Source organism: Enterobacter sp. ECC_219_Taxon_10 (genome assembly GCF_058354905.1).
Genome location: NZ_CM178005.1, coordinates 229653 through 287323, shown reverse-complemented (window position 1 = coordinate 287323; position 57671 = coordinate 229653). Strand labels below are relative to the sequence as shown.

General features: G+C 55.3%; 45 protein-coding genes, 5 tRNA genes, 3 rRNA genes and 1 riboswitch (2 of these 54 cut by a window edge). Of the genes, 19 read left to right on the top strand and 34 right to left on the bottom strand.

Translation table 11 applies throughout. The features are described 5' to 3' along the window. The 3 genes from AC4ICF_RS01240 to pgi form a co-directional block, all read right to left on the bottom strand. Positions 1–211 carry the start of a YjbF family lipoprotein gene (locus tag AC4ICF_RS01240; protein ID WP_316380634.1) on the bottom strand. 428 nt of this gene lie to the left of the window's left edge, so only the first 211 of its 639 coding nucleotides appear in the window; the start codon lies at positions 209–211; its stop codon lies off the left edge, out of view. Between the two features lie 63 nt (positions 212–274). Continuing rightward, on the bottom strand, positions 275–517 hold the full coding sequence (gene yjbE / locus AC4ICF_RS01235; protein ID WP_013095034.1) for an exopolysaccharide production protein YjbE: 243 nt from the start codon (positions 515–517) through the stop codon (positions 275–277). A gap of 366 nt (positions 518–883) precedes the next feature. Next, positions 884–2533 (bottom strand): glucose-6-phosphate isomerase, encoded by a 1650-nt coding sequence (pgi, locus tag AC4ICF_RS01230; protein WP_116343975.1) that lies wholly within the window; start codon positions 2531–2533, stop codon positions 884–886. Positions 2534–2907: 374 nt separating this feature from the next. On the opposite strand from pgi, the gene lysC reads away from it, so the two are divergent. The 3 genes from lysC (at position 2908) to AC4ICF_RS01215 (ending at position 5618) form a co-directional block, all read left to right on the top strand. Beyond that, positions 2908–4257 (top strand): lysine-sensitive aspartokinase 3, encoded by a 1350-nt coding sequence (gene lysC, locus AC4ICF_RS01225; protein ID WP_041911575.1) that lies wholly within the window; start codon positions 2908–2910, stop codon positions 4255–4257. Between the two features lie 93 nt (positions 4258–4350). Continuing rightward, a complete protein-coding gene (panS, locus tag AC4ICF_RS01220) occupies positions 4351–5295 on the top strand; it encodes a ketopantoate/pantoate/pantothenate transporter PanS (RefSeq protein ID WP_320720740.1) in 945 nt (314 codons plus the stop codon). A 50-nt stretch (positions 5296–5345) separates the two neighbouring features. Further along, positions 5346–5618: a YjbD family protein gene (locus tag AC4ICF_RS01215; protein WP_003860346.1), complete on the top strand. Its 273-nt coding sequence runs from the start codon at positions 5346–5348 to the stop codon at positions 5616–5618. Here the strand turns inward: AC4ICF_RS01215 and rluF are convergent, their stop codons facing one another. Continuing rightward, a complete protein-coding gene (gene rluF, locus AC4ICF_RS01210; RefSeq protein WP_316380636.1) occupies positions 5619–6491 on the bottom strand; it encodes a 23S rRNA pseudouridine(2604) synthase RluF in 873 nt (290 codons plus the stop codon). Between the two features lie 198 nt (positions 6492–6689). On the opposite strand from rluF, the gene AC4ICF_RS01205 reads away from it, so the two are divergent. Together AC4ICF_RS01205 and AC4ICF_RS01200 are read left to right on the top strand one after the other, a co-directional pair. Beyond that, positions 6690–6992 carry a type II toxin-antitoxin system RelE/ParE family toxin gene (locus AC4ICF_RS01205; RefSeq protein WP_316380637.1) on the top strand — a complete coding sequence of 101 codons (303 nt, stop codon included), beginning with the start codon at positions 6690–6692 and terminating at the stop codon, positions 6990–6992. A 6-nt stretch (positions 6993–6998) separates the two neighbouring features. Beyond that, positions 6999–7286: an addiction module antidote protein gene (locus tag AC4ICF_RS01200; RefSeq protein ID WP_163330884.1), complete on the top strand. Its 288-nt coding sequence runs from the start codon at positions 6999–7001 to the stop codon at positions 7284–7286. Here the strand turns inward: AC4ICF_RS01200 and AC4ICF_RS01195 are convergent. Both AC4ICF_RS01195 and metH read right to left on the bottom strand, forming a co-directional pair. Further along, entirely contained in the window at positions 7283–8914 is a 1632-nt protein-coding gene (locus AC4ICF_RS01195) for a Na/Pi cotransporter family protein (RefSeq protein ID WP_316380638.1), read from the bottom strand. The two genes, AC4ICF_RS01200 and AC4ICF_RS01195, sit on opposite strands and share 4 nt — an antisense overlap. A gap of 113 nt (positions 8915–9027) precedes the next feature. Then, positions 9028–12711, bottom strand: coding sequence for a methionine synthase (gene metH, locus AC4ICF_RS01190; protein WP_316380639.1), 3684 nt, complete (start codon positions 12709–12711; stop codon positions 9028–9030). Positions 12712–12904: 193 nt separating this feature from the next. Here metH and iclR point away from each other — a divergent pair, with 193 nt between their 5' ends. After that, positions 12905–13732 carry a glyoxylate bypass operon transcriptional repressor IclR gene (gene iclR, locus AC4ICF_RS01185; protein WP_125915538.1) on the top strand — a complete coding sequence of 276 codons (828 nt, stop codon included), beginning with the start codon at positions 12905–12907 and terminating at the stop codon, positions 13730–13732. Here the strand turns inward: iclR and aceK are convergent. From aceK to AC4ICF_RS01145, 8 genes are all read right to left on the bottom strand, one after another. Next, a complete protein-coding gene (gene aceK, locus AC4ICF_RS01180; protein ID WP_316380640.1) occupies positions 13686–15449 on the bottom strand; it encodes a bifunctional isocitrate dehydrogenase kinase/phosphatase in 1764 nt (587 codons plus the stop codon). The two genes, iclR and aceK, sit on opposite strands and share 47 nt — an antisense overlap. A 48-nt stretch (positions 15450–15497) precedes the next feature. Next, the gene (gene aceA / locus AC4ICF_RS01175) at positions 15498–16802 is read right to left on the bottom strand and encodes an isocitrate lyase (protein WP_192984274.1); all 1305 of its coding nucleotides are present in this window, start codon (positions 16800–16802) and stop codon (positions 15498–15500) included. 31 nt (positions 16803–16833) lie between these two features. Further along, positions 16834–18435, bottom strand: coding sequence for a malate synthase A (gene aceB, locus AC4ICF_RS01170; RefSeq protein WP_163330881.1), 1602 nt, complete (start codon positions 18433–18435; stop codon positions 16834–16836). A gap of 270 nt (positions 18436–18705) precedes the next feature. Beyond that, a complete protein-coding gene (gene metA / locus AC4ICF_RS01165; RefSeq protein ID WP_061099595.1) occupies positions 18706–19635 on the bottom strand; it encodes a homoserine O-acetyltransferase MetA in 930 nt (309 codons plus the stop codon). Positions 19636–19812: 177 nt separating this feature from the next. Further along, positions 19813–19928, bottom strand: a 5S ribosomal RNA gene (gene rrf / locus AC4ICF_RS01160). A gap of 73 nt (positions 19929–20001) precedes the next feature. Further along, a 23S ribosomal RNA gene (locus tag AC4ICF_RS01155) occupies positions 20002–22905 on the bottom strand. Between the two features lie 182 nt (positions 22906–23087). Continuing rightward, a tRNA-Glu gene (locus AC4ICF_RS01150) sits at positions 23088–23163 on the bottom strand. 85 nt (positions 23164–23248) lie between these two features. Next, a 16S ribosomal RNA gene (locus tag AC4ICF_RS01145) occupies positions 23249–24788 on the bottom strand. The 16S, 23S and 5S rRNA genes sit together here with 1 tRNA gene alongside, the layout of an rRNA operon. Positions 24789–25350: 562 nt before the next feature. Here AC4ICF_RS01145 and purH point away from each other — a divergent pair. Together purH and purD are read left to right on the top strand one after the other, a co-directional pair. Then, the gene (gene purH / locus AC4ICF_RS01140; protein WP_316380456.1) at positions 25351–26940 is read left to right on the top strand and encodes a bifunctional phosphoribosylaminoimidazolecarboxamide formyltransferase/IMP cyclohydrolase; all 1590 of its coding nucleotides are present in this window, start codon (positions 25351–25353) and stop codon (positions 26938–26940) included. A gap of 15 nt (positions 26941–26955) precedes the next feature. After that, positions 26956–28248 (top strand): phosphoribosylamine--glycine ligase, encoded by a 1293-nt coding sequence (gene purD / locus AC4ICF_RS01135; protein WP_316380455.1) that lies wholly within the window; start codon positions 26956–26958, stop codon positions 28246–28248. A gap of 67 nt (positions 28249–28315) precedes the next feature. Here the strand turns inward: purD and AC4ICF_RS01130 are convergent, their stop codons facing one another. The 6 genes from AC4ICF_RS01130 to nudC form a co-directional block, all read right to left on the bottom strand. Further along, entirely contained in the window at positions 28316–29008 is a 693-nt protein-coding gene (locus tag AC4ICF_RS01130) for a DUF1481 domain-containing protein (RefSeq protein ID WP_302221391.1), read from the bottom strand. A gap of 11 nt (positions 29009–29019) precedes the next feature. Further along, entirely contained in the window at positions 29020–29292 is a 273-nt protein-coding gene (gene hupA / locus AC4ICF_RS01125) for a nucleoid-associated protein HU-alpha (RefSeq protein ID WP_002445246.1), read from the bottom strand. A 186-nt stretch (positions 29293–29478) separates the two neighbouring features. Next, positions 29479–30069: a YjaG family protein gene (locus tag AC4ICF_RS01120; RefSeq protein ID WP_116344068.1), complete on the bottom strand. Its 591-nt coding sequence runs from the start codon at positions 30067–30069 to the stop codon at positions 29479–29481. 41 nt (positions 30070–30110) lie between these two features. Continuing rightward, the gene (gene nfi, locus AC4ICF_RS01115) at positions 30111–30782 is read right to left on the bottom strand and encodes a deoxyribonuclease V (RefSeq protein ID WP_023331768.1); all 672 of its coding nucleotides are present in this window, start codon (positions 30780–30782) and stop codon (positions 30111–30113) included. Between the two features lie 9 nt (positions 30783–30791). Continuing rightward, a complete protein-coding gene (gene hemE, locus AC4ICF_RS01110; protein WP_163331134.1) occupies positions 30792–31856 on the bottom strand; it encodes a uroporphyrinogen decarboxylase in 1065 nt (354 codons plus the stop codon). A gap of 38 nt (positions 31857–31894) precedes the next feature. Further along, positions 31895–32668 (bottom strand): NAD(+) diphosphatase, encoded by a 774-nt coding sequence (gene nudC, locus AC4ICF_RS01105; protein ID WP_163331135.1) that lies wholly within the window; start codon positions 32666–32668, stop codon positions 31895–31897. A 95-nt stretch (positions 32669–32763) separates the two neighbouring features. Here nudC and AC4ICF_RS01100 point away from each other — a divergent pair, with 95 nt between their 5' ends. The 10 genes from AC4ICF_RS01100 to AC4ICF_RS01055 all read left to right on the top strand — a co-directional run bounded on the left by AC4ICF_RS01100 (position 32764) and on the right by AC4ICF_RS01055 (position 41549). Beyond that, a complete protein-coding gene (locus AC4ICF_RS01100; RefSeq protein WP_061096558.1) occupies positions 32764–33261 on the top strand; it encodes an Rsd/AlgQ family anti-sigma factor in 498 nt (165 codons plus the stop codon). 54 nt (positions 33262–33315) lie between these two features. Further along, positions 33316–33427: riboswitch (TPP riboswitch) on the top strand. Positions 33428–33505: 78 nt separating this feature from the next. Continuing rightward, positions 33506–35401 carry a phosphomethylpyrimidine synthase ThiC gene (gene thiC, locus AC4ICF_RS01095; protein WP_316380454.1) on the top strand — a complete coding sequence of 632 codons (1896 nt, stop codon included), beginning with the start codon at positions 33506–33508 and terminating at the stop codon, positions 35399–35401. Continuing rightward, on the top strand, positions 35401–36036 hold the full coding sequence (thiE, locus tag AC4ICF_RS01090; protein ID WP_163331137.1) for a thiamine phosphate synthase: 636 nt from the start codon (positions 35401–35403) through the stop codon (positions 36034–36036). Before thiC ends, thiE begins: the two co-directional genes overlap by 1 nt. Further along, positions 36029–36784, top strand: coding sequence for a HesA/MoeB/ThiF family protein (locus tag AC4ICF_RS01085; protein ID WP_116344073.1), 756 nt, complete (start codon positions 36029–36031; stop codon positions 36782–36784). The genes thiE and AC4ICF_RS01085 overlap by 8 nt, the downstream gene beginning before the upstream one ends. Then, on the top strand, positions 36768–36968 hold the full coding sequence (gene thiS, locus AC4ICF_RS01080; RefSeq protein ID WP_163331138.1) for a sulfur carrier protein ThiS: 201 nt from the start codon (positions 36768–36770) through the stop codon (positions 36966–36968). The genes AC4ICF_RS01085 and thiS overlap by 17 nt, the downstream gene beginning before the upstream one ends. A 1-nt stretch (position 36969) precedes the next feature. Beyond that, on the top strand, positions 36970–37740 hold the full coding sequence (thiG, locus tag AC4ICF_RS01075) for a thiazole synthase (protein ID WP_316380453.1): 771 nt from the start codon (positions 36970–36972) through the stop codon (positions 37738–37740). Continuing rightward, positions 37737–38864, top strand: coding sequence for a 2-iminoacetate synthase ThiH (gene thiH / locus AC4ICF_RS01070; protein WP_316380452.1), 1128 nt, complete (start codon positions 37737–37739; stop codon positions 38862–38864). The genes thiG and thiH overlap by 4 nt, the downstream gene beginning before the upstream one ends. 337 nt (positions 38865–39201) lie before the next feature. Next, positions 39202–40743 carry a sensor domain-containing diguanylate cyclase gene (locus AC4ICF_RS01065; protein WP_163331139.1) on the top strand — a complete coding sequence of 514 codons (1542 nt, stop codon included), beginning with the start codon at positions 39202–39204 and terminating at the stop codon, positions 40741–40743. A gap of 180 nt (positions 40744–40923) precedes the next feature. Next, a complete protein-coding gene (locus tag AC4ICF_RS01060) occupies positions 40924–41232 on the top strand; it encodes a PTS sugar transporter subunit IIB (RefSeq protein WP_010425948.1) in 309 nt (102 codons plus the stop codon). Beyond that, positions 41232–41549 carry a PTS lactose/cellobiose transporter subunit IIA gene (locus tag AC4ICF_RS01055; RefSeq protein WP_316380450.1) on the top strand — a complete coding sequence of 106 codons (318 nt, stop codon included), beginning with the start codon at positions 41232–41234 and terminating at the stop codon, positions 41547–41549. Before AC4ICF_RS01060 ends, AC4ICF_RS01055 begins: the two co-directional genes overlap by 1 nt. A 59-nt stretch (positions 41550–41608) precedes the next feature. Here the strand turns inward: AC4ICF_RS01055 and rpoC are convergent, their stop codons facing one another. The 13 genes from rpoC to AC4ICF_RS00990 all read right to left on the bottom strand — a co-directional run bounded on the left by rpoC (position 41609) and on the right by AC4ICF_RS00990 (position 55674). Next, positions 41609–45832: a DNA-directed RNA polymerase subunit beta' gene (gene rpoC, locus AC4ICF_RS01050; RefSeq protein ID WP_116344079.1), complete on the bottom strand. Its 4224-nt coding sequence runs from the start codon at positions 45830–45832 to the stop codon at positions 41609–41611. A 76-nt stretch (positions 45833–45908) separates the two neighbouring features. Beyond that, complete coding sequence (gene rpoB, locus AC4ICF_RS01045; RefSeq protein ID WP_061096566.1) at positions 45909–49937, bottom strand: DNA-directed RNA polymerase subunit beta; 4029 nt, start codon at positions 49935–49937, stop codon at positions 45909–45911. 319 nt (positions 49938–50256) lie between these two features. Beyond that, complete coding sequence (gene rplL / locus AC4ICF_RS01040; protein ID WP_002445276.1) at positions 50257–50622, bottom strand: 50S ribosomal protein L7/L12; 366 nt, start codon at positions 50620–50622, stop codon at positions 50257–50259. Between the two features lie 66 nt (positions 50623–50688). After that, on the bottom strand, positions 50689–51186 hold the full coding sequence (gene rplJ, locus AC4ICF_RS01035; RefSeq protein ID WP_003862338.1) for a 50S ribosomal protein L10: 498 nt from the start codon (positions 51184–51186) through the stop codon (positions 50689–50691). A 289-nt stretch (positions 51187–51475) separates the two neighbouring features. Then, positions 51476–52180 carry a 50S ribosomal protein L1 gene (gene rplA / locus AC4ICF_RS01030; RefSeq protein ID WP_006810530.1) on the bottom strand — a complete coding sequence of 235 codons (705 nt, stop codon included), beginning with the start codon at positions 52178–52180 and terminating at the stop codon, positions 51476–51478. Positions 52181–52183: 3 nt separating this feature from the next. Further along, the gene (gene rplK / locus AC4ICF_RS01025; RefSeq protein ID WP_008503452.1) at positions 52184–52612 is read right to left on the bottom strand and encodes a 50S ribosomal protein L11; all 429 of its coding nucleotides are present in this window, start codon (positions 52610–52612) and stop codon (positions 52184–52186) included. A 156-nt stretch (positions 52613–52768) separates the two neighbouring features. Further along, positions 52769–53314, bottom strand: a complete 546-nt coding sequence (gene nusG / locus AC4ICF_RS01020) for a transcription termination/antitermination protein NusG (protein WP_003862341.1) — start codon at positions 53312–53314, stop codon at positions 52769–52771. A 1-nt stretch (position 53315) separates the two neighbouring features. After that, positions 53316–53699, bottom strand: coding sequence for a preprotein translocase subunit SecE (secE, locus tag AC4ICF_RS01015; RefSeq protein ID WP_013094999.1), 384 nt, complete (start codon positions 53697–53699; stop codon positions 53316–53318). 229 nt (positions 53700–53928) lie between these two features. Next, the gene (tuf, locus tag AC4ICF_RS01010) at positions 53929–55113 is read right to left on the bottom strand and encodes an elongation factor Tu (protein WP_023309456.1); all 1185 of its coding nucleotides are present in this window, start codon (positions 55111–55113) and stop codon (positions 53929–53931) included. 118 nt (positions 55114–55231) lie between these two features. Beyond that, a tRNA-Thr gene (locus AC4ICF_RS01005) sits at positions 55232–55307 on the bottom strand. Positions 55308–55313: 6 nt separating this feature from the next. Then, a tRNA-Gly gene (locus AC4ICF_RS01000) sits at positions 55314–55388 on the bottom strand. A 117-nt stretch (positions 55389–55505) separates the two neighbouring features. Continuing rightward, positions 55506–55590: transfer RNA gene (locus AC4ICF_RS00995), tRNA-Tyr, on the bottom strand. Positions 55591–55598: 8 nt separating this feature from the next. Continuing rightward, positions 55599–55674 (bottom strand) — tRNA-Thr (locus tag AC4ICF_RS00990). A gap of 317 nt (positions 55675–55991) precedes the next feature. Between AC4ICF_RS00990 and coaA the strand changes: the two genes are divergently transcribed. Then, positions 55992–56942: a type I pantothenate kinase gene (gene coaA, locus AC4ICF_RS00985; RefSeq protein WP_316380449.1), complete on the top strand. Its 951-nt coding sequence runs from the start codon at positions 55992–55994 to the stop codon at positions 56940–56942. A gap of 43 nt (positions 56943–56985) precedes the next feature. On the opposite strand, the gene dppF is transcribed toward coaA, so the two are convergent. Beyond that, positions 56986–57671, bottom strand: partial view of a dipeptide ABC transporter ATP-binding subunit DppF gene (gene dppF, locus AC4ICF_RS00980; protein WP_116343104.1) — the 3' portion only. 328 nt of this gene lie beyond the right edge of the window; the window shows 686 of its 1014 coding nt (coding positions 329–1014); the start codon falls outside the window, past its right edge; the stop codon is at positions 56986–56988.

The following is a 57671-nucleotide window of genomic DNA, read 5'->3' as shown; positions in this document are numbered from 1 at the left end:
TTTCATCGAAAGCGAGCACCACAAACAGTTGCGGGCCATCATTAAGCTGCATGTACTGGCTGGCGTACGGCATGTTCTGAAGTTCGTCATCGGTCAGATGCACGCCCGGTGTGCCGAACAGGCTGTCCCACAGTGAATGCCCCAGCCCTTTGGTGGTGGCTGAGCACGCCTGCAACAGCAGGCAAATCAGAATGATTGCAGGTCGCTTCACGACTCTTCTCCGAAGGGGCGAAATAACCACACCGAAGTGTGGTTATGATTAAAACACCCGGTATTACTGGGTGCTGGTTGTCGTAGTGGTCGTGGTTCCGGTATTGGAGCCATCACCGCCACCGGTTGCCGCCAGCGCGACACCCACGGCTGAACTTACGGTGCTGGTGCTGGCTGCGGTAGAACTTCCCGCAGACGCAGACGTCGCTGCCGACCCTGCTGCTTCCCCGACCTGGACCGGAGCTGCATAGACAGAGGTCGCCGCAAGTGCAGATATGGCAAAAATGCCATACAGTACTTTCTTCATAACAATTTCCCTTCAATGAATGAATGGAGATTTGCCCGAAAAGAAATTCAGGCGGAATCGAGTATACACAACTACAGCAGTGGGTTTACCGTGGGGGGAAATAGGGGAGTGGTTTTCGGACTAATGGATAAAACAGAAAAGAAAAACAAAATATTAAAATAAATTAACAATTAAAATCAATAAGTTATAATATAATTTTATTATCTTACTTCTGCGTATTTTCTTAAAATAAACCGCAGCAATTAGCAGGTTAAGCGCCTTTTTCAGATTAAACTCAGAGTCAGAATTTGAGTTAACTAACAGACATCAGGAATTATCCGATAAAAAAATGCCGGCATATCGCCGGCATTTTTCATGACATATTAATTACGCACGCCATGCTTTATAACGGTTAATCAAACCATTGGTGGAGCTGTCGTGGCTGTCGATCACTTTATCGTCACCCAGCTCTGGCAGAATACGGTTTGCCAGCTGTTTGCCCAGCTCAACGCCCCACTGGTCAAAGGTGAAGATGTTCAGAATAGCGCCCTGAGTGAAGATCTTGTGCTCGTACAGCGCAATCAGCGCGCCCAGGCTGAATGGCGTGATTTCACGCAGCAGGATGGAGTTGGTTGGACGGTTGCCTTCGAACACTTTGAACGGCACAACGTGCTCCAGCGTGGCCGGATCTTTACCCTGGTCACGGTATTCCTGCTCTACCACCTCGCGGGATTTACCGAACGCCAACGCTTCTGTCTGTGCGAAGAAGTTAGACAGCAGCTTTGGATGGTGGTCGGACAGCGGGTTGTGTGTAATCGCCGGCGCGATGAAATCGCACGGTACCATTTTGGTGCCCTGGTGAATCAGCTGGTAGAACGCGTGCTGACCGTTGGTACCCGGCTCGCCCCAGATGATTGGTCCAGTCTGGTAATCCACCGCGTTGCCGTTACGGTCAACGTACTTACCGTTGGATTCCATGTTCCCCTGCTGGAAGTAGGCCGCAAAGCGGTGCATGTACTGGTCGTACGGCAGAATTGCTTCGGTTTCAGCGCCGAAGAAGTTGTTGTACCAGATCCCAATCAGCGCCAGCAGCACCGGCAGGTTTTTCTCAGGTGCAGTGGTGGAGAAGTGTTTGTCCATTGCGTGCGCGCCAGAGAGCAGCTCAACGAAGTTGTCGAAGCCCACGGACAGGATGATGGACAGGCCGATTGCAGACCACAGAGAGTAGCGGCCACCAACCCAGTCCCAGAACTCGAACATATTCGCGGTGTCGATACCGAACTCGCTGACGGCTTTACCGTTGGTGGACAGCGCCGCGAAGTGTTTCGCCACGTGCTTGTTGTCGCCCGCGGTTTTCAGGAACCAATCGCGCGCGCTGTGGGCGTTGGTCATGGTTTCCTGAGTAGTGAAGGTTTTGGACGCCACCAGGAACAGGGTGGTTTCCGGATTTACGTTCTTCAGCACTTCGGCGATGTGGGTACCATCGACGTTAGAGACAAAGTGCATGTTGAGGTGGTTTTTGTACGGACGCAGCGCTTCGGTCACCATGAACGGACCGAGGTCAGAGCCGCCGATACCGATGTTAACAACATCCGTAATTGCTTTGCCGGTGTAACCTTTCCACTGACCTGAGATGATCGCTTCGGAGAAGGTTTTCATCTTTTCCAGCACCGCGTTTACTTCCGGCATCACATCTTTGCCGTCAACGATGATTGGCGTATTGCTACGGTTACGCAGGGCCACGTGCAGCACGGCACGGTCTTCGGTGCGGTTGATCTTTTCGCCGGAGAACATGGATTTGATGGCGTCGGCAAGCTCAGTCTCTTTTGCCAGATCCTGCAGTTTTGCCAGCGTCTCTTCGGTAATGCGGTTCTTGGAGAAATCCACCAGCATCAGGTCATCGAAGGTCGCGGAGAACTTAGTGAAACGATCGGCATCTTTCGCGAACAGATCCGCGATGGTGACGTCCTTCATTTCATCAAAATGTTTCTGTAGTGCCTGCCAGGCAGCGGTCTGCGTTGGGTTGATGTTTTTCATTAGCAATACTCTTCTGATTTGAGAATTGTGACTGCGGTCGATTGTAGCGCCTGCAAATAAAAATTGTGATGGTTTTTATGCCATTGCCCTGGCCTGTATCAAACACAGGTGAAAAGACCCGAAAAGTATAGCTGCTGAAGAGCCCTCCCGGGGCGGCGAAATGTTGGTCAAAACAGGGTAAAATGGAGCATAAAATATGGCCCTGTTATAAGTCCTGTTTCTCAGGGGTACCCCCCCATAAAAAATCCGCATAATCCCAGCATTGACAGGACCTCCCCCACATTTTATTTATAGGGCCGTATTTTGCGCCTGCACCTGTTTTCGTTTCACTCTTGTGCCAAGGTCGCTTATTCATTCCCTGACACGAGGTTGTTATGACGAGTTTTGTGGTCGCCAAGTTTGGCGGCACCAGTGTGGCCGATTACGATGCCATGAACCGCAGCGCCGATGTGGTGCTGGCCGATCCGAATACCCGCCTGGTGGTGCTCTCTGCATCTGCCGGCGTGACGAACCTGCTGGTTTCTCTGTCTGAAGGACTGGAAGCGACAGAACGTTTCGTAAAGCTGGATGCACTGCGCAAAATTCAGTTCGACATCCTTGAACGTCTGCAGAATCCAAACGTGATCCGCGAAGAAGTGGAACGCCTGCTGGAAAATATCACCACCCTGGCAGAAGCGGCGTCTCTGGCCACCTCTACCGCCCTGACCGATGAACTGGTCAGCCACGGTGAATTGATGTCTACCCTGCTGTTCGTTGAAATCATGCGCGAGCGTAACGTTCAGGCGCAGTGGTTTGACGTGCGTAAAGTGATGCGTACCAGCGATCGTTTTGGCCGCGCCGAACCGGACGTTGAGATGTTGGCCGAGCTCACAAACCAGCAGCTGGCTCCGCGCCTGGCAGAAGGCATGGTGATCACCCAGGGCTTTATCGGCAGCGAAGCGAAAGGACGCACGACAACGCTTGGCCGTGGCGGCAGCGACTACACCGCCGCGCTGCTGGGCGAGGCCCTGCATGCAACGCGCGTGGATATCTGGACTGACGTGCCGGGTATTTACACCACCGATCCGCGCGTCGTTTCCGCGGCGAAACGTATTGATGTGATCGCCTTTGAAGAAGCGGCGGAAATGGCCACCTTCGGCGCGAAAGTGCTGCATCCGGCAACGCTGCTGCCCGCCGTGCGCAGCGATATTCCGGTCTTCGTTGGCTCCAGTAAAGATCCAAAAGCGGGCGGGACGCTGGTCTGCAAGAAAACCGAGAACCCGCCGCTGTTCCGCGCCCTGGCCCTGCGCCGTCGCCAGACGCTGGTGACGCTCCACAGCCACAATATGCTCCACTCCCGCGGTTTCCTGGCGGAAGTGTTTGGCATTCTGGCGCGCCATAACATCTCTGTAGATTTGATTACCACCTCCGAAGTGAGCATTGCGCTGACGCTGGACACCACTGGCTCCACCTCGACCGGCGACACCCTGCTGACGCAGTCGCTGCTGATTGAGCTGTCTGAACTGTGCCGCGTGGAGGTGGAAGAAGACCTGGCGCTGGTGGCCATCATCGGTAACAAGCTGTCGCGCGCCTGCGGCGTGGGCAAAGAGGTGTTCGGCGTGCTCGACCCGTTCAACATCCGTATGATCTGCTACGGTGCTTCAAGCTACAACCTCTGCTTCCTCGTGCCTGCCGATCAGGCTGAGCAGGTGGTGCAGAAACTTCATCAGAATTTGTTTGAATAAAATTCGTTAGCACGATAAACAATACCTATAAGCCGGGCACAGACCCGGCTTTTTTATAACTAAACAACACGACAATACTGCAAGGAATTCACTATGTTATCCGCTATCACCCGGCTGTTCCCGCTATGGGCGCTGCTGCTCTCGGTACTCGCTTATTACACGCCCACCACGTTCACCGGCATTGGCCCGTGGGTCACCACGCTGCTGATGCTGATTATGTTCGGCATGGGCGTGCACCTGAAAATCGACGATTTTAAACGCGTGCTGTCGCGCCCGGCGCCGGTGGCCGCAGGGATCTTCCTGCACTACCTGGTGATGCCGCTCGCGGCCTGGCTGCTGGCGATGGCCTTTAAGATGCCGCCCGATCTCTCCGCCGGGATGGTGCTAGTGGGCAGCGTCGCCAGCGGTACGGCATCTAACGTGATGATCTATCTTGCGAAAGGTGATGTGGCGCTCTCCGTTACCATCTCTTCCGTTTCCACGCTGGTGGGCGTGATTGCCACGCCGCTGTTAACCCGCCTGTACGTGGATGCGCATATTCAGGTGGACGTGATGGGCATGCTGCTCAGCATTCTGCAGATAGTAGTAATCCCGATTGCGCTGGGGCTGGTCATTCACCATCTTTTCCCGCGCGTAGTGAAGGCCGTTGAGCCGTACCTGCCCGCGTTTTCGATGGTCTGCATTCTGGCGATCATTAGCGCCGTGGTGGCGGGTTCCGCATCGCACATTGCTTCCGTAGGCATTGTGGTGATCGTCGCCGTGGTGCTGCATAACACGATTGGCCTGCTGGGCGGCTACTGGGGCGGGAAGCTGTTTGGCTTTGACGAGTCCACCTGCCGCACGCTGGCTATCGAGGTAGGCATGCAGAACTCCGGCCTGGCGGCGGCGCTGGGTAAAATTTACTTCTCGCCGCTGGCGGCCCTGCCGGGCGCGCTGTTCTCCGTCTGGCATAATCTCTCCGGCTCGCTGCTGGCGGGCTACTGGTCCGGCAAACCGATTGATGAGCAAACGAAAAAAGATGCGGTGAAGCAGGGTTAATTTACGCTGCTTGCTTTACACTGAAGCCTCTCTATCAGGAGGCTTCAGCAATGGCTACACCACGTTTGACCCAGAAAGACATGACGGAAGCGGAGCAGCGTGAACTTAAAACGCTTCTCGACCGCGCCCGCATCGCGCATGGCCGCACGCTGACGAACGCCGAAACCAATCAGGTGAAAAAAGAGTACATCGATAAGCTGATGGCGCAGCGTGAGGCTGCGGCCAAAAAAGCCCGCAAGCTGAAAAAAGAGCAGGCTTATAAGCCGGATGCAGAGGCGACCTTTTCCTGGTCGGCCAATACCTCTACCCGTGGAAGGCGCTAGTTAGCGCCCTTTCTTTTTACGCCCCGGCTGGGTAAAGCGTTTTCCGTTACCCGGCTTGCCTCGCCCTTTCTCTTCCGCCTGCGGCGCCTTCACCACCGGACGCTTAATCGCCTGCGTTTTCGGTTTTGCTTTAGCTTTCGGCTTCGCCTCGGACGAGGAGTTCTCGATAAGCTTGAACAGCTCAATCAGCTCGTCATCTGTTAAGTCACGCCACTCGCCCAGCGGAATACCGGACAGGCTGACGTTCATGATGCGCGTGCGTTCCAGCTTCGTCACTTCATAGCCGAAGTACTCGCACATGCGGCGGATCTGTCGGTTCAGGCCCTGCACCAGCGTAATGCGGAACGCGAACGGGGCTTCTTTCTTGACCTTACACTTCTTCGTGACGGTGCCGAGGATCGGCACACCGGTGCCCATGCCGCGAATAAATTCGTCCGTGACCGGCTTATTTACCGTCACAATGTACTCTTTCTCGTGGTCGTTACCGGCACGCAGGATTTTGTTGACCAGATCGCCGTGATTGGTGAGGAAAATCAGCCCCTGAGAGTCTTTATCCAGACGGCCAATCGGGAAGATGCGGCTGCTGTGGTTCACGAAATCAACGATGTTGTCCCGCTCGCCGTCTTCCGTGGTGCTGACAATCCCAACCGGTTTGTTCAACGCGATAAACACCAGGTCTTCTGCATCACGCGGTTCGATGAGCTGACCATTCACTTTAACCACATCGCCAGGGACCACCTGATCGCCGATGGTGGCGCGTTTGCCGTTAAGAAACACGTTACCTTGTTCAATGTAACGGTCAGCCTCGCGACGTGAGCAGATCCCGCTCTCGCTAATGTATTTGTTTAATCGGGTTGATTGAGTTGGCAGCATAGTTTCTCCTGTGAAGGGCGAAATATACCTTAGGTTTGGGCCGAAAAAAAAGATTAGCTGAAGGTAACTGAAGCGGGTTTTTTAGTTTGCGAGACGCTTTCAGGATTTAGCGTCAGGCCATTTATCCTTGTGCTAACTCCTTTTAGTTTTACTCTCCAGAAACAATTAATTTGTAGTTTATAAATTACAGGGAGTAATATGAAGGAGATTGTTCAGACAGAATCCTTCCAACGCTGGGAGCAAAACTTAAAAGATCGGCGAGCGAAGACCATTATCGCTTCCCGCCTCTTTCGGTTGGCAAATGGTTTAGCGGGCGACATTAAACCCGTTGGGGAAGGTATAAGTGAGCTGAGGATCCACTATGGTCCAGGCTACAGAATTTATTTTAAAGACCAGGGCAATTGCATCATCGTGCTGTTATGTGGTGGTGACAAAAGCAGCCAGGCCAGAGACATACTTGTGGCAAAAATGCTGAGCAATGTATCCCAATGGCAGGAGTGAATGAGCATGCATAAATTAACATCCTACGATCCAGCAAACGCGCTGGTGGATGACGAGGAAATCGCCGTATTTATGGCTGATGCATTAGAAACTGGCGACTCAGCGTATATTGCTAAAGCGCTGGGCGTCATCGCGCGCGCGAAAGGAATGTCGACCATTTCACAGCAAACGGGTCTATCACGAGAACAACTGTATCGATCGTTCAGTGAGAAAGGAAACCCAACGCTTAAAACCACTCTGGCGGTCATGAAAGCATTGGGTCTTGGGCTAACAATCAAACATGCCGGAGATTAATACTCACCCCGCTCGTCGTCTTCATCCGGCTGCTCCATCACGCTGTACGCCACCGCGCAGAACAACGAGTTGAGACGCTTCATATCCCCGAGCAGCCCCAGATGCAGCGAACTGGTTTCGATGCTCTGCACGTTCTGCTGGTGCAGACGCTCAACGTGGGCGTGCGAATAGCGGCGGTTGAGGATGCGGAAACGATGCTTGTTGCGGCGCAGGCGGCGAGCGCTCGGTACGTCGCTGGAGAAGAAGACCGACATCGCCAGCTTGAGGTTGCTCACCAGTTGTTCGTGGAGCGCTTCCAGCTCCTTCAGCCCTTCAACGGAGAACGCCCGACGCGCGGCCAGCGATTTATCGGCGATTTCGCTGCCCATACGTTCGACGATATCCGAGGCCTGCTCGAGGTTGAGCGACATCTCGATGATTTCCGCCCACCGGCGGGATTCCTCCTCCGCCAGCTCGTCCTGCGGGATACGCGCCAGATAGAGCTTGATGGCGGTATACAGCACGTTGATGTCGTCCGCCAGCCTGCGCAGCTCCTTCTCCTCGCGCGGCTCGCCGTGCATCACCTTTTTCAGCCCTTCGAGCATGGTTTCCATCGCGTCGCCCATGCGCAGCGTTTCGCGGGCGGCGTTAGCGATAGCCAACGCGGGGGTATCCAGCACGGAAGTATCCAGATGCTTCGGCTTAAGGCGCGCGTCCAGCTCCGGTTCGTCGCTGATAAGCCTCTCGCAGAAGCGGGCCATCGGTGCGGCAAACGGCACCATCGCCAGACAGCGCACCAGGTTATAGAACACGTGGAAGTAGATCACCAGCTCCGCTTTCGGCAGGGGGAGGTTGTCCATCAGGTTCGCCAGCGGGTGTACAAACGGCAGAATAATCAGGCTGCCCACCAGCTTAAACAGCAGGCTCCCGAGCGCCACGCGACGTGCAGCGGCATTGGCGGCGCTGTTGTTGAGCATTGCCAGCAGGCCAGAGCCGAGGTTAGCGCCTATCACCAGACACAGCGCTACCGGGAAGGAGATCGCGCCTGCTGCGGTGAGCGTGGCCGTCAGCAGCACGGCTGCCAGGCTGGAGTAGCTGATGATGGCAAACACTGCCCCGATCAGCGCATCCAGCATGATGTCACCTGTCAGCGAGGCGAAGATCACCTGCACGCCGTTCGCCTGGGTGATAGGCGTCACCGCCTGCACGATCAGCTCCAGCGCCAGCAGGATGAGGCCGAGGCCAATGCCGACGCGTCCGAGCTGCCCGGCACGCGTCTGCTTGCGGCCAAGGAAGAAAATGACGCCAATAAAAATCAGCAGCGGCGAGAGCCACGAGAGGTCAAAGGTCAGGATACGCGCCATCAGCGCGGTGCCGACGTCAGCGCCCAGCACGATCACCAGCGCCGGGGCGAGCGCGACCAGATCCTGCGCCACGAACGAGGTGACGAGCATAGTGGTGGCATTGCTGCTTTGCACCAGCGCCGTCACGCCGATACCCGCGCAGAAGGCGAGCGGCTTCTTCTCAACGCTGCCGCTGAGAACGGTACGTAAGCGCGCGCCAAACACGCGCATCACGCCGGTGCGGACAATATGGGTGCCCCATACGAGCAGTGCGACTGCCGAAAGCAAATGTAACAACGTCAGCACGGAAGTGGGTTCTCCTTATCGTTATAGATTTTATGATTAAGTATAAGGGTTTAAACGTAAGAAAGAGACAGGGCACCGTTGAGGTGCCCTGTTTGTTGTAAGGAAAAGTGACGTTAGTCCGCGTCGTAGCCCAGATTCGGCGCCAGCCAGCGCTCGACGTCTGACACGCTCATGCCTTTGCGCAGGGCGTAATCTTCGATCTGATCCCGCTGCAGTTGCGCCACGGCGAAGTACTTGCTGTCCGGATGGCTAAAGTACCAGCCGGACACGGACGCGCCCGGCCACATGGCGAACGATTCGGTAAGCTTCATGCCGGTATGGGCTTCTACGTCCAGCAGTTTCCAGATGGTGCCTTTTTCGGTGTGCTCCGGGCAGGCCGGATAGCCCGGCGCAGGGCGAATGCCCTGGTAGTTTTCACGGATCAGCTCCTCGTTGCTGAGGTTCTCATTCGCCGCATAGCCCCAGTGCACCTTGCGCACGCGCTCGTGGAGGTACTCGGCGAACGCTTCCGCCAGGCGATCGGCAATCGCTTTCACCATGATTTTATTGTAATCATCGTGCTGCGCTTCAAACGCGTTCGCCAGGGCGTCTTCTTCCAGCCCGCCGGTTACCGCAAACGCACCGATATAGTCGGCTTTCCCGCTCAGCTTCGGCGCGACGAAATCCGCCAGGCAGTAGTTGGCAAAGCCCACTTTTTCGGTTTGCTGGCGCAGATGGCGGCTGACCGCCAGCACGTGGGTGCGGGTTTCATCGCGGTAGATTTCCACGTCATCGCCCACGCGGTTCGCCGGGAACAGGCCCACCACGCCGCGCGGGTTGAGGGTTTTCTCTGTGCTCAGCGTGTCGAGCATGTCGTTGGCATCTTTAAACAGGCGTTTCGCCTCCTCGCCTACCACCTCATCTTCCAGGATGCGCGGATATTTGCCCGCCAACGACCAGGTCATAAAGAACGGCGTCCAGTCGATGTAGTTACGCAGCGTTTCGATGCTGGCCGTCACGTCCTGCACACCCAGACGGTGCGCGACCGGTGGCGTATAGCTGGACCAGTCAAAGGCCAGATCGTTATCGCGCGCCGCCTGAAGTGAAACAGGCGGGGTGCGCGGTTTCTTACGTCCGTGCTGGATGCGGACGGTTTCGTACTCTTTGCGGGTGCGCGCCACAAAGTCGTCGCGCTGGGCGTCGGAGAGCAGCGCGGAGACCACGCCCACCGTGCGCGAGGCGTTCTGCACGTAGACCGTCGGGCCGCTGTAGTTCTGCTCGATTTTCACCGCCGTGTGCGCTTTCGAGGTGGTCGCCCCGCCAATCAATAACGGAATGGTGAAGCCCTGACGCTCCATCTCCTTAGCCACGTTGACCATCTCGTCCAGCGACGGGGTGATCAGCCCGGAGAGACCAATCAGGTCGGCGTTCACTTCGCGCGCGGTCTTGAGAATTTTATCCGCCGGGACCATCACGCCAAGGTCGATAATTTCGTAGTTATTACACTGCAGCACCACGCCGACGATATTTTTGCCGATGTCGTGCACGTCGCCCTTCACGGTGGCGATAACCATTTTACCGTTGCTGGAGCCTTTCTCTTTGCTGGCTTCGATAAACGGTTCCAGATAGGCGACGGCCTGCTTCATGACGCGGGCGGATTTCACCACCTGCGGCAGGAACATTTTGCCCTCGCCGAACAGATCGCCGACCACGTTCATGCCGTCCATCAGCGGGCCTTCAATCACTTCAATCGGACGGGCTGCCTGCTGACGCGCTTCCTCGGTATCCTGCTCAATGAACTCGGTAATCCCTTTCACCAGCGAGTATTCCAGACGCTTTTTCACGTCCCAGGAGCGCCATTCGGCCTGCTGAACGTTGGCTGCGTCATCCGACTTGCTGCCACGGTATTTTTCGGCCAAATCCAGCAACCGCTCGGTCGCGTCGTCGCGGCGGTTAAGGATCACGTCCTCGACGGCGTCGCGCAACTCGGCAGGGAGGTCGTCATAAATCGCCAGCTGTCCGGCGTTGACGATCCCCATGTCCATCCCGTTGCGGATGGCGTAATAGAGGAACACGGCGTGGATCGCTTCTCGCACCGGATCGTTGCCGCGGAAGGAGAACGACACGTTCGACACGCCGCCGGAGATCAGCGCATGTGGCAGCTCGCGTTTAATATCTTCACACGCCCCGATAAAGTCCTGGGCGTAGTTATTGTGCTCTTCAATCCCGGTCGCGACGGCGAAGATGTTCGGGTCAAAGATGATGTCTTCCGGCGGGAAGCCCACCTCTTCGGTCAAAATCTTGTACGCGCGGCGGCAAATCTCGATTTTGCGCTCGCGGGTATCCGCCTGGCCCACTTCGTCAAAGGCCATCACCACCACGGCGGCACCGTAGCGGCGGACCATCTTCGCGTGGTGGATAAAGATATCAACGCCTTCTTTCATCGAGATAGAGTTGACGATGCCTTTACCCTGAATGCACTTCAGCCCTTTTTCGATGACTTCCCACTTGGAGGAGTCGATCATGATCGGCACGCGGGCGATGTCCGGCTCACCGGCGATCAGGTTGAGGAAACGCACCATCGCCGCTTCGGCGTCGAGCATCCCCTCGTCCATGTTGATATCGATAATCTGTGCGCCGCTTTCCACCTGCTGGCGGGCAACGTCCAGCGCCTCGCTGTACTTCTCTTCTTTGATCAGACGCTTGAACTTTGCAGACCCGGTGACGTTAGTACGTTCACCCACGTTCACAAACAGGCTGTCGTCGCCGATGGTCAACGGCTCCAGGCCGGACAGACGACAGGCAACGGGAAGCTCGGGCAGCTTGCGTGGCGGAAGACCCGCTACCGCATGGCTCATGGCGGCGATGTGCTCCGGCGTGGTGCCGCAGCAGCCGCCGACGATATTCAGGAAGCCAGACTCGGCCCACTCGCGGATTTGCGCCGCCATAGTGTCGGCATCCAGATCGTATTCACCGAATGCATTCGGAAGACCAGCGTTCGGGTGGGCGGTGACGTAGCATTCCGCGATGCGCGAAAGCTCCTGCACGTACTGGCGCAGTTCGTCCGGCCCCAGCGCGCAGTTCAGGCCGAAGGAGAGCGCTTCAGCGTGACGCAGGGAGTTATAAAACGCTTCGGTTGTCTGGCCGGACAGGGTGCGGCCGGAGGCGTCGGTGATGGTGCCGGAAATCATGATCGGCAGGTCAACGCCCAGCGCCTCGAACTCCTCTTTCACCGCGTAAATCGCGGCCTTGGCGTTGAGGGTGTCGAATACGGTTTCAATCAGGATCAGGTCGGAACCACCTTCCACCAGCGCTTTGGTCGATTCACGGTAGGCGACAACCAGCTGGTCAAAGGTGATGTTGCGAAACGCCGGGTCGTTCACGTCCGGTGAAATCGACGCGGTGCGGTTCGTCGGGCCAAGCACCCCGGCAACGTAGCGCGGCTTATCCGGCGTGCGGGCCGTCCACTCGTCGGCGCAGGCGCGCGCCAGCTTCGCCGCTTCAAAGTTGATCTCCGCCGACAGGGATTCCATCTGGTAATCCGCCATGGCGATGGTTGTCGAGTTGAAGGTGTTGGTTTCAACGATATCCGCACCCGCTTCGAAGTAGGCGTTGTGGATATCCTTAATCACGGACGGCTTGCTGAGCACCAGCAGGTCGTTGTTGCCTTTCAGATCGCAGGGCCAGTCGGCGAAGCGTTCGCCGCGGAAATCGTCTTCGCTCAGACGATAGCCCTGGATCATGGTGCCCATGCCGCCGTCCAGCACCAGAATTCGTTCATTTAACTGCGCACGCAGTTGCTCTACTTTGCTGCTCACACTTGCTCCCGACAACGCTCAACAAGGCCAAAAGGCTGCGTTCCATACTGGCACAATCTCGCAGGGTGGAAAAGTCACACTGCGGTAACATGAGACATGTTCACCATCACTCCTCCGATCAGTCAGGAAAGCGGTTGCAAATCCACCAAATAAAACGAAAATGATTTCCACGATACAGAAAAAGGAGATCGTCATGGTCGCGACCGTTCCCGCTAAACGCGGCAGAAAACCTGCCGCCACCACTGCCGCACAACCTGGCGGACAGGTTCAGTCGCTCACGCGCGGTTTGAAGCTGCTGGAATGGATAGCCGAGTCGCACGGCAGCGTAGCCCTGACGGAGCTGGCCCAGCAGGCTGGCCTGCCGAACTCCACCACGCACCGCCTGCTGACCACCATGCAGCAGTTGGGCTTTGTCCGCCAGGTAGGCGAGCTGGGGCACTGGGCGGTGGGCGCACACGCGTTTATCGTGGGCAGCAGCTTCCTGCAGAGCCGTAACCTGCTGGCGATTGTGCATCCGATTCTGCGCAAGCTGATGGAGGAGTCCGGCGAGACGGTGAACCTGGCGGTGCTGGACCAGAGCGACCATCAGGCGATTATCATCGACCAGGTGCAGTGTACGCAGTTGATGCGTATGTCCGCACCGATTGGCGGCAAACTGCCGATGCACGCGTCCGGCGCAGGGAAAGCGTTTCTCTCGCAGCTGAGCGAAGAGCAGGTGACGGGGCTGCTGCACCGCAAAGGTCTGCACGCCTACACCCACGCCACGCTGGTGTCGCCGGTGCATCTGAAAGAAGATCTGGCGTTAACCCGCAAGCGCGGCTATTCGTTTGATGATGAAGAACATGCCCTGGGCCTGCGCTGCCTGGCATCCTGCATTTTTGACGAGCACCGCGAGCCGTTCGCCGCGATCTCCATCTCTGGCCCCATCTCACGTATGACCGACGACCGCGTGACCGAGCTGGGCGCGCTGGTGATTAAGGCGGCGAAAGAGGTGACGCTGGCGTACGGTGGGATTCGTTAAACCGCACACAAAACCGCTGCTTGCGGCGGTAAGCGTACACATCTTCCACATGCCCATTTTTGATCCGCGTTTGCAGCCCGCGCCAGTAGCTGGCGCGGAAAAGATCCTCATGCATCTCTTCGAATAGCGGGCCGATGCGCGGGTCGGCACACAGCCAGTGGCGAAACTCCTCCGGAAACACATCGCCCGGCGAAACGCTGTACCAGGGCTCGCTGGACAGTTCGTCCTCCGGGTAACGTGGTGCCGGGATATCGCGGAAGTTCACCTCGGTCATGTAGCAAATTTCGTCGTAATCGTAAAATACCACCCGCCCGTGTCTTGTGACGCCGAAGTTTTTAAACAGCATGTCGCCCGGGAAAATATTAGCGGCGGCAAGCTGTCGTATCGCGTTGCCGTATTCTTCAATGGCATCCCGCAGCGCCTGACCGTCGGACTGCTCAAGCCAGATATTCAGCGGCACCATGCGGCGCTCAATGTAGAGATGGCTTATCACAATTTTGTCGCCCAGATCGGTGATTTTCGCGGGCGCTTCCTGCATCAAAAGCGTCATCAGCGCCGGGTCGATCTGCTGTTTATCCAGCACAAAGTTTTCGAACTCCTGGGTATCCGCCATGCGCCCGACGCGGTCATGCTCTTTAACCAGCTGATAGCAGGCGCGGACGTGCGCGGCGCTCATCTCTTTCTGCGGCGCGAATCTGTCTTTTATCACCTTAAAGACCCGGTCAAAACCCGGAAGCGTAAAGACCAGCATCACCATACCGCGAATGCCGGGCGCTTCGATAAACTGCTCATCAGCCGTGGTGACGTAGCGCAGGTATTCCCGGTAGCTTTCCGTTTTGGCGTGCTTCTGGCAGCCAATCGCCATATACAGCTCGGCGGTGGTTTTACCGGGCAGGATCTCGCGCAGCCACTCCACCAGGGCGGCAGGCAGCGGGGCGTATACCATGAAATAGGAGCGGGCAAAGCCAAACACGATGCTGGCCTCGGCGCTGGTGGTCAGGCAGGTATCGACAAACAGTTCCCCGTCGTCGGTACGGTGGATCGGTAACAGAAACGGCACGATGGCCGTCGGCGTAACCAATTTGCCCACCAGCCAGGCGGCTTTATTACGGTAGAAAAGCTCGTTGGCCACCTGCAAATGGCTACGGCTAAGCACCGCCTCGCCGAAGGTTTCATTGAGATGCGCGTGGATATAGCCGATATCCCGGGCTTTATTCTCCCAGGGCAGGCGCAGCGGCAAATCGGTTAATACGCGGTGCAGGAGCTTTTCCCATCCGCGATCGGGAAAGAAGTCTTTCGCCAGCGGACGCGGAATGGAACGAAAGCGTCGCTCCGGCTGGGAGCTAAAAATAAATAACCGCTCAGGAGATAACGAGCGGTGGTCAAATAACCGGCAATAGACGGAGTTGAAAAAGCTCTCCGCAATCTCGAAGCGAGGGTAGTCGGGTAACAGATGGGTGTAATGCTCTTTCACGCGCAGTAAAAATTCCGCGTCCGGGCTTTTACCGTCGGTAATACAGCGCAGCTGCTCCACCACCAGACCCACGTGGTGGTCGTAGAGATGGATACGCTGCTTCATGGCCTGCTGAACCGCATGCCAGTCTGCATGTTCGAAGCGCTGCTGCGCGCCGGATGTCACTTCAAGAAAACGACCATACTGGGCATCGAAGCCCTGCAAAATAGTTTGGGCAATCAGTAATTCCAGGCCACGCGACATATATTCCCCTTACCCAACCCTCTCCCCGGAGGGGAGAGGGGGAAAAGATTAGAACTGTGCTTCTTCCGTTGAACCCGTTAAGGCGGTGACGGAGGAGGTGCCGCCCTGAATAATCGTGGTCACATTATCAAAGTAGCCGGTGCCCACCTCCTGCTGGTGAGACACGAAGGTGTAGCCGTCTTTACCCGCGGCAAACTCCGGCTGCTGCACCTTCTCAACGTAGTGCTTCATGCCCTCGCCCTGCGCATAGGCATGCGCCAGGTCGAACATGTTGAACCACATGCTGTGGATGCCTGCCAGGGTGATGAACTGGTATTTGTAGCCCATGTCGGACAGCTGCTGCTGGAAGCTGGCGATGGTTTTGTCATCCAGCTTTTTCTGCCAGTTGAAGGACGGCGAGCAGTTGTAGGCCAGCAGTTTTCCCGGGAACTTCGCGTGAATGGCGTCGGCAAAGCGTTTTGCCAGCGCCAGATCCGGCGTAGAGGTTTCACACCAGACCAGGTCCGCATAGGGGGCGTACGCCAGGCCGCGGCTGATCGCCTGTTCAATGCCGGCATGGGTGCGGTAGAAGCCTTCGCTGGTGCGCTCGCCGGTAATGAATTCGCTGTCGTACGGGTCGCAGTCAGAGGTGATCAGGTCCGCCGCGTCCGCATCGGTACGGGCAATCACCAGCGTCGGCACGCCGAGCACGTCAGCAGCCAGACGCGCGGCAACCAGCTTCTGAATCGCTTCCTGAGTCGGAACGAGTACCTTACCGCCCATGTGTCCGCATTTTTTCACTGACGCCAGTTGGTCTTCGAAGTGAACGGCCGCTGCACCGGCCTCAATCATCGATTTCATCAGCTCGAAGGCGTTCAGCACACCGCCGAAGCCCGCTTCCGCATCCGCGACGATCGGCAGGAAGTAGTCAGTAAAGCGCGGATCGCCAGGTTCGATACCGGCAGCCCACTGGATCTGATCCGCACGACGGAAGGTATTGTTGATCCGATCCACCACCGACGGCACGGAGTTTGCCGGATAGAGCGACTGATCCGGGTACATGCTGGAGGCTAGGTTGGCGTCCGCCGCGACCTGCCAGCCGGAGAGGTAGATAGCTTCAATACCGGCCTTCGCCTGCTGCAGCGCCTGACCGCCGGTCAGCGCGCCGAGGCTATTGATGTAGCCTTTTTTAGAGCCGCCGTGCAGCAGCTTCCACATTTTCGCCGCACCGTTCTGTGCCAGCGTGCATTCCGGGTTGACCGAGCCGCGTAATTTCACCACTTCCTCCGCGCTGTAAGGACGGCGGATGCCTTCCCAGCGAGGTTGTGTCCACTCTTTCTTTAACTCTTCGATTTGTTGGGTACGGGTTTTCATGTGCAGATGCTCCATATTGTTATGTGGTGAGTTACGCCAGGAAGCGGTAGCCCGGCAGGGTCAGGAAGTCGATTAAGTCATCTGATGTGGTGATTTGCTCCATCAGGCGCGCGGCGTCATCAAAACGTCCGCTGCTGAAGCGGTGCTCACCCAGCTCGTCCTGGATCACCCGCATCTCTTCGGCCAGCATCTGGCGGAACAGCGCTTTTGTCACCGGCTTGCCGTTGCTGAGCGTTTTTTGATGGTGGATCCACTGCCAGATGGAGGTACGAGAGATTTCCGCCGTGGCGGCATCTTCCATCAGGCCGTAGATAGGCACGCAGCCGTTGCCGGAGATCCACGCCTCGATGTACTGGACCGCGACGCGGATATTGGCACGCATGCCCTCTTCCGTACGCTCACCTGCGCATGGCGCCAGCAGCTGTTCTTCAGCCGTTGGGGCATCTTCTTCGCGCGTGACAAACAGCTGGTTTTTGTTATCGCCGAGCACGCGGTTGAAGACCTCCATCGCCGTATCGGCCAGACCCGGATGTGCAATCCACGTGCCGTCGTGACCGTTACGGGCTTCAAGCTCTTTATCGGCTTTCACCTTGTTGAGCACCTGATTATTGCGCTCCGCGTCTTTGCTCGGGATAAAAGCCGCCATGCCGCCCATCGCAAAGGCGCCGCGCTTATGGCAGGTTTTGATCAGCAGACGCGAGTAGGCGCTCAGGAACGGTTTATCCATGGTCACAACCTGACGATCCGGCAGCACGCGATCGGGATAATTTTTGAGAGTTTTGATGTAGCTGAAGATATAGTCCCAGCGTCCACAGTTCAGGCCGACAATGTGATCGCGCAGGGCGTGCAGAATTTCATTCATCTGGAACACGGCAGGCAGCGTTTCAATCAGCAGCGTGGCCTTGATGGTGCCGCGCGGCAGGTTGAAACGATCTTCCGCGTAGCTGAATACTTCACTCCACCAGGCCGCTTCCTGCCAGGCCTGCGTTTTTGGCAGGTAGAAATAAGGTCCGCTGCCTTTTGCCAGCAGGTTCTTGTAGTTGTGGAAGAAATAGAGTGCGAAATCAAATAGGCTGCCCGGAATGGCTTCCCCACGCCATGTGACATGTTTTTCAGGCAGGTGCAGACCGCGTACGCGACAGATCAGCACCGCCGGATTCGGTTTGAGCTGGTAGATTTTCCCGGCTTCGTTGGTATAGCTGATGGTGCCGTTCACGGCGTCGCGCAGGTTGATCTGCCCGTCGATAACTTTGTTCCAGTCTGGTGCCAGCGAGTCTTCAAAATCGGCCATAAAGACTTTAACGTTGGCGTTCATGGCGTTGATCACCATTTTGCGCTCTACCGGACCGGTGATCTCAACGCGTCGATCCTGTAAATCTTCAGGGATGCCGCGGATTTTCCACTCACCGCGGCGAATGGAAGCGGTTTCCGAAATGAAGCCAGGCAACTTGCCATCGTCAATTTCCTGCTGCTGATGAATGCGTGCCGCCAGCAGCTTATTACGCTGTGGCGTAAAGCGGGTCACCAGTTCAGTCAGAAATTCTACCGCTTCCGCCGTCAACACTTGCTGTTCTTGCTCGCCATACGGCTGGGTAAAGGCCAGTTCATCGACCGTCGTTGCCTGTTGAGTCATTACTCTGCTCCTCATCAAAGATCCAAAATCACGCCCCCGATGCGAACGAAAGATCGTTGGGTAGTTTTCGCTCAGCAGAATTAAGACTATCTATATTTTTTCCAAAATCAAAAACAATTTCCATTTTAATTGTTAATCGCAATTAATTTCTTGATTTAATTGGAATTAAAGTTTTATCGAATGATGAGTGATATTTCGGAAATAAAAAAGGCACCCGAAGGTGCCTGATCTGAATAGCTGAAACGCTTTAGGATCGTTTCACGCAGAAGATTACTCCAGCGTCGGATTCATGTGGCGAAGATCGTACGGTGTAATCTGGTAGACGTAATAGTTGAGCCAGTTGGTGAACAGCAAATTTCCGTGGCTGCGCCAGGTCGCTCTCGGTTTGTTTTGCGGATCGTTTTTCGGGAAATAGTTGTACGGCACATCCGGATTAAGGCCCGCCTCGACATCACGGAAATACTCTGACGCAAGGGTATGCGGATCGTACTCAGGATGCCCGGTCACAAAGGCGATACGCTTATCCTTGCTGGCAAACAGGTAGGCATCTCCATCTTCCGTTTCGGCCAGGATCTCCAGATCGGTGTAGTCACGAATCAGCTGGGCCGGGAAGTCGGCGTATCGGGAATGCGGAGCCAGGAAGGAGTCGTCAAACCCGCGCGTCAACAGCGCGTGTGGATGAAGAATGTGGTGTTCGTATACGCCGGAGAGCTTTTCAGTGCGGGTCTGTTTGGGAATACCGTAGAGAATGTTGAGTGCAGCCTGTACCGCCCAACAGACAAACAGCGTAGACGTGACGTGATCTTTTGCCCACTCCAGCACCTGTTTGATCTGCGGCCAGTAGGCGACATCGTTAAATTCCACCAGGCCAAGCGGCGCGCCGGTTACAATCAGTCCGTCGAAGTTTTCCCCCTGAATATCTTCGAAGTTACAGTAGAAGTTATTCAGATGCTCAGAGGGCGTGTTACGTGACTCACGGGCATCAATACGCAGCAGCTGAATATCGACCTGCAGCGGGGAGTTCGACAGAAGACGCAGGAACTGGTTTTCTGTTTCGATCTTTTTTGGCATCAGATTGAGAATAAGCACCTTCAGCGGGCGAATTTCCTGACCTGTCGCACGCGAAGCCGTCATCACGAAGACGTTTTCTTCACGCAAGAAATTGACGGCTGGTAGCTCGTCCTGCACCCGAATCGGCATAACTTAATATCCTCACAGCATACGTATAAACGTTTAGACATCCAGATAGCTAACGATACCCAGAAACTATCGGAATGTCGAGCCTGCAAGCGTAAGGTGAGAAAGTTTCAGGAAGAGGGGTGAAAAACAAAAGCAAAAAACCCCGCACCTTACGGTACGGGGTTCTTCTTGTTTGATGCCTGGCAGTTCCCTACTCTCACATGGGGAGACCCCACACTACCATCGGCGCTACGGCGTTTCACTTCTGAGTTCGGCATGGGGTCAGGTGGGACCACCGCGCTAAAGCCGCCAGGCAAATTCTGTTAATCTGTATCAGGCTGAATATTGATTGTTCTGTCTCTTCCGCCAAAACACCTTCGGCGTTGTAAGGTTAAGCCTCACGGTTCATTAGTATCGGTTAGCTCAACGCATCGCTGCGCTTACACACCCGACCTATCAACGTCGTCGTCTTCAACGTTCCTTCAGGAGACTTAAAGTCTCAGGGAGAACTCATCTCGGGGCAAGTTTCGTGCTTAGATGCTTTCAGCACTTATCTCTTCCGCATTTAGCTACCGGGCAGTGCCATTGGCATGACAACCCGAACACCAGTGATGCGTCCACTCCGGTCCTCTCGTACTAGGAGCAGCCCCCCTCAATTCTCCAGCGCCCACGGCAGATAGGGACCGAACTGTCTCACGACGTTCTAAACCCAGCTCGCGTACCACTTTAAATGGCGAACAGCCATACCCTTGGGACCTACTTCAGCCCCAGGATGTGATGAGCCGACATCGAGGTGCCAAACACCGCCGTCGATATGAACTCTTGGGCGGTATCAGCCTGTTATCCCCGGAGTACCTTTTATCCGTTGAGCGATGGCCCTTCCATTCAGAACCACCGGATCACTATGACCTGCTTTCGCACCTGCTCGAGCCGTCACTCTCGCAGTCAAGCTAGCTTATGCCATTGCACTAACCTCCTGATGTCCGACCAGGATTAGCTAACCTTCGTGCTCCTCCGTTACTCTTTGGGAGGAGACCGCCCCAGTCAAACTACCCACCAGACACTGTCCGCAACCCGGATCACGGGTCCACGTTAGAACACCAGCCATTAAAGGGTGGTATTTCAAGGACGGCTCCACGCAGACTGGCGTCCACGCTTCAAAGCCTCCCACCTATCCTACACATCAAGGACCAGTGTTCAGTGTCAAGCTATAGTAAAGGTTCACGGGGTCTTTCCGTCTTGCCGCGGGTACACTGCATCTTCACAGCGAGTTCAATTTCACTGAGTCTCGGGTGGAGACAGCCTGGCCATCATTACGCCATTCGTGCAGGTCGGAACTTACCCGACAAGGAATTTCGCTACCTTAGGACCGTTATAGTTACGGCCGCCGTTTACCGGGGCTTCGATCAAGAGCTTCGCGTTGCCGCTAACCCCATCAATTAACCTTCCGGCACCGGGCAGGCGTCACACCGTATACGTCCACTTTCGTGTTTGCACAGTGCTGTGTTTTTAATAAACAGTTGCAGCCAGCTGGTATCTTCGACTGATTTCAGCTCCGCCCGCAGGGGCTTCACCTACATATCAGCGTGCCTTCTCCCGAAGTTACGGCACCATTTTGCCTAGTTCCTTCACCCGAGTTCTCTCAAGCGCCTTGGTATTCTCTACCTGACCACCTGTGTCGGTTTGGGGTACGATTTCGTGTTACCTGATGCTTAGAGGCTTTTCCTGGAAGCAGGGCATTTATCACTTCAGCACCGTAGTGCCTCGTCATCACGCCTCAGTGTTAAAGTGAACCGGATTTGCCTGGAACACACACCTACACGCTTAAACCGGGACAACCGTCGCCCGGCTGACATAGCCTTCTCCGTCCCCCCTTCGCAGTAACACCAAGTACAGGAATATTAACCTGTTTCCCATCGACTACGCCTTTCGGCCTCGCCTTAGGGGTCGACTCACCCTGCCCCGATTAACGTTGGACAGGAACCCTTGGTCTTCCGGCGAGCGGGCTTTTCACCCGCTTTATCGTTACTTATGTCAGCATTCGCACTTCTGATACCTCCAGCAGCCCTCACAGGCCACCTTCGACGGCTTACAGAACGCTCCCCTACCCAACAACACATAGTGTCGCTGCCGCAGCTTCGGTGCATGGTTTAGCCCCGTTACATCTTCCGCGCAGGCCGACTCGACCAGTGAGCTATTACGCTTTCTTTAAATGATGGCTGCTTCTAAGCCAACATCCTGGCTGTCTGTGCCTTCCCACATCGTTTCCCACTTAACCATGACTTTGGGACCTTAGCTGGCGGTCTGGGTTGTTTCCCTCTTCACGACGGACGTTAGCACCCGCCGTGTGTCTCCCGTGATAACATTCTTCGGTATTCGTAGTTTGCATCGGGTTGGTAAGCCGGGATGGCCCCCTAGCCGAAACAGTGCTCTACCCCCGAAGATGAATTCACGAGGCGCTACCTAAATAGCTTTCGGGGAGAACCAGCTATCTCCCGGTTTGATTGGCCTTTCACCCCCAGCCACAGGTCATCCGCTAATTTTTCAACATTAGTCGGTTCGGTCCTCCAGTTAGTGTTACCCAACCTTCAACCTGCCCATGGCTAGATCACCGGGTTTCGGGTCTATACCCTGCAACTTAACGCCCAGTTAAGACTCGGTTTCCCTTCGGCTCCCCTATACGGTTAACCTTGCTACAGAATATAAGTCGCTGACCCATTATACAAAAGGTACGCAGTCACACCACGAAGGTGCTCCCACTGCTTGTACGTACACGGTTTCAGGTTCTTTTTCACTCCCCTCGCCGGGGTTCTTTTCGCCTTTCCCTCACGGTACTGGTTCACTATCGGTCAGTCAGGAGTATTTAGCCTTGGAGGATGGTCCCCCCATATTCAGACAGGATACCACGTGTCCCGCCCTACTCTTCGAGTTCACAGCCTGTGTGCTTTCGTGTACGGGAGTATCACCCTGTACCCTGCGACTTTCCAGACGCTTCCACTAACACACAAGCTGATTCAGACTCCGGGCTGCTCCCCGTTCGCTCGCCGCTACTGGGGGAATCTCGGTTGATTTCTTTTCCTCGGGGTACTTAGATGTTTCAGTTCCCCCGGTTCGCCTCGTTAACCTATGTATTCAGTTAACGATAGTGTGTCGGAACACACTGGGTTTCCCCATTCGGACATCGCCGGGTCAAAGGTTCATATCACCTCGCCGGCGCTTTTCGCAGATTAGCACGTCCTTCATCGCCTCTGACTGCCAGGGCATCCACCGTGTACGCTTAGTCGCTTAACCTCACAACCCGAAGATGTTTCACTTCTGATTGCGAAAATTTGAGAGACTCGAACACACATTAACTGTGTGTCGTTTCAATTTTCAGCTTGATCCAGATTTTTAAAGAGCAAATATCTCAAACATGACTCGTAAGTCAGTTTTGAGATATGACGGCAGGTGACTTTCACTCACGCACCAGCAAGTGGCGTCCCCTAGGGGATTCGAACCCCTGTTACCGCCGTGAAAGGGCGGTGTCCTGGGCCTCTAGACGAAGGGGACACTGAAGTCTCAATCGCAAGACGCCTTGCTGCTTACTTTTCATCAGACAATCTGTGTGGACACTACAAAGGCAGGTTCTTTAAGGTAAGGAGGTGATCCAACCGCAGGTTCCCCTACGGTTACCTTGTTACGACTTCACCCCAGTCATGAATCACAAAGTGGTAAGCGCCCTCCCGAAGGTTAAGCTACCTACTTCTTTTGCAACCCACTCCCATGGTGTGACGGGCGGTGTGTACAAGGCCCGGGAACGTATTCACCGTGGCATTCTGATCCACGATTACTAGCGATTCCGACTTCATGGAGTCGAGTTGCAGACTCCAATCCGGACTACGACGCACTTTATGAGGTCCGCTTGCTCTCGCGAGGTCGCTTCTCTTTGTATGCGCCATTGTAGCACGTGTGTAGCCCTACTCGTAAGGGCCATGATGACTTGACGTCATCCCCACCTTCCTCCAGTTTATCACTGGCAGTCTCCTTTGAGTTCCCGGCCTAACCGCTGGCAACAAAGGATAAGGGTTGCGCTCGTTGCGGGACTTAACCCAACATTTCACAACACGAGCTGACGACAGCCATGCAGCACCTGTCTCAGAGTTCCCGAAGGCACCAATCCATCTCTGGAAAGTTCTCTGGATGTCAAGAGTAGGTAAGGTTCTTCGCGTTGCATCGAATTAAACCACATGCTCCACCGCTTGTGCGGGCCCCCGTCAATTCATTTGAGTTTTAACCTTGCGGCCGTACTCCCCAGGCGGTCGACTTAACGCGTTAGCTCCGGAAGCCACGCCTCAAGGGCACAACCTCCAAGTCGACATCGTTTACGGCGTGGACTACCAGGGTATCTAATCCTGTTTGCTCCCCACGCTTTCGCACCTGAGCGTCAGTCTTTGTCCAGGGGGCCGCCTTCGCCACCGGTATTCCTCCAGATCTCTACGCATTTCACCGCTACACCTGGAATTCTACCCCCCTCTACAAGACTCTAGCCTGCCAGTTTCGAATGCAGTTCCCAGGTTGAGCCCGGGGATTTCACATCCGACTTGACAGACCGCCTGCGTGCGCTTTACGCCCAGTAATTCCGATTAACGCTTGCACCCTCCGTATTACCGCGGCTGCTGGCACGGAGTTAGCCGGTGCTTCTTCTGCGGGTAACGTCAATCGACAAGGTTATTAACCTTATCGCCTTCCTCCCCGCTGAAAGTACTTTACAACCCGAAGGCCTTCTTCATACACGCGGCATGGCTGCATCAGGCTTGCGCCCATTGTGCAATATTCCCCACTGCTGCCTCCCGTAGGAGTCTGGACCGTGTCTCAGTTCCAGTGTGGCTGGTCATCCTCTCAGACCAGCTAGGGATCGTCGCCTAGGTGAGCCGTTACCCCACCTACTAGCTAATCCCATCTGGGCACATCTGATGGCAAGAGGCCCGAAGGTCCCCCTCTTTGGTCTTGCGACGTTATGCGGTATTAGCTACCGTTTCCAGTAGTTATCCCCCTCCATCAGGCAGTTTCCCAGACATTACTCACCCGTCCGCCACTCGTCACCCGAGAGCAAGCTCTCTGTGCTACCGTTCGACTTGCATGTGTTAGGCCTGCCGCCAGCGTTCAATCTGAGCCATGATCAAACTCTTCAATTTAAGTTTGATGCTCGTGAATTAAACTTCGTAATGAATTACGCATGTTCACTCAGAGACTTGGTATTCATTTTTCGTCTTGCGACGTTAAGAATCCATGTCACTTTGAGTGCCCACACAGATTGTCTGATAAATTGTTAAAGAGCAGTTGCAACGCGGCTTTCAGCTCACCGTTGCGAGGTGGCGTATATTACGCTTTCCTCTTTCAGAGTCAACCCGTTATTTCAGGATTTTTTCTCTTCAACCGACCGGGTTGTCTGTGAAGTGATTCACATCCGCCGTGTCGATGGAGGCGCATTATAGGGAGTTCTCCGCAGGCCGCAACCGTTAAATAACAGAAAAATGACTGACTGCTGCATTCCACAGCAAAACCCCGCCTTATACCTTTTTACACACAGACTTATCCACAATGATACGAAAAAGTGAAAATATGCGAGCGTTGCGCAAACGTTTTCGTTAAAATGCTCGCGCTTAATAAGGATGCCCCGTCAGGTGTGTTAGATGAGTTTTTCACTGGAAAATTCATCTAACGCTCTCTGTAATCGTGAAATCCAGGGGATTTACCATGCAACAACGTCGTCCAGTCCGCCGCGCTCTGCTCAGTGTTTCTGATAAAGCCGGTATCGTCGAATTCGCTCAGGCACTTTCCGCACGCGGTGTGGAGCTGCTTTCTACAGGCGGTACTGCTCGCCTGTTAGCAGATAAAGGTCTGCCGGTAACCGAAGTGTCCGATTACACCGGTTTCCCGGAAATGATGGATGGACGCGTCAAAACCCTGCATCCAAAAGTCCACGGCGGTATTCTTGGCCGTCGCGGTCAGGACGACGCCATTATGGAGCAGCATGACATCGCGCCAATCGACATGGTGGTTGTTAACCTCTACCCGTTTGCCCAAACCGTTGCCCGCGAAGGCTGTTCTCTTGAAGATGCCGTAGAGAATATTGATATCGGCGGCCCGACCATGGTGCGCTCCGCAGCCAAGAACCATAAAGATGTGGCCATCGTGGTGAAGAGCAGCGATTACGAAACCATTATTAATGAGATGGATGCTAACGAAGGGTCGCTCACACTGGAAACGCGTTTCGACCTCGCCATCAAAGCCTTCGAACACACCGCCGCGTACGACAGCATGATCGCCAACTACTTCGGAAGCCTGGTGCCGGCTTACCACGCTGAAAGCAAAGATCCTTCTGGCCGCTTCCCGCGCACCCTGAACCTGAACTTCATTAAGAAGCAGGATATGCGTTACGGTGAGAACAGCCACCAGCAGGCAGCCTTCTATATAGAAGAAGAGGTAAAAGAAGCCTCTGTTGCGACAGCCCAGCAGGTTCAGGGCAAAGCGCTCTCCTATAACAACATTGCCGACACCGACGCCGCGCTGGAATGCGTGAAAGAGTTCAGCGAGCCTGCCTGCGTTATCGTCAAGCATGCGAACCCATGCGGCGTTGCCGTGAGCACCTCTATTCTGGATGCCTACGATCGCGCCTACAAAACCGATCCGACCTCTGCGTTCGGCGGCATTATCGCCTTCAACCGCGAGCTGGATGCTGAAACCGCACAGGCTATCATCTCCCGCCAGTTCGTTGAAGTGATCATCGCGCCATCCGCATCCGAAGAAGCGCTGAAAATCACCGCAGCAAAACAGAACGTGCGCGTACTGGTTTGCGGCCAGTGGGCCGAACGCGTGCCGGGCCTGGACTTCAAGCGCGTGAACGGCGGTCTGCTGGTTCAGGACCGCGATCTGGGTATGGTGACAGAAGCCGACCTGCGCGTGGTGACCAAGCGTCAGCCGAGCGAACAGGAACTGCGTGACGCGCTGTTCTGCTGGAAGGTCGCCAAGTTCGTCAAATCAAACGCCATTGTCTACGCCAAAGAAAACATGACCATCGGGATAGGCGCAGGCCAGATGAGCCGCGTTTACTCTGCGAAAATCGCGGGTATTAAAGCAGGTGACGAAGGTCTGGAAGTCAAAGGCTCCGCCATGGCTTCTGACGCCTTCTTCCCGTTCCGTGACGGCATCGATGCCGCAGCCGCTGTCGGCATCACCTGCGTGATCCAGCCTGGCGGTTCCATCCGCGATGACGAAGTGATTGCCGCTGCCGACGAACACGGCATCGCGATGATCTTCACCGACATGCGCCACTTCCGCCATTAATTCCCGGAGCTGAAAATGAAAGTATTAGTGATTGGTAACGGCGGACGCGAACACGCGCTGGCGTGGAAAGCGGCGCAGTCTCCGCTGGTTGATACCGTCTTTGTGGCACCGGGTAACGCCGGTACCGCGCTGGAACCCGCGCTGCAGAACGTGGCTATCGGCGTGACCGATATCCCGGCGCTGCTGAGCTTTGCCCAGAGCGAGAAAATCGACCTGACGATTGTGGGCCCGGAAGCGCCGCTGGTGATTGGCGTCGTCGATGCCTTCCGCGCAGCCGGTCTGAAAATCTTCGGCCCAACGGAGGGTGCAGCCCAGCTGGAAGGCTCCAAAGCCTTCACCAAAGATTTCCTCGCGCGTCATAACATCCCGACGGCGGAATATCAGAACTTCACCGAAGTAGAGCCAGCCCTGGCCTACTTACGTGAAAAAGGCGCGCCGATTGTCATCAAGGCCGACGGTCTGGCCGCCGGGAAAGGTGTTATCGTCGCGATGACCCTCGAGGAAGCCGAAGCCGCTGTTCACGATATGCTGGCCGGCAACGCCTTTGGCGACGCGGGCCACCGCATCGTGATCGAAGAGTTCCTCGACGGTGAAGAGGCGAGTTTTATCGTGATGGTCGACGGCGAGCACGTTCTGCCGATGGCCACCAGCCAGGATCACAAGCGCGTGGGCAACGGCGATACCGGCCCGAATACCGGCGGGATGGGCGCCTACTCCCCTGCTCCGGTAGTGACTGACGAAGTGCACCAGCGCACCATGGACCGCATCATCTGGCCTACCGTGAAAGGGATGGCGGCGGAAGGCAACACCTACACTGGTTTCCTTTACGCAGGTCTGATGATCGACAAGCAGGGCAACCCGAAGGTGATTGAATTCAACTGCCGCTTCGGCGATCCGGAAACACAGCCTATCATGCTGCGCATGAAATCCGATCTGGTGGAACTGTGTCTGGCAGCCTGCGAAGGCAAGCTCGACGAGAAAACCTCAGAGTGGGACGAGCGCGCGTCTCTGGGCGTGGTGATTGCTGCGGGTGGGTATCCGGGTAGCTACAGCACCGGCGATGAAATCCACGGCCTGCCGCTGGAAGAAATTGACGGTGCGAAGGTGTTCCACGCCGGGACGAAGCTGGCTGACGACGATCGCGTCCTCACCAACGGTGGCCGCGTGCTGTGCGCCACCGCGCTGGGCCATACCGTGGCAGAAGCGCAGAAGCGCGCTTATGCGCTGATGGCGGATATTCACTGGGACGGCAGCTTCAGCCGCCAGGATATCGGTTATCGCGCAATTGCGCGTGAGCAGGGGGAGTAAGGGAGCCGTCTGTTCCCCTCACCCTAACCCTCTCCCCTAAGGGGAGAGGGAACCCCTCGCGGCACAATTAGAAACTTTTCTCTGTCGGCTGCCAGGTGCAGAAGTCTTCGTTCGCCACCAGCAGCAGCTGAGAGCCTTCCGGCGCTTCCAGCCACGCCACACTCACCTCCATTGATGAATGACGCTGACGGCGTTGAATATGTTCGGTCGCCCAGGATTCGAGCTCAGGCTTCACCGTCTGCCCTTCGCAGGTGGTCACCGTCCCATCGGTATGCCAGCGCCCCTGGCGCAGCACAACGCGTCCCAGACGCAGCGCGTCGCTTGTCTGGCGGATTTGTTCGGCACGGTAACGGTAGAGGGCGATTTGATCACTGGAAAGCTGCTGTTTTTGACCGCCGACTTCACGCTGCATAAAGCTCAGCTCGCCATGGTCATCAAAACGCACTTTCACGTGTTCGGGGGTTTTGCTGTAGACGTTCAGTTCAATCAGCGACAGGTCATCTCCCTGCCAGCGATATTCCGCAGTCGACGTATTGCCGCTATGCCACGGGCTGAAGGCAGAAAGCAGATGCACTTCGCCACCGGAATCTTTGCGCCAGATCCTGACCGCCCCCTGGTTGTCCGCGTAACCGCTGGCGGTAAACGGAGGGAGGGAGGAATCGTGGCTACAGGCTGACAGCAACAGCACGCCTGCCAGCGCGAGCGTTCCACGCCAGAAAGACAAAAGGGGCGTTGCCGCCCCTTCGCTAAAACTGTTCACTGCCACGCGTCTTACTTAACAGCGTCTTTCAGTGCTTTACCAGAAACAAATGCCGGCACGTTAGCTGCGGCGATTTTGATTTCTTTACCGGTCTGCGGGTTGCGGCCAGTACGCTCAGCGCGGTGGTTCACTTTGAAGGTACCGAAACCAACCAGTTGTACAGCATCGCCTTCTTTCAGAGACTCAGTAATAGCAGCCAGGGTAGATTCCAGAGCAGCTTTAGCCTGCACTTTAGACAGATCAGCCTTGTCCGCAATTACATCAATCAGTTGAGTCTTGTTCATAAGTTATCCTTTCAATGTGTTTATCGCTTGCTAAGCATCGAGTGCGACGAAAATGCCAAAAAAGCACTCTCCTGCATACACGCACCGATAGCCACTTTTTTTCGCCCCCCAAATGTAGACCAGACGGGGGGCAGAAGGGAAGAGTCGAGGAGCGACAAAACAGGCGTTAAATCACGTTTTGTTGTCTCATTGGTTAAAAATTATACCAATATTGCTCTCGCCGGCCTCACGTAAGTCCGCTCGCAGACCTTTGATCAGCTCAATATCGCGTTCTTCACACTCTGCCAGCAGGCGGAAAATTTCCCACTGGATATCCCATTCTTGCTCTACGGCCGGATTGGCACGCAGCTCTTCGTCGGTCATTTCACGACCTGCCTGGGTCATCTCCAGCATCGCGACGGTGGTAATCGAGGCCTTACTGACTTCGATAGCGTGCTCCAGCGTTTCACCGCTCAGACGAGAGTGGAGCAGCTCGCTTAACGCGACGCAGGCATCAATCGCCGGATAAACTCCGTACAGGTCAAAATCATCCGCAACCGGGATCGCCTCTTCCAGCTTTTCCAGCTGAGAGTCGAAGTTCACCTTCGCGTCTTTCACCGTCAGCGTCTCCCAGATTAAATCCAGGATGCGGCGATAAATCTGGCCTTCGCCAAACTCCGTTTGCTTACAGAACGCGGCGTAGTTGGGATACATGCGCTCGCACAGGCAAGCCATAAACGTCACGTGCTGCCAACTTTCCAGCTTCTCAAGGCGCAGATGAATCGGGTTTTGTAGCATGATGATGTCTCGAATCGAAAATTAGCCGCAGTTTACCTGAATCACGGCTGAATTTCCTGCCAACGAACAAAAGCCGGACGCGAGGAGGCAACGGCGTCCGCCCAGCGCGTCGGCTCAGGTAAACGGTAGCCCTTCATGCAGCGCTGAACCCACGCCAGGGCGCTGTCCATACTGACCCGGTGCCCGGTGGCGATGAACAGCGGGTTACAGCGCGCCTTGCTGCGCCAGACCCACGCCAGCTGCTCGCCTTTATGGATGAGCGGCGCCAGCGCGCCAGGCTCTGGAGAGAGCGGCTCAAACGCGCCACACAGGCGTTTTTTTGCTACGCCAATGGTCGGCACGTCCACCAGCAGCCCAAAGTGGCTGGCAACGCCTAAGCGGCGCGGGTGGGAAATACCGTGTCCATCGACAAACAGCAGGTCAGGTTTTTGCGAGAGCTGTTCCCACGCTGCCAGCAGCGCGGGATATTCGCGAAAGGAGAGGAAACCCGGAATGTACGGCATGGTGGTCGCGATGCGCGCCACCTTGTACTCCACCAGCTCAAGAGAAGGGTATTTCAGTACGACCATCGCCGCTCGCGTCACTTCCCCACCCTGCTCGAACCCGACGTCCGCTCCGCCAATGTACTGCGGAGGATCCTTATCCAGACGATCCTCGCGGATCACCGATGAAGCCAGTTCGATTTGCTGAGCGCGTAGCGACGCGAGATCCATAACCTCTCCTTACTTGTGATACTGGGCTGAAAGCCGATGCACCGCCTCCACAAATACGCCTGCGTGTTCTGGCGGCACATCCTGATGGATGCCGTGGCCGAGGTTAAACACGTGGCCTTCACCCTGGCCGAAACCAGACAGTATAGTCGACACTTCTTCTTCAATGCGGGCTGGCGGCGCATAGAGCATGGACGGATCCATATTGCCCTGCAGCGCCACTTTATCGCCCACGCGACGGCGCGCTTCGGCGATATCGGTGGTCCAGTCGAGGCCCAGCGCGTCGCAGCCGGTTGCCGCCATCGCTTCCAGCCACTGGCCGCCACCTTTGGTGAACAGCGTCACCGGCACGCGGCGGCCTTCGTTTTCACGCAGCAGGCCGTCGACGATTTTGTGCATGTAGTACAGGGAGAACTGCTGATAATCGCGCCCGGTCAGCACGCCGCCCCAGGTATCGAAAATCATCACCGACTGCGCGCCCGCTTTAATCTGCGCGTTCAGATAGAGGGTGACACTCTTCGCCAGCTTGTCGAGCAGCGCATGCAGGGCCAGCGGCTCGGCGTACATCATCTTTTTAATCATGGTGAAGGCTTTGCTGCTGCCCCCTTCAACCATATAGGTCGCCAGCGTCCACGGGCTGCCGGAGAAGCCAATCAGCGGCACTTCACCTTTCAGCTCACGGCGAATGGTGCGTACGGCGTTCATCACGTAGCCCAGCTCGCCTTCCGGATCGGGGATCGGCAGCTTATCCACGTCGGCTTTGCTTTTGATTGGGGAGGTGAAGCGCGGGCCTTCGCCGGTTTCAAAATAGAGCCCAAGGCCCATGGCGTCCGGAATGGTGAGAATGTCCGAAAAGAGAATGGCGGCATCCAGCGGGAAGCGGCGCAGCGGCTGGAGCGTTACTTCACAGGCCAGCTCGGCATTTTTGCACAGCGACATAAAATCACCCGCCTGCGCGCGCGTGGCTTTGTACTCTGGCAGATAGCGTCCCGCCTGGCGCATCATCCACACCGGGGTGACATCAACGGGCTGGCGCAGCAGCGCACGCAGATAACGATCGTTCTTCAGTTCGGTCATTTTTGCAGTTCCTTAAGCGTCATGGCCTCAGTGTAACACTACTCATACTCGGCCCGACACATCGCCACGGTATCTTCTATCAGCCGACGCGCCACCGTACCCGGTGGGGGTAAAAGAGGCAGATCGTCATAACGATACCAGTTTGCCTCCAGCAGCTCTTTCTGGTCGATAACGATCTCGCCGCTATCATATTCAGCCATAAACGCCGTCATCAGCGACATCGGGAACGGCCACGGCTGCGAGGTGACGTAGCGCAGGTTTTTCACCTTGATTCCGCTCTCTTCCATCACCTCGCGCGCTACCGCCTGCTCCAGCGTTTCGCCCACCTCGACGAACCCGGCGAGGACGGTATGAATGCCGTTGCGATGGCGGGTATGCTGCGCCAGCAGGATGGAATCGTCGCGCCGGATGGCGACGATGATGCACGGCGCGATCTGCGGATAATAACGTTCACGGCAGTGGCCGCAGAGCAGCGCCCACTCGGTTTTGCTTGGGTGCATGGTATGCCCGCAATAGCCGCAGTATTTGTGCGAGCGATAAAACTCCGCCAGTTGCACGCCCCGCCCCGCGAGCTGGAACAGTCCCGCATCCAGATCAAGCACCTGGCGAACGGATCCCATATCCTGACGACGCGCTTGTTGGATCAACCATACGGGCTCACCCTGCCACTCGCCGATCCTGAGCGCAGGCAGGCCCACGAGATCGAACGTTTCTGCCGCACCGTAGGGTATTTCTCCACCGGGCAGCCACAACTTCTGTTCGTGACTGACGATCCACCAACCCAGATCTGATTTTTCAATAATACGATCCATATCTATTGCACTACCTTCGCTTCACTGACATGTTGTTAGCATTGTGGTTACATTTTGGATAAGTAGATCCCATTCTAAACTTTGCGGAGTCGACCATGTTAAACCAGCTAGAAAGCCTGACGGAGCGCGTTGGAGGAAGTAACACACTGGTGGATCGCTGGCTACATGTACGCAAGCATCTCCTCGTGGCGTATTACAATCTGGTCGGTCTTAAGCCTGGCAAAGAATCCTTTATGCGGCTGAACGAAAAAGCGCTGGATGATTTTTGTCAGAGCCTGGTCGACTACCTTTCCGACGGCCATTTCAACATTTATGAACGTATTATCCGCGAAATGGAAGGCACAAATCCCTGTTTAGCGGCCAGCAAACTTTGTCCACTACTGGAAGCCAATACCCAGCAGATTATGGATTACTACGATTCCACGCTCGAGAATGCCATCGATCACGATAATTATCTTGAGTTCCAGCAGGCGCTTTCCGACCTTGGCGAAGCGCTGGAAGAGCGATTCACGCTGGAAGATAAGCTGATCGCCCTCGCCCTGGATAACGGCCTGGACGTCAGCCACGAAGATAACGTCGTGCGCCCGGCTTGAGTTCTTAATCGTTAACGAGTAATTTACAACCATTCGCCCCTCTACGGAGGGGGATTTTTCTTGTCGGAGTGCCCAGCGCCTGAACGCGCGGGCTGAGACCGTTAATTCGGGATCCGCGGAACCTGATCAGGCTAATACCTGCGAAGGGAACAAGAGTTACACTGCTGTTGAATCGCCCCTGGGCGATCTTCTCTTGCTTCATCCGTCGTCTGACAAGCCATGTCCTTCACTTTTGGAATGAGCTATGTCTATCGCTAAATTGACCCGTCGCGAACAGCGCGAACACGCCCAACGCTTCATCGATACCCTGGAAGGGACCGCCTTCCCAAACTCGAAACGTATCTACATCACCGGCTCGCAGGCCGATATCCGCGTGCCGATGCGTGAAATCCAGCTTAGCCCGACGCTTATTGGCGGCAGCAAAGAGAACCCGCAGTACGAAGACAACGAAGCCGTGCCGGTGTATGACACCTCAGGCCCGTACGGCGATCCTGATGTTGCCATCAACGTCCAACAGGGCCTGGCAAAGCTACGCCAGCCGTGGATTGACGCGCGTAACGACTGCGAAGAGCTGAGCGTGCGCAGCTCTGCGTATACCAAAGAACGTCTGGCCGACGACGGTCTGGACGAGCTGCGCTTTACCGGCCTGCTGACGCCAAAACGCGCCAGAGCGGGCAAATGCGTGACCCAGTTGCACTACGCGCGCCAAGGGATCGTCACGCCGGAGATGGAGTTCATCGCCATCCGTGAAAACATGGGTCGCGAGCGCATCCGCAGCGAAGTGCTACGCCACCAGCATCCGGGCGAAGGCTTTGGCGCTCGCCTGCCGGAAAACATCACCCCGGAGTTTGTGCGTGACGAAGTGGCCGCCGGCCGCGCCATTATCCCCGCCAACATTAACCATCCGGAATCCGAGCCGATGATTATTGGCCGCAATTTCCTGGTGAAGGTCAATGCCAACATCGGCAACTCGGCGGTGACGTCATCCATCGAAGAAGAGGTGGAAAAGCTGGTCTGGTCAACGCGCTGGGGCGCGGATACGGTAATGGATCTTTCTACTGGCCGCTACATCCACGAAACCCGCGAATGGATCCTGCGTAACAGCCCGGTGCCGATCGGTACCGTCCCGATTTATCAGGCGCTGGAGAAGGTCAACGGTATCGCCGAAAACCTCACCTGGGAAGCGTTCCGCGACACGCTGCTGGAGCAGGCGGAACAGGGTGTGGACTACTTCACCATTCACGCAGGCGTGCTGCTGCGCTATGTGCCGATGACGGCGAAGCGTCTGACCGGCATCGTCTCGCGCGGCGGTTCCATTATGGCGAAGTGGTGCCTGTCCCATCATCAGGAAAACTTCCTCTACGAGCACTTCCGCGAGATCTGCGAAATCTGCGCCGCCTATGACGTCTCGCTGTCGCTGGGCGACGGCCTGCGTCCGGGCTCAATTCGCGACGCCAACGACGAAGCGCAGTTTGCCGAGCTGCACACGCTGGGCGAACTGACCAAAATCGCCTGGGAGTATGACGTGCAGGTAATGATTGAAGGCCCGGGCCACGTGCCGATGCAGATGATCCGCCGCAACATGACCGAGGAGCTGGAACACTGCCACGAAGCGCCGTTCTACACCCTGGGGCCATTGACGACCGATATTGCGCCGGGCTATGACCACTTCACGTCAGGCATTGGGGCGGCAATGATCGGCTGGTTCGGCTGCGCCATGCTCTGCTACGTGACGCCGAAAGAGCACCTCGGCCTGCCTAACAAAGAGGACGTGAAGCAGGGGCTGATTACCTACAAGATTGCCGCCCACGCGGCGGATCTGGCGAAAGGCCACCCGGGTGCGCAAATCCGCGACAACGCCATGTCCAAAGCGCGCTTTGAATTCCGCTGGGAAGACCAGTTTAACCTGGCGCTCGATCCCTTCACCGCCCGCGCCTACCACGATGAAACCCTGCCGCAGGAATCGGGTAAGGTGGCGCACTTCTGCTCCATGTGCGGGCCGAAGTTCTGCTCGATGAAAATTAGCCAGGAGGTGCGCGACTACGCCGCCGCGCAGACCATTGAAGTCGGCATGGCGGACATGTCAGAAAACTTCCGCACGAAAGGCGGCGAAATCTACCTCAAAAAAGAGGAGGCGTAATGTACCAGCCTGATTTCCCCTCCGTGCCCTTCCGTTTAGGGCTCTATCCGGTGGTGGACAGCGTGGAGTGGATCGAACGCCTGCTTGAGGCCGGCGTTCGCACCCTCCAGCTGCGCATCAAGGATAAGCGCGATGAAGAGGTAGAGGCCGATGTGGTCGCCGCCATCACGCTGGGACGCCGTTACGACGCGCGTCTGTTTATCAACGATTACTGGCGACTGGCGATTAAGCACCAGGCGTATGGTGTCCATTTGGGTCAGGAGGACCTGGAAACCACCGATTTGAACGCCATCCGCCAGGCTGGCCTGCGCCTTGGCGTTTCAACACACGATGACATGGAGATCGACGTGGCGCTGACGGCCCGCCCCTCTTACATCGCGCTGGGTCACGTCTTCCCGACGCAAACCAAGCAGATGCCCTCGGCGCCGCAGGGGCTGACGCAGCTGGCGAGTCACGTTAAGCGCCTTGCCGATTACCCGACCGTCGCCATTGGCGGAATCAGCCTTGAACGCGCCCCGGCAGTGCTGGAGACCGGCGTCGGCAGTATCGCCGTCGTCAGCGCCATCACCCAGGCCGCAGACTGGCGGTCCGCCACCGAACAGCTTTTACAGCTGGCAGGAGCTGGCAATGAATGACCGCGATTTTATGCGCTACAGCCGTCAGATCCTGCTGGAAGATATCGCCATCGACGGGCAGCAAAAGCTGCTCGCCAGCCGGGTGCTGATTGTTGGCCTGGGAGGATTAGGCGCGCCCGCCGCGCTCTATCTGGCCGGTGCGGGCGTGGGCACGCTGGTGCTGGCCGATGACGACGAAGTGCACCTCAGCAACCTGCAGCGGCAAATCCTCTTCACGACAGACGATGTCAACCAGCCTAAAGCGCAAGTTACGCGCCAGAGGCTGAATCAGCTCAACCCCGATATCGAACTGATTGCACTTCAGACGCGGCTGAGCGGTGAACATTTGCAGCGTGAAGTCGCCCTTGCCGACGCGGTGCTGGACTGCACCGATAATATGGCGACGCGTCAGGCCATCAACGCCGCCTGCGTGGCAGAGAATACGCCGCTGATCACCGCCAGCGCGGTGGGGTTCGGCGGGCAGATGATGGTCCTGACGCCGCCGTGGGCGCAGGGCTGCTACCGTTGCCTGTGGCCGGACGATGCCGAGCCAGCGCGCAACTGCCGCACGGCGGGTGTGCTTGGTCCGGTGGTGGGCGTGATGGGCACGCTGCAGGCGCTGGAGGCCATCAAGCTGCTCAGCGGCATGGAGACGGAGCGCAACACGCTGCGCCTGTTCGACGCCCGCTCCAGCGGCTGGCGCCATCTGGCGCTACACCGCGCCAGCCGCTGCCCGGTATGCGGAGGCCGCGATGCGCATTCTGTTTAACGATGAGCCGATGAGCTGCGACGACGGGCTTACCGTTGCCGTACTGCTCGATAAATTACGCCAGCTTAAGCCGGGAACGGCGCTGGCGCTCAATCAACAGATCCTGCCGCGCGAGCAGTGGGAACATCAGCAGGTCAATGAAGGCGACCAGATCCTGCTGTTTCAGGTTATCGCAGGGGGCTGACATGTTACGTATTGCCGATAAAGTCTTTGATTCGCATCTGTTTACCGGAACCGGAAAATTCGCCTCGCCACAGCTGATGGTGGATGCCATTCGCGAAAGCGGCAGCCAGCTGGTGACGCTGGCGCTTAAGCGCGTGGATCTGCGTCATCACAGCGATGCCATTCTTGCACCGTTGCTTGAAGCCGGCGTCACGCTGCTGCCTAACACCTCCGGCGCCAAAACGGCCGAAGAGGCGATTTTCGCCGCACAGCTGGCGCGGGAAGCGCTCGGCACCCGCTGGCTGAAGCTGGAAATTCACCCGGATGCCCGCTGGCTGCTGCCCGACCCGATCGAGACGCTGAAAGCGGCAGAAAAGCTGGTGCAGCAGGGGTTTACCGTTCTGCCTTACTGCGGCGCGGATCCCGTGTTGTGTAAGCGTCTGGAAGAGGTCGGCTGCGCCGCCGTCATGCCCCTGGGCGCCCCCATTGGCTCCAATCAGGGGCTGGAAACCCGCGCAATGCTGGAGATCATCATCGAGCAGGCGACCGTGCCGGTGGTGGTGGATGCGGGCATCGGCGTTCCCAGCCACGCCGCGCAGGCGCTGGAGATGGGTGCCGACGCGGTGCTGGTGAATACCGCGATTGCGGTAGCTGACGATCCGGTGATGATGGCGCGCGCGTTCCGTCTTGCCGTGGAGGCTGGCGTGCTGGCCAGAGAATCAGGTCCCGGCTCACGCAGTTTCCAGGCACAGGCTACCAGCCCGCTGACCGGTTTTCTGGAGGCGATCTCATGAGCACGTTTACCGAGCGCTGGCGCGAGCTTAACTGGGACGACATTGCCCTGCGCATCAACAGCAAAACGGCGGCTGACGTGGAACGCGCGCTGAATGCCCGTCATTTGACCCGTGAGGATCTGATGGCCCTGCTCTCTCCGGCAGCCAGCGCCTACCTTGAACCGATGGCACAGCGCGCTCAGCGCCTCACCCGGCAACGGTTTGGCAACACGGTAAGCTTCTACGTCCCGCTCTATCTCTCGAACCTGTGCGCCAACGACTGTACCTACTGTGGTTTCTCCATGAGCAACCGCATCAAGCGGAAAACGCTCGATGAAGAGGAGATCGCACGCGAGTGTGCCGCCATTCGTGAAATGGGGTTTGAGCATCTTCTGCTGGTTACGGGCGAGCATCAGGGGAAAGTGGGAATGGACTACTTCCGTCAGCATCTTCCGGCGATACGTCGGGAGTTTGCGTCGTTGCAGATGGAGGTTCAGCCCCTGTCGCAGGACGAGTATGCAGAGTTAAAAACGCTCGGGCTGGATGGGGTCATGGTCTATCAGGAAACTTACCACGAGACGACGTACGCCCGGCATCACCTGAAGGGGAAGAAGCAGGATTTCTTCTTCCGGCTGGAAACGCCGGACAGGCTGGGCCGTGCCGGGATCGACAAAATCGGGCTGGGTGCGCTAATTGGGCTTTCAGACAGCTGGCGGGTTGATTGCTACATGGTGGCAGAACATCTGCTGTGGCTGCAGCAACACTACTGGCAAACCCGATACTCCATCTCCTTCCCGCGCCTGCGCCCCTGCGCAGGAGGCATTGAACCGGCTTCGCTGATGGATGAACGCCAGCTGGTGCAGACCATCTGCGCGTTTCGCCTGCTCGCCCCGGAAGTAGAATTATCGCTCTCAACACGTGAGTCCCCGGCGTTTCGCGATCGCGTCATTCCCCTTGCGATTAACAACGTCAGCGCGTTTTCCAAAACGCAGCCGGGCGGTTATGCAGACGACCATCCGGAGCTGGAGCAGTTTGCACCGCATGACGGACGGCGTCCAGAAGCCGTTGCCGCCGCCCTGACGACACAGGGTCTGCAGCCTGTCTGGAAAGACTGGGACAGCTGGCTGGGAAGAGCCTCGCAATGACGATGAAACGCACTGCAACACGGTAAAAAATTGTCGAGGCGCTACGGAAAGGCAAAACCGGATGATTGTCAGCGATCGTCCGGTTTTTTATTGTCATCAGGTCAGCAACGGACGCTGACCAGGGCGAAAAGCTTCTTCCTCGTTTCGCCCTGCCTCAGACTCCGTGTATAAGATGGGCGACATGGCATGAATAAGGTATTTCTTAGTGATTCTTAAGATAAATCATCTCGTCTGAAATTGGGTTCCGTATAATTCACCGCTAACCGCAGGACAGCGACTATGCTGAGAGGATATCGGCAGACGAAAAGTATTCACCATCAGGATCGATGTACAACTCATGGCACTTCACAGCAAAAAGCTCTCTTTTACCCGGCCAATCATGCTTAGCTTCGCGGGGATCCTGTGCAGTTTTGCGCTGATCGCAGTCGTGGTCACGCTTTCGCAACAAAAGGATTTTCTTGAGGACTATCATAAGATTAATGGGAATTTCACCCATAACCTTGCGGTGAACTACACCGAGTCTATCCTGCGTGAAAATGACTATATTCTGGGACGCTCCGCCATCTACTTTGCGCGCGACGACAAGCTAAACGAGACCCTCAACCTTAACCCGACGCAAGGTCTGCAGATGATGATGCATTTGCAGAATCTGATGCCGACCGTATCATCCATCTCGCTGGCAGACACGCAGGGACATTATCTGCGCGCGCCGGAAGTGCTCCCCACGGAAAAGAGCAAAACTTTCGATCCCCGGACGCGGCCGTGGTTTGTCGCCCAGGCTGAAGCCAGTATCTTTAGCCACTATACCCGCCCCTATATGGATTACTTCACCGGCCACCCGACGGTAACCGTCTATAAGCCGTTAATTTCACCAGAAGGCCGCCTTAAGGGCACGCTCGCGTTTCATCTTGATTTGACGTCAATGGGCTACACCCTGCGCCAGATGGTCGCCCCTGTTCAGGGGGAATTCTTCGTCGTCGAACGTGATGGCGCCGTTGTGCTGCACCCTGATACTGGCGCGCTCTTCAAACAGTATGTGAGCGAAGCGCTGATGGACAAAATGACCAGCGGCGAAGGCCATCTCTACGACAAGAAAACCAACGCCTGGTATTACTACTACTCTTTCACAAATCCGGACTGGTTTGTTATCTACCGGGTCTCTGGCGCAACGCTTACCGATATTACCCGCCACGAAACGACGATCGTAGGCTGGGGTTTCGCGCTGGCGGCCATCATTATCATTCTCTTCGGCCTCTATCTGCGCCATGCCTCACGTACCGTGCTGATGACCATTATCAACGCGATCAAAACGGGCGATGTCAGCCAGGCACCGCGTCTGGAAGCGATGCTGAGCCACACCATCCAGTCCAATAAAGAGCGTGAGATGGCATATGTCCGCCAGGCCACTCACGATGCGCTGACGGGCTGCAAAAACCGCCGTGCGTTCGATAGCGATGTAGAGGAATTATTAAGCGCCCACCAGCCTTTCGCGATGGCGCTGGTTGATATTGATAACTTCAAGTCAATTAACGACACGTGGGGACATCTGAGCGGTGATATCGTCCTGCGTAACGTGGCGCGTGAGGGGATCCAGATAATGCAGCCCCATAACGTCTCGGTCTACCGCTACGGTGGCGAAGAGTTCGCGGTGATCTTCCAGGCCGAGCAGATCGCTGCCGCATTCTCATTGCTTGATGCATGGCGCACCGCCGTTGAAAGGCGCGCCTGGCGGGAAGAAAACCTGCACGTCACGTTCAGTGCGGGTCTCGGTGAATGGCACTTCGAACCGCTGGAACAATTTGTCGAAAGCGTTGATAGCGCCCTCTACAGCGCGAAACGGCAGGGTAAAAACCGCATTATCCGAACAGCCATCAGCTAATCCCCCACCTCACAGCCCGCCCGTTCCCCACGGGTGAGGTTGACGGTCATACAAATTGTAACCGGTTTCAGAAATTCGCCGGTTTCTTTGTGATGCCTGACACACAATCGTGGTAAAGCGGTTGTTGAAGCCCTCTGTGCGAGATAATTATCAATAAACACATGTAGATCGAGGCTGATTATGAAGAACATCGTTTTATGCTGTGCAGCGGGAATGTCAACCAGCATGCTGGTTCAACGTATGAAAGACGCCGCGCAGAAAAAAGGGGTTGAAGTCACCATTAAAGCCGTTCCGGTTGCGGAGTTTAAAGACAACATCGCGACGGCCGACATCGTATTGCTGGGGCCACAGGTTAAATACGAGCAGGCTAAACTGCAGGCGCAGGCCGACCCGCTGGGCAAAAAGGTCGCGGTGATCGACATGATGGATTACGGCATGATGAAAGGCGATGCCGTACTGGAAAAAGCACTCAAGCTGCTGGAGTCATAATGGACGACTTAGAAACCACGATCATGGAACTGCTGGTCAATGCAGGTGCGGCACGCAGCGCGGCCCTGATGGCCCTGCAGATGGCGCGTAAAGGTGAGTTTGACGAAGCTGAGAAAGCGATGGAAGAGTCGCGCGAATATGTGAAGCACGCGCATATGATCCAAACGCAGCTTATCGGCCTTGACGAAGGGACCGGGAAACTGCCGGTTAACCTGATCACCGTTCATTCTCAGGACCACCTGATGAACGCGATGGTTATTCAGGATCTGGCGGGCGATATGATTGAGCTTTATCGACGCATCCCGCTAGTGAATTGAAGACATGCAGATATAAAAAAAACCCGCCGAGGCGGGTTTTTTATTTACGGCATCAACGATTACTCGTTGTCGGAACCGCCCAGACCTGCGTTCAGCAGTTCTGCAAGGCTCGCGGAGGCATCTTCAGCAGTAACCTGCGGTGCAGCTGGCAGTTCGCCCGCTGCGCGACGACGCATACGATCCTGGTGGTACGCATAACCGGTACCGGCCGGGATCAGACGACCCACGATGACGTTCTCTTTCAGACCGCGCAGTTCATCACGTTTACCTGCAACAGCGGCTTCGGTCAGGACACGAGTCGTCTCCTGGAACGATGCTGCAGAGATGAAGGACTCGGTTGCCAGAGACGCTTTGGTGATACCCAGCAGATCGCGTGCGAAGGTCGCACCGATTTTGCCATTCGCTTCGAGATCGCGGTTAGCGATCTTAACGCGTGAGTATTCAACCTGCTCGCCTTCCAGGAAGTCGGAGCTGCCCGCGTTTTCGATGGTTGCTTTACGCAGCATCTGACGAACGATAACTTCGATGTGCTTATCGTTAATCTTAACGCCCTGCAGGCGGTATACGTCCTGTACTTCGTTAACAATGTAACGAGTAACAGCATGCACACCACGAAGACGCAGGATGTCGTGCGGCGCTTCTGGACCGTCGGAAACCACGTCACCACGTTCTACACGTTCGCCTTCGAACACGTTGAGCTGACGCCACTTAGGAATCATCTCTTCGTACGGCTCGCTGCCATCTACTGGCGTGATAACCAGACGGCGCTTGCCTTTGGTCTCTTTACCGAAGGAGATGATGCCGCTGATTTCAGCCAGGATTGCAGGCTCTTTCGGACGACGTGCTTCGAACAGGTCCGCAACGCGTGGCAGACCACCGGTGATGTCCTTGGTACCGCCGGATTCCTGAGGAATACGCGCCAGGGTGTCACCAGAGCTGATCTGTACGCCATCTTCCAGCTGTACAATCGCTTTACCCGGCAGGAAGTACTGCGCAGGCATATCGGTACCCGGGATCAGAACGTCGTTACCCTGAGCATCAACGATTTTCAGCGCAGGACGCAGATCTTTACCACCGGTAGTACGTTCTGCAGAATCCAGAACCACCAGAGAAGACAGACCGGTCAGCTCGTCGGTCTGACGAGTAATGGTCTGGCCGTCGATCATGTCAGTAAAGCGGATGAAACCACTTACTTCGGTGATAACCGGCATGGTGTGTGGATCCCAGTTTGCAACGGTTTCACCGCCGGCAACCTGCTCGCCATCACCTTTCGCCATAACAGCACCGTAAGGCACTTTATAGCTCTCTTTGGTACGACCGAATTCGTCGATCAGCTTCAGCTCGGTGTTACGAGAAGTGATAACCAGTTTACCGCTGGAGTTCACAACCGATTTCGCGTTGCTGAGCTTGATGCTACCTTTGTTTTTCACCTGGATGCTGGATTCAGCAGCCGCACGAGATGCCGCACCACCGATGTGGAACGTACGCATCGTCAGCTGTGTACCCGGCTCACCGATGGACTGTGCCGCGATAACGCCGATGGCTTCACCTTTGTTGATGATGTGGCCACGCGCCAGGTCACGACCGTAGCAGTGCGCACATACACCAAAGTCGGTGTCACAGGATACAACGGAACGCACTTTCACGGAGTCAACAGAGTTCGCTTCCAGCAGGTCACACCACTGTTCGTGCAGCAGCGTGTTGCGTGGAACCAGAATGTCTGCGGTGCCCGGCTTCAGGATGTCTTCCGCGGTTACACGACCCAGTACGCGATCGCGCAGCGGCTCTTTAACATCACCACCCTCGATAACCGGGGTCATGGTGATACCTTCGAGGGTGCCACAATCGTCTTCGGTCACAACCAGATCCTGCGCAACGTCAACCAGACGACGCGTCAGATAACCGGAGTTCGCTGTTTTCAGTGCGGTATCCGCCAGACCTTTACGCGCACCGTGCGTGGAGATGAAGTACTGGAGTACGTTCAGACCTTCACGGAAGTTCGCGGTGATTGGCGTTTCGATGATGGAGCCATCCGGCTTCGCCATCAGACCACGCATACCTGCCAGCTGACGAATCTGTGCTGCGGAACCACGCGCACCGGAGTCGGCCATCATGTAGATGCTGTTGAAGGAAACCTGCTGCTCTTCTACGCCGTCACGGTTAATCACGGTTTCGGTTTGCAGGTTATCCATCATCGCTTTGGATACACGATCGTTCGCCGCAGCCCAGATATCGATAACTTTGTTGTAACGTTCGCCCGCGGTGACCAGACCAGACTGGAACTGCTCCTGGATTTCCGCAACTTCAGCTTCCGCTTCAGAGATGATCTCGTGTTTCTTCTCTGGGATGACCATGTCATCGATACCAACAGATGCACCTGAACGCGCTGCATAAGCAAAGCCGGTATACATTGTCTGGTCAGCGAAGATAACGGTCGGCTTCAGACCCAGAATGCGGTAACAGGTGTTCAGCATTTTGGAGATCGCTTTCTTACCCAGCGCCTGGTTGACGATGGAGAAAGGCAGACCTTTCGGTACGATCATCCACAGAATGGCACGGCCAACGGTCGTGTCTTTCAGGCTGGTTTTCGCAACGAATTCGCCGTTTGCATCTTTTTCGTATTCGGTGATACGCACTTTAACGCGCGCATGCAGAGAGGCCAGGCCAGCGCGATAAATACGCTCAGCTTCTTTCGGGCCAGTCAGCACCATGCCTTCGCCTTTGGCGTTAACACAGTCACGGGTCATGTAGTACAGACCCAATACAACGTCCTGAGAAGGAACGATGATTGGCTCACCGTTCGCTGGAGACAGGATGTTGTTGGTAGACATCATCAGCGCACGCGCTTCGAGCTGGGCTTCCAGCGTCAGCGGTACGTGAACAGCCATCTGGTCACCATCGAAGTCGGCGTTATAAGCCGCACAGACCAGCGGGTGCAGCTGGATAGCTTTACCTTCGATCAGAACTGGCTCAAATGCCTGGATACCCAGACGGTGCAGTGTTGGTGCACGGTTCAGCAGTACCGGGTGTTCGCGGATCACTTCGTCCAGGATATCCCAAACGACAGCTTCTTCACGCTCAACCATTTTCTTAGCGGCTTTGATGGTGGTGGCGAGTCCTCGCAGCTCCAGCTTGCCGTAGATGAACGGTTTGAACAGCTCCAGTGCCATTTTCTTCGGCAGACCGCACTGATGCAGACGCAGGTATGGACCTACGGTGATTACAGAACGACCGGAGTAGTCAACACGCTTACCGAGCAGGTTCTGACGGAAACGACCCTGTTTACCTTTGATCATGTCGGCCAAAGATTTCAGAGGACGTTTGTTAGAACCGGTGATCGCACGACCACGACGACCGTTATCCAGCAGGGCATCTACCGCTTCCTGCAGCATACGTTTTTCGTTGCGTACGATGATATCCGGCGCAGCCAGATCCAGCAGACGTTTCAGACGGTTGTTACGGTTGATCACGCGACGATACAGATCGTTCAGATCGGACGTTGCGAAACGACCACCATCCAGCGGAACCAGCGGACGCAGATCTGGCGGCAGAACCGGCAGAACGGTCAGGATCATCCACTCTGGTTTGTTACCAGACTGAACGAACGCTTCCAGCAGTTTGATACGCTTGGTCAGCTTTTTACGCTTGGTTTCGGAGTTGGTTTCGTTCAGCTCTTCACGCAGCTGCTCGCACTCTTGCTCCAGATCCATGCTCTTCAGCAGGGCCTGAATAGCTTCCGCACCCATCTTCGCGTCGAATTCGTCACCGAACTCTTCCAGCGCGTCCAGATACTGCTCTTCAGTCAGGATCTGGTGACGTTCCAGGTTCGTCATCCCGCCTTCGATAACCACATAAGATTCGAAGTACAGTACACGTTCGATATCGCGCAGCGGCATATCCAGCAGCAGGCCGATACGGGACGGCAGAGATTTCAGGAACCAGATGTGAGCAGTCGGAGACGCCAGCTCGATGTGGCCCATACGCTCACGGCGTACTTTGGTCTGGGTCACTTCAACGCCGCACTTCTCACAGATCACACCACGGTGTTTCAGGCGCTTGTACTTACCGCACAGGCACTCGTAATCTTTTACTGGCCCGAAAATACGTGCACAGAAAAGGCCGTCACGCTCAGGTTTGAACGTACGGTAGTTGATGGTTTCCGGCTTTTTAACTTCACCGAAAGACCATGAACGGATCATGTCTGGCGAAGCCAGAGCAATTTTGATCGCATCAAACTCTTCGGTTTTAGTTTGCGCTTTCAGAAACTTTAATAAGTCTTTCACGGATTTGCTCCCGTCGGAGTTAGCACACTCTGCTGTCGGGCGTTAACCCGACAGCAGTGACCTGTTTGAGCGAGAATTACTCGTCTTCCAGTTCGATGTTGATACCCAGCGAACGAATCTCTTTCAACAGTACGTTGAAGGATTCTGGCATGCCCGGCTCCATCTGATGGTTGCCGTCCACGATGTTTTTATACATCTTGGTACGACCGTTCACGTCATCAGACTTAACGGTGAGCATTTCCTGCAGGGTGTATGCCGCGCCATATGCTTCCAGCGCCCACACTTCCATCTCCCCGAAGCGCTGACCACCGAACTGTGCCTTACCACCCAGCGGCTGCTGAGTAACCAGGCTGTAAGAACCGGTAGAACGAGCGTGCATCTTGTCGTCGACCAGGTGGTTCAGTTTCAGCATGTACATGTAACCAACGGTTACTGGACGCTCAAACTGTTCACCGGTACGGCCGTCAAACAGCGTAATCTGACCAGACGTTGGCAGACCACCCAGTTGCAGCAGCTCTTTAATTTCAGCTTCTTTTGCACCGTCGAATACCGGCGTTGCAATTGGCATACCTTTGCGCAGGTTCTCTGCCAGACGCAGCACTTCTTCATCGCTGAAGGTGTTCAGGTCGACTTTCTGACGCACATCGGTACCCAGATCGTAGGCACGCTGGATGAATTCGCGCAGTTTCGCGACTTCCTGCTGCTGTTTCAGCATGGCGTTGATCTTGTCGCCAATACCTTTCGCAGCCATACCCAGGTGGGTTTCCAGAATCTGACCGATGTTCATACGAGACGGTACGCCCAGTGGGTTCAGTACGATATCTACCGGCGTACCGTTAGCATCGTGCGGCATATCTTCGATCGGGTTGATCTTAGAGATAACACCCTTGTTACCGTGACGACCTGCCATCTTATCACCAGGCTGGATCTGACGTTTAACGGCCAGATACACCTTAACAATCTTCAGCACGCCTGGTGCCAGATCGTCGCCCTGAGTGATTTTGCGGCGTTTCGCTTCGAGTTTTTTCTCGAACTCGTGTTTCAGTTCGTCATACTGCTCAGCCAGCTGTTCCAGCTGATTTTGTTTCTCTTCGTCGGTCAGGCCCAGTTCCAGCCAGCGATCGCGTGGCAGTTTGTCGAGCTTCTCAGCTTCAACACCACCGGCAACCAGCACCGCATAAATACGGCTGAACAGACCCGCTTCGAGGATCTGCAGTTCTTCAGACAGGTCTTTCTTAGCCTGCTTGAGCTGCATCTCTTCGATTTCCAGCGCACGCTTATCTTTCTCAACGCCATCACGAGTGAAGACCTGAACGTCGATAACCGTACCGGAAACACCGTTTGGTACGCGCAGAGAAGAGTCTTTAACGTCAGACGCTTTCTCACCGAAGATTGCACGCAGCAGTTTCTCTTCTGGCGTCAGCTGGGTTTCACCTTTCGGCGTAACCTTACCAACCAGAATGTCGCCGCCGGTCACTTCCGCACCGATGTAAACAATACCGGATTCATCCAGTTTGGAGAGCGCAGCTTCACCCACGTTAGGGATGTCGGCAGTGATCTCTTCTGGCCCCAGCTTGGTGTCACGGGACACACAGGCCAGTTCCTGAATGTGGATGGTGGTGAAACGATCTTCCTGAACCACACGCTCGGAGACGAGGATGGAGTCTTCGAAGTTGTAACCGTTCCACGGCATGAACGCTACGCGCATGTTCTGACCGAGCGCCAGTTCACCGAGGTCGGTGGACGGACCGTCTGCCAGCACGTCGCCGCGCTCAACTGGCTCACCCAGAGATACGCAAGGCATCTGGTTGATACAGGTGTTCTGGTTAGAACGGGTGTATTTGGTCAGGTTGTAGATGTCGATACCCGCTTCGCCCGGATACATCTCGTCTTCGTTAACTTTGATAACGATACGGGATGCGTCGACGTACTGAACGGTACCGCCACGCTTAGCAACTGCAGTAACACCGGAGTCAACGGCAACAGCACGTTCCATACCGGTACCAACCAGCGGCTTATCAGCACGCAGAGTTGGAACGGCCTGACGTTGCATGTTCGCACCCATCAATGCACGGTTGGCGTCATCGTGTTCCAGGAACGGGATCAGGGACGCACCGACGGATACCACCTGCTGGGTGGAAACGTCCATGTAGTCAACCTGGTCGCGGCTGAACAAGCTGGATTCGCCTTTGCTACGGCAGGTAACCAAATCTTCTACAAAGTGGCCTTCGTCATCCAGGTTGGAGTTCGCCTGAGCGATAACGTAGTTGCCTTCTTCGATAGCAGACAGGTAGTGAATTTCGTCGGTAACAACACCGTCAGTCACTTTACGGTACGGGGTCTCGAGGAAACCGTATTCGTTCGTCTGTGCGTAAACGGACAGGGAGTTGATCAGACCGATGTTTGGACCTTCAGGCGTTTCGATTGGACATACGCGACCGTAGTGCGTCGGGTGTACGTCTCGAACTTCGAAGCCTGCACGTTCACGGGTCAGACCGCCCGGGCCGAGTGCGGAGATACGACGTTTGTGCGTAATCTCAGACAGCGGGTTGTTCTGGTCCATGAACTGAGACAGCTGGCTGGAACCGAAGAACTCTTTCACTGCTGCAGAAATCGGCTTGGCGTTGATCATATCCTGAGGCATCAGGGTATCCAGATCACCCAGAGACAGACGCTCTTTCACCGCACGCTCTACACGTACCAGGCCAACGCGGAACTGGTTTTCCGCCATTTCGCCTACGGAGCGGATACGACGGTTGCCGAGGTGGTCGATATCGTCCACTTCGCCTTTACCGTTACGGATATCGATGAGCTTCTTCATCACTTCGATGATGTCGTCTTTGCTCAGGATACCGGAACCTTCGATTTCATCGCGCAGCAGAGAACGGTTGAACTTCATACGACCTACCGCGGACAGATCGTAGCGGTCTTCGGAGAAGAACAGGTTCTCGAACAGGCTTTCAGCCGCTTCGCGAGTTGGTGGCTCACCAGGACGCATCATGCGGTAGATTTCGACCAGCGCGCTCAGACGATCGGTCGTTGGGTCGACGCGTACAGTCTCAGAGATGTACGGACCGTGGTCCAGATCGTTGGTGAACAGCGTTTCGATACGTTTGTGGCCAGACTGGCTCAGCTTAGCCAGCAGATCCAGGCTCAGCTCCATGTTAGCCGGGCAGATCAGCTCGCCAGTTGATTCATCAACGTAATCTTTCGCGGCTACTTTTCCTGCAATGTATTCAACCGGAACTTCGATGTGTTTGATATCATCTTTTTCCAGCTGGCGGATGTGGCGCGCGGTGATACGGCGACCTTTTTCCACATACACTTTGCCGTCGGCTTCGATGTCGAACGACGCGGTCTCACCACGCAGACGTTCCGGCACCAGCTCCATCTGCAGCTTGTTGTCGCGGATTTCAAAGATCACTTTCTCAAAGAACAGGTCCAGGATCTGCTCAGTGGTATAGTTCAGTGCACGCAGAATGATGGTTGCAGGCAGTTTACGACGACGGTCGATACGGACAAACAGGTTGTCTTTTGGATCGAACTCGAAGTCCAGCCATGAACCACGGTAAGGAATGATGCGTGCGTTATACAGTACTTTACCGGAAGAGTGTGTTTTACCTTTATCGCTGTCGAAGAAGACGCCCGGGCTACGATGCAGCTGGGAAACGATAACACGCTCAGTACCGTTGATGACGAAAGTACCGTTGTCTGTCATGAGTGGAATCTCACCCATGTAGACTTCTTGTTCTTTAATGTCTTTTACGGTGCCTTCCGGCGCTTCGCGCTCGTAGATCACCAGACGCAGTTTTACGCGCAGCGGTGCGGAATAGGTCACGCCACGGATCTGACATTCCTGAACGTCAAACACCGGTTCGCCAAGGCGGTAGCTGACGTACTGCAGCTCGGAGTTACCGCTGTAGCTCTGAATCGGGAACACGGAACGGAAGGCTGCTTCCAGACCGTACTGCCCTTCAGGATCTTGCTCGATAAACTTCTGGAACGAGTCAAGCTGGATAGAAAGGAGATATGGAATGTCCAGAACTTGTGGACGTTTACCAAAATCCTTACGAATACGTTTTTTCTCGGTATAGGAGTAAACCATAGGGTTCCTCAGCTCGCTGACAAGTCGACCCATCTGTCCGACGAAGGGACAGTTTGTGCAACACCATTTTGTGGACCGGAAAATTGAATACTTTCCGCAATACCTGTTGCTATCACGCTTAAACCATTTCATTGCGATTTACACAGAGCGAGCACCCTGTCGCAGTATATTAAGTCGTCGATAGAAACAAGCATTGTCAGGACAATCAGCAGTCAAACAGTGTGAAATGCTACTGATGCCTTACAGCGCAAAAAGGCTGGTGACTAAAAAGTCACCAGCCATCAGCCTAATTGCTTAGGCTGCAACCAGAAAAGTTGGCTTATTTAACTTCAACTTCAGCGCCAGCTTCTTCCAGAGATTTTTTCAGTGCTTCTGCGTCGTCTTTGCTCACGCCTTCTTTCAGCGCAGCTGGAGCAGATTCTACCAGGTCTTTAGCTTCTTTCAGACCCAGGCCAGTTGCGCCACGTACTGCTTTGATAACAGCAACTTTGTTCGCGCCAGCAGCTTTCAGAATTACGTCGAATTCAGTTTTTTCTTCAGCAGCTTCAGCCGGGCCAGCAGCTACAGCTACAGCAGCAGCAGCAGAAACACCGAATTTTTCTTCCATTGCAGAAACCAGCTCTACAACGTCCATTACGGACATAGCTGCTACTGCTTCAATGATTTGATCTTTAGTGATAGACATTTAAATTGTTCCTGAAAATCAGAATAAGTTTATACGTAAGCAAATGCTTTATAAAGATAACTGCAATTAAGCAGCTTCTTTCGCATCGCGTACAGCAGCCAGAGTGCGAACCAGTTTGCCAGCCGCAGCTTCTTTCATGGTTGCCATCAGGCGTGCAATTGCTTCTTCGTAGGTCGGCAGGGTTGCCAGGCGATCGATTTGCGATGCCGGGATCAACTCACCTTCAAAGGCTGCAGCTTTGACCTCAAATTTTGCATTCGCTTTCGCGAACTCTTTGAACAGACGAGCAGCAGCGCCCGGGTGTTCCATAGAGTATGCAATCAGGGTCGGACCAACAAACGTGTCTTTCAGGCACTCGAACTGAGTACCTTCAACTACGCGGCGCAGCAGGGTGTTACGAACAACACGCATGTATACGCCAGCTTCACGACCTGCTTTACGCAGTTCAGTCATTTTGTCTACAGTAACGCCACGGGAATCCGCAACTACTGCAGACAGCGCGCCTTTGGCTACTTCGCTGACTTCAGCAACAATCGCTTGTTTGTCTTGAAGATTTAAAGCCATTAGCTTTGCTCCTGGATGTTTGCCGGAACTCATGTTCCGGAACTCACTTCACTCTTCCCAACGGGAAGAGCGTCTTAATACGGTGAGCAGAAACAAGCCAGAGTATTAAAAATAATCTTAGCGTTCTGTCACCGTCTACGCAGGGGATTAAGTCTCTTTCGAGACACCTGCGGTCTTCGACGGAGGCCTGGATAGGCCAGGCTCCAACGAACAATTCTTTTAGCCACTAACTTTCGTTAGCAAACGTGGGGGTAAGATTGTAGACAAAATCACCGCCCACGTAAAGGCATTAGTTTGCAGCAGCGCTCAGGCCAGCCTGGTCAACTGCAACACCTGCACCCATAGTGGTGGAGATGCTAACTTTCTTGATGTACACGCCTTTCGCCTGAGTTGGTTTTGCTTTTTTCAGCGCAACCAGCAGAGCTTCCAGGTTTTCTTTCAGTTTGTCAGCGTCAAAATCCACTTTACCGATGGTGGTGTGGATGATGCCGTTTTTGTCGTTACGATAACGAACCTGACCCGCTTTAGCGTTCTTAACCGCTTCAGCAACGTTAGGAGTTACAGTACCAACTTTCGGGTTTGGCATCAGGCCGCGTGGACCCAGAACCTGGCCCAGCTGGCCAACAACGCGCATTGCATCTGGAGATGCGATAACAACGTCAAAGTTCATTTCGCCTTTCTTGATCTGATCAGCCAGATCTTCCATACCTACCAGTTCAGCACCGGCAGCTTTAGCAGCTTCAGCGTTTGCACCCTGAGCAAATACAGCTACGCGAACGGAACGGCCAGTACCGTGTGGCAGTACAGTTGCGCCACGAACGTTCTGATCGGATTTACGAGCGTCGATGCCCAGGTTAACGGCAACGTCAACGCTTTCAACGAACTTAGCAGTTGCCAGTTCTTTCAGTAGAGCGATAGCTTCGTTGATGTCGTACTGTTTGGTCGCATCAACTTTGTCACGGATCACGGACATGCGCTTGGTCAGTTTAGCCATTTCTTAGTCCTCCACTACCAGGCCCATGGAACGTGCAGTACCTTCGATGGAGCGAGTCATCGCTTCAATGTCGGCACCAGTCATGTCGGCAGCTTTGGTCTGCGCGATTTCCTGCAGCTGAGCGCGGGAAATTTTACCCACTTTGTCTTTGTTCGGTTTACCGGAACCAGACTTGATACCAGCCGCTTTCTTCAGCAGAACTGCTGCTGGAGGGGTTTTGGTAACGAAAGTGAAAGAACGGTCAGCGTAAACAGTGATTACGACTGGGATTGGCAGACCTTTTTCCAGGGATTCAGTTTTTGCGTTGAACGCTTTACAGAATTCCATGATGTTCACACCCTGCTGACCCAGAGCTGGACCAACTGGTGGACTTGGGTTCGCCATACCAGCTGCAACCTGCAGCTTGACGTAGGCTTGTACTTTCTTAGCCATTCTAAAATCCTCTGATTGGGTAATAGCGCCTCAGGGAGGCTCCCCGTGAATAAAATTCGTTTTACGGGCCGAGACCCATAAAAACAAAAGGCGCGAAATTGTATTCCAATCCCGCGCCTTGTGCAACGATTAAATCGTCGCTTTTTTGATCGCTGCTTAGGCTTTTTCTACCTGGGCAAAGTCCAGTTCTACCGGGGTCGCACGACCGAAGATAGAAACAGAAACTTTCAGGCGGGACTTCTCGTAGTCCACTTCTTCAACCACGCCATTAAAGTCAGCAAACGGACCGTCATTAACACGAACCATTTCACCCGGTTCAAACAGCGTTTTCGGACGCGGCTTATCACCTACCTGCTGCAGGCGGTTCATAATCGCATCAACTTCTTTGTCGCTGATTGGCGCCGGACGGTCAGACGTGCCGCCGATAAAGCCCATCACGCGCGGTACGCTGCGCACCAGGTGCCAGCTCGCGTCGTTCATAACCATCTGAACCAGCACGTAACCCGGGAAGAATTTGCGCTCGCTTTTGCGACGCTGGCCGCCACGGATCTCAACCACTTCTTCGGTTGGAACCATAACTTCGCCAAACAACTCTTCCATGTTGTGTAATTTGATATGCTCACGCAGCGACGTGGCTACGCGGCCTTCAAAACCGGAAAACGCCTGAACGACGTACCAGCGCTTTTTAGGGGCTTCAGACATCTCAGAACCTCAGGCCAGTGATAAAGGATACCAGGCGAACCAGAATACCATCCAGTCCCCACAGGATCAGTGACATTACAGCGGTAACCGCCGCTACGATCAGCGTGGTGTGCAATGTTTCCTGGCGAGTCGGCCAAATTACCTTGCGGACTTCGGTACGCGCTTCGCGGGCAAAAGCGACAGTCGCTTTGCCTTTCGTCGTCAACAGCGCGACACCACCCGCTGCAGCAATCAGAATTACCACTGCAAGCGCGCGTAGCGGCAGCATAATGTCACGATAAAGGTAGTTGCCGACAATCGCTACGATCAGCAGAACGGCTACTACTACCCATTTCATCGCTTCCAGGCCGCGCCCGCTCCCTTGAGCTTCGGTATTCGCACTCATAAACCAACCTGTCAGAAGTATTCTACAAACATTTTCACCCCGCGATCGCGAGGCAAACCAAATCGAAATGCTAATTCGCTTTTCGGATTATACGCTCTCTGCAGAGCCTGTCTCAGCAATGATTATGACAAAAATAATCACTGATGAGCCAGGTTCTGGCGTGAAAGCGTGCAAAAAGGGCATCAAATGATGCCCTTTTATTGCGCATTGCGTCAAATGTTATCAGCAATTAGCCGAGAACTTTAGCAACCACGCCCGCGCCAACGGTACGGCCACCTTCACGGATTGCGAAACGCAGACCGTCGTCCATCGCGATTGGGTGGATCAGAGTCACAACCATCTTGATGTTGTCGCCCGGCATTACCATCTCTACGCCTTCTGGCAGTTCGATGGTACCGGTCACGTCAGTTGTACGGAAGTAGAACTGTGGACGGTAGCCTTTGAAGAACGGAGTATGACGGCCGCCTTCGTCTTTGGACAGGATGTACACTTCAGATTCGAACTTGGTGTGTGGCTTGATTGAGCCTGGCTTCGCCAGAACCTGACCACGTTCGATTTCTTCACGCTTGATACCACGCAGCAGAACACCAACGTTCTCACCAGCACGGCCTTCGTCCAGCAGTTTGCGGAACATTTCAACGCCAGTACAGGTAGACTTCGCAGTCTCTTTGATACCAACGATTTCAACTTCTTCACCAACTTTGATGATACCGCGCTCTACACGACCGGTAACAACGGTACCACGACCGGAGATGGAGAATACGTCTTCGATTGGCAGCAGGAATGGCTTGTCAATCGCACGCTCTGGTTCTGGGATGTAAGAATCCAGGAAGCCAGCCAGTTCGATGATTTTCGCTTCCCACTCTGCGTCGCCTTCCAGCGCTTTCAGCGCGGAACCACGAACGATTGGGGTGTCGTCGCCTGGGAAATCGTACTGAGACAGCAGTTCACGAACTTCCATCTCTACCAGTTCCAGCAGCTCTTCGTCATCAACCATGTCGCACTTGTTCAGGAACACGATGATGAAAGGAACGCCTACCTGACGACCCAGCAGGATGTGCTCACGGGTCTGAGGCATTGGGCCGTCAGTCGCAGCAACAACCAGGATCGCGCCGTCCATCTGCGCAGCACCGGTGATCATGTTTTTAACATAGTCGGCGTGGCCTGGGCAGTCTACGTGTGCGTAGTGGCGAGTCGGGGTGTCGTATTCAACGTGAGAGGTGTTGATGGTGATACCACGAGCTTTTTCTTCTGGTGCGTTATCGATCTGGTCGAATGCACGAGCAGAACCACCGTAGGTTTTTGCCAGAACGGTAGTGATTGCAGCGGTCAGCGTTGTTTTACCATGGTCAACGTGGCCGATAGTACCGACGTTAACGTGCGGTTTTGTACGTTCAAACTTTTCTTTAGACATCGATTGTCCCTCTAAGACACGGATAAATCGGTGATATCACCACATCAACCAGGCGAAATGCCCGAATTGTTGAATACAGTAAAATTGAAACAGAGAGAAACGGGAAGGAGAAGTGAAGTGGTGCTGATACCCAGAGTCGAACTGGGGACCTCACCCTTACCAAGGGTGCGCTCTACCAACTGAGCCATATCAGCACGTATTGGAGCGGGCAGCGGGAATCGAACCCGCATCATCAGCTTGGAAGGCTGAGGTAATAGCCATTATACGATGCCCGCATCCTGAAACTCGGCTACCCAGTTCTTTCTGTAACAAAAAAAGAGATTTCTCTCTTTTTCAGTTTGAGCTGGCTAATTTTTCCAACCAGCTCCGGCGGCATTTACGCTGCCAGAAAGTGGTGGTGGGGGAAGGATTCGAACCTTCGAAGTCTGTGACGGCAGATTTACAGTCTGCTCCCTTTGGCCGCTCGGGAACCCCACCGGACTTGATGGTGCCGACTACCGGAATCGAACTGGTGACCTACTGATTACAAGTCAGTTGCTCTACCTACTGAGCTAAGTCGGCATCAAGTAGCGCGCATTCTATGGATACCTGCGCGGTCATGCAACTAAAAATTTGCATAAAACGTTCTTTCGCTCACATTTTATGCGAACAGCGCACTAAGCGCTGTAAAAGTAGTCATCCACGGTCAAATAATCAACATGGAAGGGTGTTTTGCACGGTATACACCGTAGCGTGACGGCTTCCGCGTAACGCAGCGCTTTCCATCTTTTTTCTTATTATTCCCGCCATCTGGTGTTAACCTCCTGCCCATTGTCCAAAATTAACTGTGTGATGAGCCACGTCCCGGCAGCATAGCGCTGGCTCACTGAAGCATGCTTATGAGCAAAAAAGAGCAAACGTTAATGACGCCTTATCTTCACTTTAACCGCAGCCAGTGGGCTGCCCTGCGTGATTCCGTCCCTATGACGCTGACGGAAGGTGAAATCGCACGGTTAAAAGGGATAAACGAAGATCTGTCCCTGGAAGAGGTGGCAGAAATTTATCTCCCCCTCTCTCGCTTGCTTAACTTCTATATCAGCTCCAACCTGCGCCGTCAGGCGGTGCTGGAGCAGTTCCTCGGCACGAACGGTCAGCGCATTCCTTATATCATTAGCATTGCAGGCAGCGTGGCCGTGGGTAAAAGCACCACCGCACGCGTATTGCAGGCGTTATTGAGCCGCTGGCCGGAACACCGCAGCGTTGAGTTGATCACGACCGACGGCTTCCTGCACCCGAACGAAGTATTAAAAGAACGCGGGCTGATGAAGAAGAAGGGCTTCCCGCTCTCTTATGATATGCACCGTCTGGTGAAATTTGTCTCTGACCTGAAATCTGGCGTGCCTCACGTCACGGCGCCGGTCTATTCACACCTGATCTACGACCGCATCCCGGATGGGGATAAAACGGTAGTCCAGCCGGACATCCTGATTCTTGAAGGTTTGAACGTGCTGCAAAGCGGAATGGATTATCCACATGACCCGCATCATGTGTTCGTTTCGGATTTCGTCGATTTCTCTATCTATGTTGATGCGCCGGAAGATCTGCTGCAGAGCTGGTATATCAACCGCTTCCTGAAGTTCCGCGAAGGGGCATTCACCGACCCGGACTCCTATTTCCACCACTACGCCCAGCTTTCTGAAGAAGAAGCGATTAATGTGGCGACGGGGCTGTGGAATGAGATCAACTACGTGAACCTCAAAGAGAACATCCTGCCGACGCGCGAGCGTGCGAGCCTGATCCTCACCAAGAGCGAGAAGCACGCCGTCGACCAGATTCGCCTGCGGAAATAGTCAGGCAGACATAAAAAAACCGGCTTAACGCCGGTTTTTTACTTTATGCATGGGGCTTCTCGCCGTTTTCATCCTGATCGACCGCGAAGCAGGCGACCAGCTGCCCGCCATACTCCTTCAGCTGCGGCTGGAGCTGGGTGCACGGGCCAAAGCGACGGCTGCACCGGGCGTTAAATGCACATCCCGGAGGTGGATTCAGCGGACTAGGCAGTTCACCCGTCAGCTTAATGCGCTCACGACGATCGTCTGGGTTCAGACGCGGCGTGGCAGACAGCAGCGCCTGGGTGTACGGGTGACGAGGGTTATTAAAGATCTGATCTTTGGTCCCCTTCTCCACGCAGCGCCCCAGATACATCACCATCACTTCGTCAGCGATGTGCTCCACCACCGACAGGTCGTGGGAGATGAACACGTAAGAGAGGCCCAGCTCCTGCTGGAGATCCATCATCAGGTTCAGCACCTGCGCGCGTACGGAGACGTCGAGCGCCGAAACCGGCTCATCGGCAATCACCACGTCCGGATCAAGCATCAGACCGCGGGCAATAGCGATACGCTGACGCTGACCGCCGGAGAACATATGCGGGTAGCGATCGTAATGCTCGGTTTTGAGGCCGACCTTCGCCATCATCGCCAGGGCTTTTTCACGGCGTTGCTCTTTGCTCAGATTGCTGTTAATCAGCAGCGGCTCTTCCAGAATCTGTCCCACTTTTTTACGCGGGTTCAGAGAAC

What these genes read in the sequence shown, in the direction of transcription:
- secE (WP_013094999.1), bottom strand. Translation starts at nt 53,699, where the DNA reads ATGAGTGCGAATACCGAAGCTCAAGGGAGCGGGCGCGGCCTGGAAGCG.
- thiS (WP_163331138.1), top strand. Translation starts at nt 36,768, where the DNA reads ATGCGCATTCTGTTTAACGATGAGCCGATGAGCTGCGACGACGGGCTT.
- AC4ICF_RS01055 (WP_316380450.1), top strand. Translation starts at nt 41,232, where the DNA reads ATGGACGACTTAGAAACCACGATCATGGAACTGCTGGTCAATGCAGGT.
- AC4ICF_RS01100 (WP_061096558.1), top strand. Translation starts at nt 32,764, where the DNA reads ATGTTAAACCAGCTAGAAAGCCTGACGGAGCGCGTTGGAGGAAGTAAC.
- AC4ICF_RS01215 (WP_003860346.1), top strand. Translation starts at nt 5,346, where the DNA reads ATGGCTACACCACGTTTGACCCAGAAAGACATGACGGAAGCGGAGCAG.
- AC4ICF_RS01060 (WP_010425948.1), top strand. Translation starts at nt 40,924, where the DNA reads ATGAAGAACATCGTTTTATGCTGTGCAGCGGGAATGTCAACCAGCATG.
- nfi (WP_023331768.1), bottom strand. Translation starts at nt 30,782, where the DNA reads ATGGATCTCGCGTCGCTACGCGCTCAGCAAATCGAACTGGCTTCATCG.
- tuf (WP_023309456.1), bottom strand. Translation starts at nt 55,113, where the DNA reads ATGTCTAAAGAAAAGTTTGAACGTACAAAACCGCACGTTAACGTCGGT.
- AC4ICF_RS01200 (WP_163330884.1), top strand. Translation starts at nt 6,999, where the DNA reads ATGCATAAATTAACATCCTACGATCCAGCAAACGCGCTGGTGGATGAC.
- thiC (WP_316380454.1), top strand. Translation starts at nt 33,506, where the DNA reads ATGTCTATCGCTAAATTGACCCGTCGCGAACAGCGCGAACACGCCCAA.
- lysC (WP_041911575.1), top strand. Translation starts at nt 2,908, where the DNA reads ATGACGAGTTTTGTGGTCGCCAAGTTTGGCGGCACCAGTGTGGCCGAT.
- rplL (WP_002445276.1), bottom strand. Translation starts at nt 50,622, where the DNA reads ATGTCTATCACTAAAGATCAAATCATTGAAGCAGTAGCAGCTATGTCC.
- AC4ICF_RS01065 (WP_163331139.1), top strand. Translation starts at nt 39,202, where the DNA reads ATGGCACTTCACAGCAAAAAGCTCTCTTTTACCCGGCCAATCATGCTT.
- aceB (WP_163330881.1), bottom strand. Translation starts at nt 18,435, where the DNA reads ATGACTCAACAGGCAACGACGGTCGATGAACTGGCCTTTACCCAGCCG.
- nusG (WP_003862341.1), bottom strand. Translation starts at nt 53,314, where the DNA reads ATGTCTGAAGCCCCTAAAAAGCGCTGGTACGTCGTTCAGGCGTTTTCC.
- purD (WP_316380455.1), top strand. Translation starts at nt 26,956, where the DNA reads ATGAAAGTATTAGTGATTGGTAACGGCGGACGCGAACACGCGCTGGCG.
- AC4ICF_RS01205 (WP_316380637.1), top strand. Translation starts at nt 6,690, where the DNA reads ATGAAGGAGATTGTTCAGACAGAATCCTTCCAACGCTGGGAGCAAAAC.
- rpoB (WP_061096566.1), bottom strand. Translation starts at nt 49,937, where the DNA reads ATGGTTTACTCCTATACCGAGAAAAAACGTATTCGTAAGGATTTTGGT.
- AC4ICF_RS01120 (WP_116344068.1), bottom strand. Translation starts at nt 30,069, where the DNA reads ATGCTACAAAACCCGATTCATCTGCGCCTTGAGAAGCTGGAAAGTTGG.
- rplA (WP_006810530.1), bottom strand. Translation starts at nt 52,180, where the DNA reads ATGGCTAAACTGACCAAGCGCATGTCCGTGATCCGTGACAAAGTTGAT.
- rplK (WP_008503452.1), bottom strand. Translation starts at nt 52,612, where the DNA reads ATGGCTAAGAAAGTACAAGCCTACGTCAAGCTGCAGGTTGCAGCTGGT.
- hemE (WP_163331134.1), bottom strand. Translation starts at nt 31,856, where the DNA reads ATGACCGAACTGAAGAACGATCGTTATCTGCGTGCGCTGCTGCGCCAG.
- rluF (WP_316380636.1), bottom strand. Translation starts at nt 6,491, where the DNA reads ATGCTGCCAACTCAATCAACCCGATTAAACAAATACATTAGCGAGAGC.
- panS (WP_320720740.1), top strand. Translation starts at nt 4,351, where the DNA reads ATGTTATCCGCTATCACCCGGCTGTTCCCGCTATGGGCGCTGCTGCTC.
- thiG (WP_316380453.1), top strand. Translation starts at nt 36,970, where the DNA reads ATGTTACGTATTGCCGATAAAGTCTTTGATTCGCATCTGTTTACCGGA.
- thiH (WP_316380452.1), top strand. Translation starts at nt 37,737, where the DNA reads ATGAGCACGTTTACCGAGCGCTGGCGCGAGCTTAACTGGGACGACATT.
- iclR (WP_125915538.1), top strand. Translation starts at nt 12,905, where the DNA reads ATGGTCGCGACCGTTCCCGCTAAACGCGGCAGAAAACCTGCCGCCACC.
- metA (WP_061099595.1), bottom strand. Translation starts at nt 19,635, where the DNA reads ATGCCGATTCGGGTGCAGGACGAGCTACCAGCCGTCAATTTCTTGCGT.
- rplJ (WP_003862338.1), bottom strand. Translation starts at nt 51,186, where the DNA reads ATGGCTTTAAATCTTCAAGACAAACAAGCGATTGTTGCTGAAGTCAGC.
- hupA (WP_002445246.1), bottom strand. Translation starts at nt 29,292, where the DNA reads ATGAACAAGACTCAACTGATTGATGTAATTGCGGACAAGGCTGATCTG.
- AC4ICF_RS01085 (WP_116344073.1), top strand. Translation starts at nt 36,029, where the DNA reads ATGAATGACCGCGATTTTATGCGCTACAGCCGTCAGATCCTGCTGGAA.
- pgi (WP_116343975.1), bottom strand. Translation starts at nt 2,533, where the DNA reads ATGAAAAACATCAACCCAACGCAGACCGCTGCCTGGCAGGCACTACAG.
- coaA (WP_316380449.1), top strand. Translation starts at nt 55,992, where the DNA reads ATGAGCAAAAAAGAGCAAACGTTAATGACGCCTTATCTTCACTTTAAC.
- thiE (WP_163331137.1), top strand. Translation starts at nt 35,401, where the DNA reads ATGTACCAGCCTGATTTCCCCTCCGTGCCCTTCCGTTTAGGGCTCTAT.
- aceK (WP_316380640.1), bottom strand. Translation starts at nt 15,449, where the DNA reads ATGTCGCGTGGCCTGGAATTACTGATTGCCCAAACTATTTTGCAGGGC.
- aceA (WP_192984274.1), bottom strand. Translation starts at nt 16,802, where the DNA reads ATGAAAACCCGTACCCAACAAATCGAAGAGTTAAAGAAAGAGTGGACA.
- purH (WP_316380456.1), top strand. Translation starts at nt 25,351, where the DNA reads ATGCAACAACGTCGTCCAGTCCGCCGCGCTCTGCTCAGTGTTTCTGAT.
- nudC (WP_163331135.1), bottom strand. Translation starts at nt 32,668, where the DNA reads ATGGATCGTATTATTGAAAAATCAGATCTGGGTTGGTGGATCGTCAGT.
- yjbE (WP_013095034.1), bottom strand. Translation starts at nt 517, where the DNA reads ATGAAGAAAGTACTGTATGGCATTTTTGCCATATCTGCACTTGCGGCG.